Below are 56,051 nucleotides of genomic sequence, written 5' to 3'. Positions count from 1 at the left end.
AGACAGATCGCGACGCGGTCGCCTCGACGGAGCCCCGTGGCGGTGAGGTGTGCTGCCAGCGCACGGGTGCGACGCTCCAGCTCGGCGTAGGTGACACGGCGCGAGGAGTCCGCGAAGGCGACCCGCCCTGGCGCCCGCTCGGCGTGCTCCTTCAACAGTTCCGCAACCGGCCGGATCAGCTCGTCACGCCTCACGTTCCCCAGCCTTTCAAGTACCTAGCGCTGCACCGGTGTTGAGCCTACGTGCCCGGTCGCCCACCACACGGCCAAGCTCACGGCTCGTCGCGGAGGGCCGAGTGGCGGGTACTTCGGGCAAGGGGGCGAGCGGTCATTGACGGGTCCGACGGGAAGCGGCGGGTGTGCGACCGGACGTGACGGCGACCGGATCGATCACCAGGGATCATGGACCGGTACGCTCCTGCGATGCGTTTGATACCCGACGACCCGTTCCCCGAGATCGGCCACCCCTTCACGACCGACGTGAGCGCGGACGGGCGCTGGATCGCCGTCAGCTGCCACGCGAGCGGACGTGGCGATCGCGGTCGGATCGCCGTCTACCGGACGAGTGATCTCGCCCTGTGGGACGAGGTCGTGCTGGAGCGGGGCATCGAGGGGCTCGCCTTCCACCCCGACCTGCCCGTTCTCGCCGTGGGCACGGAGGAAGGCGACGAGTTCGAACTGCGGGGCGGGCTGCACCTGTACGAGCCGGAGACCCGGCGCCGTACCGACGTGGCCGTCGCCGGGGCCGGTGTCACCGCCCTGCGCTGGCGGGACGCGCGCCGCCTGGAGGTGACGTTTGCCCGGCCGGTCGTCGACTACGAGGACCTGGGCCGGGTGACGTACACGCGCTCCGTCGCCGAGTGCGACGACTGGCGGCACGCCACTGCCGAGGTGCTCGCGGCGCAGGTCTCTTGGCCGCAGGTGTCGGTCGAGATCGACTGGACCAGCATCAAGGGGCCGGACATCGACCAACCTCAGCGATACCTCGCCGAGGTCGCGGCCGAGAAGGGCCGCGCATGGACCCGGCGGCCCGGGACGGCCGTTGTGGAGGTGCTGCGGGACGGCCGGATGCTCGTGGCACACACCGGGACACTGCTGGAGTGCTGGTCTCCGGAGGGCACCCCGCAATGGTCCGTGCCGCTGCCCGACAGCCAGCGCCAACGCAACGGCTGTCGGCTGTACGTCGCTCCGGACGAGGAGAGTGTCTGGACCACCGTCCTGGTGGGCGACAGCAGCGACCGGCGCACACTGCTCTACCGGTTCGCCCTCGACGACGGCACTCAACTCGCCGAATTGCGCCTGGACTTTCCGGTCGCCATCGCCGCGCGCACGGATGGCGCCTGGGTGGCCCGGGACTCGCGGGAGCTGTTCCCCGGGCCGCGCTGGCCGCCGAACGAGGGCGTCGTGCTCACGCCTTCCGGGCGTCAGCTGGCCACGTTGGCATTGGGGGAGAGCGACAGTTCCTACGACTTCCCGGTGCGGCGCTCACCCCACCTGCTCTTCCTCTACGGGGTGGGCGGCGACGATGTGCGGACGGAGCTACTGGAGAAGTGGGTCGTCCGGGCCGACCCCAACGGCATCGAGCGGTTGTTCCCACTCGCCTGGAACGACACCCTCGGCCCTCATCTGCGCGGCGGTCCCGCCGTATACGTCGACGATGACGCCGGGCCAGGACTCGTTCACACATGCACGGCGCGCGACGGAACCTACCTCGTACGACGCGCGTACCCGGGCGGCGCTGTGACCTGGACCCACCGCTTCGACACACGGATCACCGGGGTCGACGTCCACGGCGGCCTCGTCCACGCCGTGATCGGAGCCGGAGGCGGTGCGGGGGCTTGCGAGTTGCTTACGCTGCGAGCAGCGGAGGGCACGGTAATGCGGCGGAAGACGCTCACCCTCGGCGGGCACGCCTACACCCCGACCTGCCTGAGCGCCGGTCCGGACGGGGACCTGGTGATCGGCACGGTGGAGGGGCGGCTGATCATGATCAACTGGTGCCTGCCGACCGACTGAAGCCTCGCACCCTGACCGCTGGAGAGTTCCAGCTCCGCTCCCCGAGTGTGGACGAGCAGTTGCTGTCAGGGACTGCCTGGCCGGAGCGGACAGGCCGGACGGTACGCACGCCACCTTCTCGATCATCGACCACAGCAGCGGACGCTCTGCCGCGAGCATCGCCCTGCTCGGCATCGACCCACGCGTACTCGCAAGCCAGGTGTGGGCCCGGATCCGCGGGTGGGCTACTGCAGTTCGGGCCGCGCGACCGCGGACGAGAGATAGGTGTGGCGGGCGGCGATCCGGCGGCCGGTGAGCCGGGTAGGGGTGATCGCGATCCAGAGGTCGCGGTCGCCCCCAGCCCACGGCTGGCAATGTGCCCTCTCGTTCAGCAGACGCACCTGGACGGGGTCTGTGACCGCACGTGCCGTGCCTGACAGCAGGACGCTCCACGCCTGGCTGAGGGCGTCGTCCACGCGGTCCACCTCGAAAGCGACCCGGTTTCCCGCGGCGGACGCGAGAAGGGCGTTCGGGGCAGTCCGGTATGCGACGGCATCCTCCGACAGGATGTAGTTGACCGGCAGGATGACGGGCCCGTCGGGCGTGGACAAGCCCACTCGCCCGATGCCGTGCGTGCCCAGCAGCCGGTGGCACTCCCCGACACCCAGTTCGGTGAACTGCGGACGGTAGGGCGCTGTTGCGGTGCCGGGTGGGAGGTCTGCCGTGCCGCCTGCCAGTTCGGCAACCGTCGTCTCCAGCGCGTTGGCGAGGCTGTTCAGGAAGCCGATACCCGGTGACGTGACGGACTGTTCCTCCACGTATCTGATGTATCCGGGCACCGAGCCACATCGCGCCGCCACGTCCTGGCGGGACAGACCGAGTTGCTCTCGACGCCACGACACGCGTCGGCCCATGTCACCCTGCCGGTGGCGGGACGCGGGGGCGGTGGGGCCGGACGCTGAGGTGGGGGACATGGGAGAGCCTCCTGTCGTCGGCCGGAGGGGCTGCTCCGGCAAGGGAGCGGAGTTCGCGTTGGCGTCGGCCGTGCGGATGCGCGGCGGTCGCGCTTGGTCAGGCGTGGGGCACTACGGCCACCGCGGTCACCGAGTGGTGCAGCACCGCGTGCGTGACGGAGCCGATGTGCGCGCCGACGTTCGCCCGGTGCTCCATGCGGCCCACGACGAGGAGAGCGGCATCGCGCGACGCCTCCACGAGGTCGCGCGCGGGATGACCGAGCCGGCACCGCTCGGTGACGGCGACGGTGGGGAACTTCTCCCGCCAGGGCGCCAGAATCTCCGCGAGGACCTCGCCCCTCACCGTGGCCAGTTCGGACTGGGCCGACAGCCTTGCGCCCGTCGGATCGCCGCCGTATAAGGGGGGCAGCTGCCAACTGTGCAACGCCCGCAGCGTGACCCCGTGCCGTTCGGCGTGGGCGAAGGCGAATTCCAGCACGGCGTCCGACGGCTGTGCGGTGTCCAGGCCCACCACGACATCGCCGGACGGCAGCCACTCCCGCGCGGACGACGTGTCCTCGGCCCGCACGAGGACGACCGGGGTGGTGCTGCGGGCCATGACCGCCAGCGACACGGAGCCGAGGAGGAAGCCCGCCAGTCGGCCAAGACCCCGTGAACCGAGCACCAGAAGTTCCTGGTCCTTCGCCGTGCAGAGGATTTCGGCGGGCCTGCCGAGCACGTCGTCGGTCGCCACATCGAGGTCCGGGTGCCGTATTCGGAGGGCCCCGGCCGCCGACTGCGCTTCGCCGTCCGGCCAGAGTGACCTCTTGGCACCGGCCAACGTCGCGCGCACCCCGGGGGACGGGTCCCGGACGTGGAGCAGCCGAAGCGGTAGTCGTCGCCGCGAAGCCTCACCGGCGGCCCACTCCGCGGCCGCCAGACTCTCGCGTGAACCGTCGATGCCTGCGATCACGGTGCGGAACATGGGACCCTCCTGAATTGGCCGTCTTCGGGATGTCCCCACTCTCCCCGCGTCATGGGAGCGCGCAGCAGGGGCCGTTGGTCCCTCACCGTCTCCAACCGGCCCTGGCCCCGGCCGTCGCCGTGCACCGGGTCCGGTCGAAGGCGTGCGTCACCGGTCGTGCAGCGGCAGCGAGCAGCTGTTGCCCGGGGCGAGGGACACCGTACGAGTGGGAAGCCTGATGTCGATCGGCGATCGCTCAGAGGCGGGCGCGCTGATGGAGAGCTCTCCGGCCCGTACCTGCAAGGCGACCCCCTCATGCCCCTGATAGCGCACGGAGAAGCCGTATTCGGAGAGTCGCGGCAGCGAGACGGGGTCGAGCCACAGGGCTCCGTCCCGCGTCTCGAGGCCGGTGAGCCCGCGCTGGACCAGGTCCAGGGTGCCGGCCATGGCGCCGAGGTGGATGCCCTCTTCCGTGGTGCCGCCCTGGACGTCCGCGACATCGCCCGCCAGCACCTCCTCGACGTACGTCCAGGCGTCCTCGCGTCGCAGGCGGGCAAGCACCCAGCCGTGCACAAGACCGCTGAGGGTGGAGCCGTGACTCGTACGCCGCATGTAGTGGTCGACGGTCCTCGCCCACATCGCGTCGTCCAGTTCGTAGCCCAGCCTGGCGAAGATCTGGCGCAGTTCGGACGGCGAGAAGAGGTAGCCGAGCATGAGGACGTCGGCCTGTTTGGAGGCCTGGTAGCGGTTGGCCGTGTCGCCCTCCGCCTCCAGGATCCGGTCGAGCCTGCGGATGTCGCCGTAACGCGCCCGGTAGGCGCTCCAGTCGAGCTCGGCGAGCGCCCCGTAGCCCTCGAACTGGCTGATGACTCCGTCGTGGAAGGCCACCCGCAGCTTCCGTGACACCTCGTCCCACCGGGTCAGTTCGGCTTCTTGGAGACCGGTTCGCTCGCGTAGTTCGCCCTGGCGTGCCTGTGGCAGTGCGCGCACTACGTCGAGCGCGCGGGCGAGTACCCAGGCGGCGGTGACGTTCGTGTAGGCGTTGTCGTCCAGACCGGGCGTCGAGGATCCGGGGTAGACGTCGTGGTACTCGTCGGGGCCGACCACACCGAGGATTCGGTACCGTCCGGTGCTGTCGTCGTAGGTCGCGAGATCTGCCCAGAAGCGGGCGATCTCCGTCAGCATCTCCACGCCCTTGGTGTGCAGGAATTCGGTGTCCCCGCTGGCCTCGCAGTACTGCCACACGTTGTAGGCGATCGCCGATCCGACATGGTGCTGGAGTCGTGAGTGGTCGGGCAGCCATCGTCCGGAGCGGGGGTTGAGATGCACCTGCTGGGTTTCCTCGCGACCGTCGCTGCCGCTCTGCCACGGGTAGAGGGCGCCGGTCCGGCCGGCGTCGGAGGCTGCGTTCCGTGCCTGTTCGAGGCGCCGGTGGCGGTAAGTGAGCAGGGCACGGGAGATCTGGGGGAAGTGCAGGTTCAGATAGGGCAGGACGAAGAGCTCGTCCCAGAAGATGTGGCCCCGGTAGGCCTCCCCGTGCAGGCCGCGGGCCGGCACCCCGACATCGAGGTCGGCCGTGTGCGGGGAGAGCGTCTGCAGGATGTGGAACAGGTGCAGGCGCAGGATGCCGCCCGACTTCCCCGGTACGTCCAGCTCTGCGCTGTTCCACAGGCGCTGCCAGGCCGCGCGGTGCGATTTGAGGAGCGTCTCGAATCCCGGTGCCCGGCCTGCCCTGTCGACGGCGGCGTGCAGCGGATCACTGATGGCGGGGTCGCGTGAGGTGTGCAGAGCCACGACCTTGTCGACGGCGGTCGTACGGCCGGGCGCGAGGGAGAGGCGCAGGGATTGGGTGACCCGGAGGGCGCGAGGCTCGGTGTGGCGGCGTTCGACGGGGCCGTCGGCGGTCACACGGCTGGCCATGCCGACGCGGATCGCGGACGTACGGGTGCGACAGGTCAGCCAGGCGGAGTCCGGTGTGCCGCGCCCGGTGCGGACGTCTGTGAGGTGGTGGCCGTCGAGCTGCCGGTAGCGGGCGACGCCGTCGTTGGTGACCGCCCCGTCCAGGGCCGCCTCGACTTTCACGCTGCCCGCCCATCCCTCAGCGGTGAACTCGGTGCGCAGCGCGGCGAGATGTGGGTCCGCCATGTGGACGATCCGCAACTGTCGCACGGACAGCACCCGGTCACCCCCGACCGAGTAGCGCATGGTGCGTTCCAGGGTTCCCGCGCGCAGGTCCAGGCGCTGGTGATGGTCGAGCAGCGCTGCGCTGTCCGGCGTGAGCCAGGGCGCGTCGCTGCTCTCCGCGGCCTCAGAGAGACCCCCGTTCTCCGCGTCGATCCTGAAGCGCAAAGGGAGCCAGCTGGGCAGGTTGACGATGTCCTCGTTCTCGACCTGCCGGCCGGCCACCGTGGAAGTGAGCCGGTCGTAGCAGCCCGCGGCGTACGTGCCGGGGTAGTGGGCGTCGCCGGGCGGGCACTCGGGCGCGGCACCGCGGGTGGCGAAGTATCCGTTGCCCAGCGTGCAGAGTGCCTCGCGCAGGCGTTCCGACGCCGGGTCGTACCCGTGGTACTCCCAGGTCCATCCGGTCACGGCTGGACCTCCCCGTCGTCGAAGAGTTCGGCCAGGTCCGTGACCACGACGTCGGCGCCGTGTCCCAGCAGCGCTGCGCCCGTGCCCGGACCCGCGGTACGGTCCACGCCGATCACGAGGCCGAACCCGCCGCGGCGACCTGCCTCGACCCCCGCCAGGGCGTCCTCCACCACCGCGGTGTGCTCCACCGGCGTGCCGAGCCTGCGGGCCGCCTCCAGGAACAGAGCGGGATCCGGCTTGCCCGGCAGCGCCAGCCGGGCCGCCTCCGCGCCTTCCACCAGGGCCGCGAAGAGCTCGAACACCCCGGCGTCCCGCAGCAGTTCGCCTGCGTGACGGGACGCGGAGACGGCGGCCATCGGCACGCCGCGGGCGTGCAGTATCCGTAACAGCCGGACCGTTCCGGGATACGCCTCGATGCGGCCCTGGCTCAGGCGCTCCACGAAGAGCTGCTCCTTGCGGGCGGCGACCGCCCCCACGGTGCCGGTTCCCGGGAGGTCGTCGGGGCTGCCTGCCGGGAGCCGCAGCTCTCGCGAGGCGAGGAACGAGGCGGCACCGTCGAGCCGCGATCTGCCGTCCACGTAGCGCAGGTAGTCAGCGGGGAGGTCGAAGGGCCGTTCGGGCCCTGGGTCCCGTGACGGGTGTGCGCGCAGACATGCGTCGAAGGCGGTCTTCCAGGCAGCGGCGTGGAGCCGTGCGGAGTCGGTGATGACGCCGTCGGTGTCGAAGACGACGGCTCTCACGTCTCGCAGTAGGGGGAGGCGTGAACGGTCCCGAGCGGACGCGTGGCCTCGATCGGCGGCAGCGGGGCCGGGATCGGCGGTGGCGTTGCCGCGGGGGTTCTCCGCTGTGGTCCGCGGGTGTGCGCTCATGACGGTTCTCCTGTGATCGACGGGCTCCGGGCGCTCGCGAGGAAGGAGCGGGTGGCGAGGCGAGGGGGACGACGGGTGCTGGTGGCGGAGCGACGGGGTGGCGGCGGGTCAGAGGAGCCAGCGGTGTCGGCGTACGAGGGGCAGCCGCGCCCATGCGCGGCCGAGCCCCCAGGTGCGCCCGGCGAGTGCCACGGCGAGCAGGACGAGGACGGCTGCGTACAACACGTGGTAGTCGACGAGCGGATTCGTCGACATGCTGGGCGAGCCGTCGGACAGGTGCTGGGCCGGAGGCCATTGCGCCACCCACATCAGGGCCATCATGGCCGTTCCGGCGAGGGCCGCGAGCCGTAGCGCGACACCGCTCGCCAGCGCGACACCGACGCCCAGCAGGCCGAGCATGAAGGCCCAGTCCGCCCAGACGTCGCCGGCCCAGGTATGGAGGGTGCCCTCCATCGGCCCGGCCGAGACGCCACTCAGGAAGCCCATCGTCGGGGAACCGCCGTCGAGCCATCCCTCGCCATGCCCGGTCGCGTAGCTCAGGCCGAAGGTCTTGTCGAAGAACGCCCAGAGGAAGGTGAACGCGGTGAGGATGCGCAGTACGGCGGCGGCACGTGCGAGCGCGACGGTGGACGCGGCCGCTTCGTCGAGACGCGCGACCGTTCCGCCAGCTGCCGCACCCTGCGCCGGGGCCCTGTGGGAAGCGGGAAAACGGATGCCCGTGCGTCGTCGGGGGCGTTGGTGCAGTGCCATGGTGTCCCGCCCTTGCTCGTATCACGCGAACTGTGTGAGTCCGTCCAGACTGTCCGCCGGGTCCGGGCGCCGGGACCGGTCCGATCGGTCCTCGGGCACCCGCCGAAGGTCCTTGCCCGGCGGGCCGGTTGGGGCAGGTCCAACGCGACGGGACCCGCACAAGGGCGATCGAGGCCGCTCTCTTCGCCCCGCGCGTGACGTCGAGGTCGCGGCTGCCCGGGCGGCCCGGTCGGATGCCGTCCGCATGTCCCCTCCTCCGCCCTGTCCGCCGACCGGTGCGGCGTGTAGGGCAGTTGGCCATCGACACATCTCCGTCGGACGAGACGCAGACCAGATGACGATCGCTCCGTCAGACGTGCGGTACGACGACCATCGGGCAGCGGGCGTGGTGCAGCGCCGCGTGGATCGTCGGCCCCGTGAACGGGCCGGAGCGGTGCCGGTCGCGCCGGCCGAGGACGAGGAGTCCGGCATCGGACGCGGCGTGCAGCAGCAGGCTCTGCGCACGGCCCCTGAGCGCTGCGGTCGTCACCGCCGTACGGGGATACTTCGCCCGCCACGGCTGCACCAGCGCGTCTAGGGCCGACTCGTGCTCTGCGGCCGCCTCGCGGGCGCCCCCGGCGTCCCGGCCCGTCGCCGCGATCGAGGGCGGCCGGTAGCCGTGCAGGACCTGCACGGCGGCGCCGCGCGACTGCGCCGCCTCGAAAGCGAAGGCGATGGCCTCCTCGCCAGGGTGTGCCAGGTCGATTCCGAGCAGCACAGCGCGGTACGGAGTGTCCGTCGAACTGTGACCTTCCACATTCAACTGGTGTGCGTCCGAAGCCTGTTCGCCCGCCCGCACAAGGGCGACGGGGGTTGCGGACCGCGCCGTGAGGCTCAGGCTCACCGAGCCCGCGAGGTAGCCGGTGAAGCCGTTGAGCCCTCGTGAGCCCAGCACGAGAAGCGCGCCCTGCGACGACGCTTCCAGGAGTACGGCCGGAGCAGGTCCCGGAATCTGCGCTTCCTCGACTTGCAGCTGCGGATACAGCGATCCGAGGTGATCGCGGGCCTCGCGCAGGATGCGGTGCGCCCACTGGCGCTGGCTGGTCGTCGAGGGGACGGCGGCGGAGGGATGCGGGGACCATGCCCAGGCGTGGACCAGGCGGAGGGTCGTGGCACGGCGCTGCGCCTCCCGCGCCGCCCAGCCGGCGGCAGCCAGGCTCTCGGGAGATCCGTCGATGCCGACGATGACGGGACGGAGCATGATGCTCGCCTCCTGTTGGATGTGGCTCTGCACAGATTGGATGTGGCTCTGCACCGACTCGTTCGGTTCGCACAGGCTCGTTCGGTTCGACCCTCGCACCGGTGGCCGTGACACAAGAGAGGCCACCCGGCGTCGGCACGGGGCCGAACGGCCCCTCTCCCGCCGCCCGTCGGGGCGACCACGATGGGGGGCAGCGCGAGTCCGTGCATGGTCGTCAGCGCGGTCGGCGACCGTTCACGGTCGAGCGGCGACCGTCACCGGCCAAAGGCCCCCTGCCACCGGCGGGGGCGGACGGCCCGGACCTGGCTCGCCATCAGCCAAGGGAGCGAGACATGGACAGCCCTGCCCGGGAAGACACCCGCTACCTCGACGACACCGCACTCGCGTCGCTGGACGCACACTGGAGGGCCGCGAACTACCTGGCCGTCGGCCAGATCTACCTGATGTCCAACCCGCTCCTCAAGGAGCCGCTGCGGCCCGAACACATCAAGCCCAGGCTCCTTGGCCACTGGGGAACCTCGCCCGGCCTCAACCTCGTGCACACCCACCTCAACCGCGTGGCACGCGAGCGCGGACAGGACACCGTCTGCGTCTGGGGGCCCGGCCACGGCGGCCCTGCCGTCCTGGCGAATTCCTGGCTGGAGGGCACGTACTCCGAGACCTATCCGGACGTCAGCCGGGACGAGGCCGGCATGGGGCGGCTGTTCCGGCAGTTCTCCTTCCCCGGTGGTGTGCCGAGCCATGTGGCTCCTGAGACTCCCGGCTCGATCCACGAGGGCGGCGAGCTGGGGTATGCCCTGTCCCACGCCTACGGTGCGGCCCTGGACAATCCGGATCTCCTCGTCGGATGCGTGATCGGCGACGGCGAGGCAGAGACCGGGCCGCTGGCGGCCTCGTGGCACTCCAACAAGTTCCTCGATCCCGTCCACGACGGGGCCGTTCTGCCGATCCTGCATCTCAACGGCTACAAGATCGCCAACCCGACCGTCCTCGCACGTCTGCCCAGGGAAGAACTCGACGACTTCCTACGGGGCGTGGGACACGAGCCCTTGCACGTCGAGGGCGACGAACCGCTGCGGGTACACAGCGCCATGGCGCACGCGATGGACACCGCGCTCGACCGGATCAGGACCGCGCAGCGGCGAGCCCGCGAAGAGGGCGTGAGCGAACGCGTCCGCTGGCCGATGATCGTCCTGCGCACACCCAAGGGGTGGACCGGACCGGCCGAGGTCGACGGGCTGCCGGTCGAGGGGACGTGGCGAGCCCATCAGGTCCCTCTGAGCGAGGTGCGCGAAAACCCCGACCATCTGGGCCAGTTGGAGCAGTGGATGCGCTCTTATCGGCCCGAGGAGCTCTTCGACGAGGCGGGGCGGCCCGTCGGCGCCGTACTGGACTGCGTACCGGCCGGAACGCGACGGCTGGGGGCGAGCCCGCACGCCAACGGAGGGCTGCTCGTCCACGACCTGCCGATCCCGCCGCTGGACCGGCACGCCGTCCGCGTCGACAAACCCGGCACCACCCTGCACGAGCCCACCCGGGTCCTGGGCGGCCTCCTGGAAGCGGTGATGGAAAACACCGCGCAGCGGCGTGACTTCCGGCTTGTGGGACCGGACGAGACCGCCTCCAACCGCCTCCAGGACGTGTACGGGGCGAGTGGCAAGGCCTGGCAAGCACAGACACTGGACACCGATGAGCACCTGGACCCGCACGGCAGGGTGATGGAGATCCTCTCGGAGCACACCTGCCAAGGATGGCTCGAGGGCTACCTCCTCACCGGCAGGCACGGCCTCTTCTCCTGCTACGAAGCGTTCGTCCACATCATCGACTCCATGGTCAACCAGCACATCAAGTGGCTGCGCACCTCTCGGCGCCTGCCCTGGCGGCGCCCCATCGCCTCGCTCAACTACCTGCTCACCTCGCACGTGTGGCGGCAGGACAGCAACGGTTTCTCCCACCAGGACCCCGGTTTCATCGACCACGTCCTCAACAAGTCACCCGAGGTCGTACGGGTGTACCTGCCGCCGGACGCCAACACGCTGCTGTCCGTGGCGGACCACGTCCTGCGCTCGCGCGACTACGTCAACGTCGTCGTGGCAGGCAAGCAGCCCTGCTTCGACTGGCTGACGCTCGAAGAGGCCCGTGGACACTGTGCCCGCGGCGCGGGAATCTGGGACTGGGCCGGCAGCGAGAACCACGACGGGGAGCCCGATGTCGTCCTCGGGTGCGCGGGGGACGTCCCCACCCTGGAAGTCATGGCCGCCGCCCAACTCCTGCGGCACCACCTGCCCGACCTCGCCGTCCGGGTCGTCAACGTGGTCGACCTGGCCCGCCTGCTCCCGCAGGAGGAGCATCCGCACGGAATGTCAGGCGCGGACTTCGACGCCCTGTTCACCCCCGACAAGCCCGTCGTCTTCGCCTACCACGGCTATCCGTGGCTCATCCACCGCCTCACCTACCGGCGCACCGGACACGCGAACCTGCACGTGCGCGGATACAAGGAGGAGGGCACGACGACCACGCCCTTCGACATGGTGGTGCGCAACGACCTGGACCGCTACAGGCTGGTCATGGACGTCATCGACCGTGTCCCCGGACTCGCCGTCCGAGCCGCCTCGGTCCGCCAGGAGATGGTGGACATACGACTGCGCCACCACACCTGGATCCGCGAACACGGCACAGATCTCCCCGAGGTCAGCGACTGGACCTGGACCAACTGACCTACAGGGACGGATATCCCATCACCGTCACCGCACCCGTCACAGACTGCGGCCGGCCTCATCGCCTTCACCCCTGCTCGCATGGAAAGCCGCCTGGCGAAAAGCACCGGCGTCTCATCCACGGCAGCTGACGCGTCCCACACGCGCCACGCACCGGCCCGGTAGCACCGCTCTGGGTGTTCCCGCCCTCCTGAAGGGCCCCCTGAAGCCCGTACACGACACGCCATTACGCAGCCGTCACGGTCAGAAGGAGAAGGAGAGGAAATGAGCCGACGTGGCGAAAGCCCGCACGGTCACGTCGTGGTCGGCACGGACGGATCCCGTGCGGCGACGCACGCACTCGAACAGGCGGCCGGGGAGGCGCACCGCCGCCGGGTGCCCCTCGAGATAGTCCATGCCTGGCCCTGGGGCGGCGCGTATGAGCCCCTGGACGATGATGCGCCGGGCATCCTGGCGAAAGCCACCCGGCACGTCGCGGCGCTGGCCCCGGAAGTACAGGTCACCGCAGTCACCGTCGCGGACGACGCCGCGGAAGTGCTGGTGAGGAGGAGTCGGGCAGCGGCCCTCACCGTGGTCGGCACCCGCGGCAACGGCGGATTCACGGGCTTGCTGCTGGGTTCCGTGAGCCTGCGCGTGGCCGCGCACTGCCGAAGCCCGCTGCTCGTAGTGCGGAACGAACCTCCGCCGCGGACGACGCCCCGCGTTCGCACCGTCGTCGTGGGCGTGCGGGGCGAGGAGGATGCTCCCGCAGCGTCCTTCGCCTTCGCGGAGGCCCTCCGACGAGAGGCCGGAGTGTCGGTCGTGCACGCTTGGGCCTACGGACTCAACGACCGCACGCACAGCGACCGCGAGTCCCGGGCACGGCGAGAGGAGTCGTCGACCGAGTTGGTCGTGGCTCCACTCCACAAGGAGCACCCCTTGGTGCAACTGGACAACCGCTCGGTACGTGTCGCCCCCGCTCGGGCACTGATCGACGCCGGCGCGACGGGTGAGGTCGTCGTCATCGCCACGCACCGCCGGAAGCCCACGTTGGGGATGCAACTCGGCCCGGTGACCCATGCGCTCCTGCACCATGCGTGCTGCCACGTTGTCCTCGTCCCGGTCCTGCCATCGAGGCTGGGCGCCCGCTGACCTTTCGAGGTACGTCGGGTGTTGCGGGGGAGGGGGTCCGGCAGTCGGCCTGCCCGGAGTTCTTCGGGCTCCCCCAGGGGAGGTGACTCGGGCTGGGGGATCGGTTCTGGGCTCGGTCGATCAAGGTGACGTCTCGGGTTCGGGCGTGGTGGCGATGAGGATCTGAGCGGCCTGGGTGATGTTGTCCGCGCGGACGGCGCGGGCCATCGCTTCGCGGGCGGCGTTGGCTGCGGTGTCCGGGGGAACCACCAGCAGGGCGAAGTGGTCGTTGTCGCCGCGGGTGATGAGGACGGTGTCGTCGCCGACCGGGTCGGAGTCGAGGTGCACGACCGCGCCTCAACACGCGGCTTCCGGACCACGCTGGTGGCCGACGCCGGCAGGCGCAGACACCCGACCAGGACAGACCGAAGCGCCGCCTCCGGGTAACCCTCGATGTCGAGGCCCCGGGACAGTACGGTGAACAGCGAGGAACCGGTTCAAACTGCCTTGTCTGCTGTGTCGGTCGGAGGAAGTCATGAGCGGGGATGGACGCGGCGGTTCCGAGGAGCACGTGCCCAAACTGCGGCTCGATGAACTGTTGGGCGAGCTGCAGGTGCGCATCGACGCGGTCCGCGGCACACGGGACCGCCTGCACAGCCTCCTGGAGGCCGTCCTCTCGGTCGGACGGGAACTCGACCTGCCGCAGGTGCTGCGCAGCATCGTCGAGGCCGCGGTGGTGCTGGTGGACGCCGAATACGGAGCGCTGGGCGTGATCGGCGGTGACCAGAACCTGTCCGAGTTCCTGACCGTCGGCGTCGGCGAAGAAGGGCGGTCGGAGATCGGGGCGCTGCCCAGCGGGCACGGTCTCCTCGGAGAGCTGATCCGCCACCCTGCGCCACTGCGGCTGCCGGAGCTGTCGGAGCACCCGGCGTCGTACGGCTTTCCGGCGAACCACCCGCCGATGCACTCCTTCCTCGGCGTACCGATCCGGGTGCGCCACGAGGTGTTCGGAAACCTCTACCTCACCGAGAAGCGCAGTGCCAGGGAATTCGACGCAGAGGACGAGTCCGTCCTGTCGACGCTGGCAGTGGCCGCCGGAGTGGCCATCGAGAACGCACGGCTGTACGAGGAGACCAGACTGCGCGAGCGCTGGCAGCGGGCCAGCGGCAAGGTCACCAGCATGCTCCTGACCGGTGCGCCGAGCGCGGACGTGATGGAACTGATCGTCGACGAGGCCCGGAAGATCGTCTCCGCCGACATGGGGTTGATCGCGGAGCGCGTACCGGGCGAGGAGACTCTGCGGCCGGCCCTGGCGGTCGGCCTGGGCAGAGAGGAACGCAGCGGTCTGGTGCTGTCCGCCAGGGGTGGTTTCGTCGGAGCGGCACTCGGCGCGATGGAGCCGGTGGTCAGCGCCGACATCGAGCGCGACTCCCGCACGGGCGAAGGCGAGGCCCAGTGGGCCGGGCTCGGACCCGTGGTCGCGGTGCCCCTCGGCGCCGGCGGGAAAGCGCGGGGCGTGTTGCTGCTGGGGCGTGTGCCGGGCGGTACGCCGTTCGGCGACGTGGACTCCGGGCCGCTGCTCGGATTCGCCGATCAGGCGGCGCTGGCGCTGGAGCTGGCAGAGCGGCGCCGCGACGCGGAACAGATCACCCTGCTCCAGGACCGGGACCGCATCGCCCGCGACCTCCATGACATCGCCATCCAGCGGCTCTTCGCGGCCGGTATGACCCTGCAGAGCACCCAGCGTTTCATGGAGCACCCCGAGGGCATGGAGCGGCTGACACGGACCGTCGACGACCTCGACGACACCATCAAGATCATTCGGTCCACCATCTTCGGACTGCGCACCCACGGCGGGGGCGGGCGGGAGAGCGACGGCTTGCGCGGCCGGGTCTCCGAGGCGGTGAGGGGCTCGGCCACGTCACTCGGATTCCAGCCCGCGCTGCGCATCGAGGGGCTCGTCGAGACCGATGTCCCCGGCGACATCGCCGACCATGCGGTCGCGGTCCTCGGCGAGGCGCTCAGCAACGCGGCCCGGCACTCCGGAGCACAGGCGGTGGACGTCCGACTTCAGTGCGCCAGGGGTGAGTTGACGCTCACGGTGACGGACGACGGCTGCGGGGTGCCGGGTGGCGGCGGGCGCAGCGGGCTGAAGAACATCGAGGAGCGGGCCGTCAGCCTCGGCGGAACGCTGGCACTCGACGAACGGCCGGAGGGCGGCGGCACGCGACTGGTGTGGCGGGTTCCCGTGAGTGCGGACGAAGCCGCGGCCGGAGGCTGACCGCAGAAGGGCGCGGCCCGGCGGCAGACCCGGACGACGAGGCGGGGCAGGACGGGCTCATCGCGTCGGACGGCCGGTGGAGTCGGGCCGTTCGAGATGGCTGGCCAGGACCGCTGCCTGGACGCGGCGTTGGACGCCGAGCTTGGCCAGCAGCCGGGAGATGTGGTTCTTCACCGTCTTCTCGGACAGGTAGAGCTTCTTGCCGATCTCGCGGTTGGTGAGCCCGTCTCCGATGAGCGTGAGGATGTCCCGCTCGCGGGGTGACAGGCCGGCGAGCTCAGGTGCGAGTGCCGGTCCTTCGGCGGGGCCCGCGCGCAGGGAGCGCATCAGACGGGCAGTCGTCGTGGGGTCAAGCATCGACTGTCCTGAGGCGACCGTGCGGACCGCCGAGACCAGGTCGGAGCCCTTGATCTGCTTGAGCACATAGCCCGCCGCCCCGGCCATGATCGCGTCGAGGAGGGCCTCTTCGTCGTCGAACGACGTCAGCATCAGACAGGCCAGCTCCGGCATCAGGCTGCGCAGCTCGCGGCAGACACTGATCCCGTCACCGTCCGGCAGGCGTACGTCGAGGACGGCGACGTCCGGGCGCAGGGCCGGTGCGCGCACCAGCGCGTGCTCGGCGCCGTCCGCGTCGCCGACCACCGAGATGTCGGGCTCGGAGTCCAGCAGGTCGGTGAGACCGCGTCGTACGACCTCGTGGTCATCGAGCAGGAAGACCCGGATCGGGTTCTCTTCCGTGAAGGTACGAGCCCCGGCCATGACGTCCCCTCGTTCGATGGTGGACTACGGATCACATGCCGACTGTGATGACCATCGTCGCCCTCGCGGAGCGGACGCACCAGGGCCGAGCGGTCCAATCCGCCGATGATCGTCGGATGCGGCTGCTGGTCATTGCTCCGGGCGGCGAGCCGGTCCTGCGAGCTCGCACCGCACATCCACCACGCCCTCGATGGCCCGCACCAGGCGTGCGGCCACGGGTACCAGAGAGGTGTCCCTGACGCGCCCGGCGAGTGTGACGACCCCGTCCTTCACCCGTACACGGACAGGCGGGAACAACGCAGGGAACAGATATGACACGACTTCCCTGCGGACCTCCTCGGCGACTTCTTCGTCGTCCCGCAGGAACACCTTCAGGAGATCACCGCGGCTGACAACCCCTTCCAGCCTGCCGGTGTCGTCGACGACGGGGAGCCGCTTGACCTTGGCGCGCGCCATGATGCGGGCGGCTTGCGCGAGGGTCGCGTTCGCGTGGACGGTCAGGGCCGGCGATGTCATCAGTTCCTCGGCGGTGACGGCGCCGGCCTTGGCGAGATCGGAGAACCGCCGCAGCTGTGTGGAGTCAGCGGGGTCGGCGTCGCGGAACTCCTCCTTGTACAGCAGGTCGGCCTCGGAGACGACGCCGACCACCCGGCCCGCGCCCTCCAGAACGGGAAGGGCACTGACATTCCACTCTTCCATCAGCTGCACGATCTCCTTGAAGTCGGCCCGGCGACCGATGGAGGCGACGGTGCGGGTCATCACGTCGGTCACGATGTGCGGGCTGCCGTGCACGGTGGCTCCTTGGTCGATTCCGACGTTTCCGTCGTGGTCGGATCAGCGCGAGTTGCCGCTGCCGTAGGGCGCATACACGTCCAGCAAGCGGGTCCGTGTCGACCGCAGTCGGCGGGCGACGATGTCTCCCACCCACTGGGTCACCGCCATTCCCAGCACGGGATCGGCCCGGCTCATGACCCGTACCGCCTCGGCGTCGAACTCGTACGCGCGCACCGGACTCGTCGTCTCGGCGCCCAGACACCAGGCGTGCGGTCCGAACAGCCAGGACCAGCCCACGAGTTCGTTGTGCCCGAGTGCCTCGATGACGGCTGCTCGGCGACCGGCCACGTGCATGTCGAGGGCGATCGTGCCGGTACGGATGATCCAGAACCGGTCGGCGCGCCCACCCTCCTTGAAGAGGCGGGTGCCCTGCGGGAACGACACCTCGCGGGCGAGGCCCATCAGCCGCTCCCGGTGCTCGACCGGCAACGCCCGCAGCATGGTGGAAATGGGAAAAGCGTTCATGGCCCTGCCTCTTCCTGGAGCGCGACCCTGCCGACTCCAATCTCTTCCCATCCCCCCTCTTCCGCCATGGGCCACTCGGCCCCCAGACCGGGCCGCATGGCATCGGCCGGGGCGATAGGGCATGGCATGGCTCGGTCGTTGAGGCTCTTGGCGTGGGCTCCGTCGCCGCGGTGCTTGAGCTCTAGAGGTTGTCGGCTCTGGTCCGTCCTTTTCCTTTGGAGGCGGTGGGTCGTCCTTGTCCATGCCGCGCGTGCCTACCACGGTGATGGCGTCCGACTCCGGGCCCGAGCGATGGCGGGGGAGAAGAGGCCGCGGGAGCGGTCGGCCTGGGCGTGGAGCCAGCCCAGGTGGGGGCGCATCCGGATCTCCCCGGCAGCGGGCCGGGGTTGAGCGGGGCGTCCGCTCGCACCGGACCGGACGGAGTCGTTCGGGTACACGGTACGGATCCTTCCCGGCGCACCGACTCCTGGCCGACGGAGCCGAGTTGAGGCTCGTGGCGGCACCTTGCGAGGGCACGGGAAAGCAGGCGAGGGTGCTGATGCGGTGAATGCGACAGGGGCGGCGTCCGTTTCGGATGCCGCCCCTTAAGTGACTGACCGGGGGTTACTTGACGTTGACGCCGGTCCAGGCAGCGGCCACGCGCTTGTACTCGGTGGAATTTGCGCCGTACAGGTCCTTCGCGGCGCGCAGCGTGCCCTTGCGGGCCGCCTTGTAGTCGGTGGTCGACGTGAAGTACGTCGTCAGGGCCTTGAACCAGACCTTTTCGGCCTTGCCGCGTCCAATGCCCAGCACCTTGGAGCCGTCGGCAGTCGGTGAGTTGTACTCGACGCCGTTGATCCGCTTCTTGCCGCTGCCCTCGGACAGCAGGTAGAAGAAGTGGTTGGCGATGCCGGAGGAGTAGTGGACGTCGACGTTGCCGGCGTTGGCGTTCCACTTGTCCAGGGAGGCGCCGTCCTTGCTCGGCTTGTCCATGTAGCGCAGCGGAGTACCGTCGCCGTTGATGTCGATCTTCTCGCCGATGAGGTAGTCGCCGACGTCCTTGGGGTTCTTGGCCTTGAACTCCACGGCAGTGGCGAAGATGTCCGAGGTGGCCTCGTTCAGGCCACCGGACTCGCCGTTGTACTCCATGTTGCCGGTGGCCGAGGTGACGCCGTGCGTCATCTCGTGGGCTGCCACGTCGATCGAGGTGAGGGGCTTCTTGTTGCCCTCGCCATCGCCGTACGTCATGCAGAAGCAGCTGTCGTCCCAGAAGGCATTGACGTAGTTGTTGCTGAAGTGGACCCGCGAGGTCGCGCCCTTGCCGTCACCGTTGATGCCCTTGCGGCCGTGTACCGACTTGTAGTAGTCCCAGGTGAGCTGGGCGCCGTAGGCGGCGTCGACGGCGGCGGTCTGCGCGCTCGTGGGCTTGCCGTTGCCCCAGATGTCGTTGGCATCCTTGAACAGCTTGCCGGCGCCGCTCTCCGCGTGCTTCAGGTCGAAGGTGCGGTGGCTGCCTCGGGCCTTGTCGGTCAGCTCGTAGCCGCTCGTGCCCTTCTTGGAGCCGACCGTGACCTTGCCGCTGTACTGGCTGTTGCCCGTGCCGTTCTCGATGGCCTGGTGCTGGTACAGCTTCTTCCCGCTCGCGGCGTCCGTGATGACGTGGAGCCTGCTGGGCGTGCCGTCCTTCTGCACACCGGTGACAACCGTCTCGTACGCGAGGACGGGCTTGCCGGAGGCGGCCCAGATCACCTTGCGCGGAGCCTGCGCGTCGGCCCGCGCGGTCTTCGCCTTCGCGGCGGTCGACTCGGCGGACTTGGCGACGGAGGATCTGCCCAGCTTCGCGTCGGTGGAGGTGACCTTGACTGTGGCCTCGGTCGCCTTGGTGACGCCCTTCAGTTCGCCGCTCTTGGTGGTGTGCACGACGAGGTCGCCGCCGAGGACGGGCAGGCCGTCGTAGGTGCGCTCGTAGCGGGTGTGCGTGGTGCCGTCGGCGTCCTTGACGACGTCGCGGACGACGAGCTTCTCCTTCGCGCCGAGGCCGATCCGCTCGGCGGTCGCCGATCTCTCGGCGCTCGCGTCCTGAAGGAGGTCCGCGCGGGCCGACACCGAGAGGGCGGCGGGAGAGCCGGACGGCGCGTCGTCCTTGCCCGGCTGGGCGGAGGCGCCGGTGCTCAGTCCGGTGGTGAGCAGCGCTCCGGCGGCAACGGCGGTGGCGATCGCGAGCATCGAACGCTTACGGGATATATCAGAGGTCACGCGGGCTCCATCTGTGGGGGCCCGGGAGGCATGGAGGGCCGCCCGGAGCAGAAAATGACGCGATGCGGGCGTGCAGCATGTTGCTGTACGTGCAGCGTGTTGCGGGGAAGAGTGTCATTCCAACCAGGTACATGTCAGCATTTTGGCTGGATGTTGGCCGGATATGGCCCGTTGAGCGATGGTCGACATACGCAATGCGAACAAATCATGAACGCGGGCGGCGTCAGCAACGCGCTCTCCACGCCGCTGAGTTGATCGACCGCGGCGGCGATGCGCCTCGGCGAGGGCGCTGCCCAGGCTGCCCAGGGTGAGGCTTACGGGTGGGTCACCTTTCAGCTGCTGATGCAGCCTGTGTCCTGCGCGGTCCTGTCCTGCAGCTTCAACTTCCAGGTGTCGTTGGGGGCCTGGGCAAAGGCGTTGACCGTATAGACCCCCGTGACGTTGTCCGCGGATTCCGAAATGCGGGTTGCCGGTGCGGCCCGCGTCGTTGACCGCTGAGGTGACCGCGGCGCCGGAGTCCAGAATGGTGAGGTCCGCGGCGCTCCGGAAGGTCTTGCCACTAGGTCGTCTCTGATGGCTCTTGCTGGGGAGGGTGGACCAGCATGGGTGTTGGGCATGCGCGTCGTATGGTGCGACGCCATGAACTGACTGACGCGCAGTGGCAGAAGGTTGCATCGTTGCTGCCGGTGAACGGTGGCTCGGGTGGGCAGTGGGCGGATCACCGCCGGGTGATCAACGGCGTGCTGCTCAGGGGCGCCACGGGCGTGCCGTGGCCGGATCTGCCGGAGCGGTATGAGCCGTGGCAGACCGTCTACGAGCGCCATCGGCGCTGGTCGGCTGACGGATCCTGGCAGCGGATCCTGATCGAGTTGCAGATCGAGTTGCAGATCGAGGCCCCAGACATGCTTTCAGAGGAAGACGCGTGCCACCTCCAGTCACTTCTGAGCGTCCTCGCCGTTCGCCGTCATGTTGGTCTCGGACCAGGGGCGACGCCGGGTGACACACAGGCAGAAGTCGATTGCGCCGCCCCGTACCCGTTGCGCGGCAGCCTCGGGGCCCCACACCCAGGTCCGTCCGTCAGGTGCTGTCAGCTCGACGCGGAACGGGTCCGCCGACTCAGGCAGTCCGACGGCGGCGGACGACAGCGCCCGCCCCAACACCCCCAGCGACGCCACGTGCTGCAGTCGAGTCCCAGACCGCCACGGTCCGTGCGGCATCTGTGATGCTCAGAAGGGCGGGTAGGAGTTCTGATCGAGCTTAGCCGTCACGGAAGCGTGGCTAGAGCCCAGAACTAGGCCAGTTGATCAGCTCACAGAAGCTTCGGCGCATCTCCGGTGTGAGCAATTGCTGCCAGTCCAAACGAACGTACCCTTGCCGCAGGCTCCGTCGTCCCCGCGGCGTGGGGACGGCCGTGGCCGGAGGCTGAGCTCCCATCGGTCTCGGGTGCGGCTCGCAGGCGCCCTGCGGGACGGCTTCCCCCTCGTGCATCCCGCAGGGAGCCCCCCCTCCCAGCCTCTTGCGGGGCTGCGGGAAGTGCCCTGCGGGAGAGACGAGGAAGGGCTCATGGTGGCCAGCTGTATGGGCGCCTGCCCATGCCTGGGGCAGTGGGGCAGAACATCACCCTAGGCTTGCGCGGATTTTGGGCGGGCCAGGCATCCCTGCTCGCAGGGGTGTGCGGAGGCGGTTCAGTTCCATTCGCCACCGTGTCCGCTCACAGGCGGGTGACGGTGAAGCCGCTTTTGCGGAGAGCGGTTGTCCACTGGTCGCGGTCGAACCACTTGGCGCTGTCCGGCTGCAACTCGCAGATGGCGCTCATCCGGGTTTCCCAGTCGTGGCTGGAGGGGCCGCGGCTGCCGTCATATGACCGGCCATCCACGCGTTGACGGCGACATTGACGATGACGCCGTACGGGTCGCCGTCGCTCTGGGCGATCGAGTCGGGCACACCCGTGAGAATGAGGGCCAGTTCAGGATTGTTCACCGGCGGCATGGGGCTTGCCCCACAGCTTTCACCTCGCTGCTCTGCTCGAACTCGCGCAGCCCCTTCGCCAAGCGCTCGGCGAACGCGGCTGCGTCGAAGTGCTCCCAGGCCGAGGAGACTTGATGCCCAGCTGGTCGGCCACTTCGCGCATGCCGCTCTCGGTGGTCTCCTCGATGGCGGGGGCCCGATGGTCACACCGCGACGGGCCAGCTCAGCTAGGGTCTGTGCCACCGCCTCCCTGAACGCCTTCGTGTTCTTCACGACCGCATCCTGGGCATGCACCACGGCCTGCACCGGCGCTTCCCCATTCCCGGTTTCGCTGTCCGTTCATCGCTCAAATGTGCGGGGGGTGTGGTGGCTCAGCGGGGGCATACGGTTGGCAAACAACCGCGCTTCGTCAGGAGGCGGACTGCATGGATCTGGCTGAGCGGGACGAAGGCCAGCACCTGTTCGCGGAGGGTCCACTATCGGTTTCCGCTGCCTTCGAGGGCAGTGAGGAGATCGGGGCTGCCCGTGACATGGCCCGGGACTTCCTTGTCTCGTTGCAGAACGTGCACGGGCTTCCGGTGTCGAGGCGGGTGCTGGACATGGGGCAGTTGGTGGTGAGCGAGCTGGTGACCAACGCCCGCAAGTACGCTCCCGGGCCGTGCCTGCTGACGTTGGGTGTCAGCGACGGAGTCTTCGAGATGACCGTGTGGGACAGCAGTACGACGCTGCCGCTGCTCCTGGCCCCGGATCCCGGCCGAGTAGGTCAGCACGGGCTGGAGATCGTGATGGCGGTCTGCCAAAGCTTCGAGGTGCACCGCGAGCCGGTCGGGAAGCGCATCAGGACGTCGATCGTCCTGGCCGACGACCCGGGTGGCGATCCGGCCGGCCGCCAGATGTTGTGATCAGACGGCAATGCTCAAGCTGTCGGTCAGGTTCTCTTCTGTCCGCGCAAAGGCGGCGGGTCATGAGAGTCATCGCCGCCCAGGTGATGAGGAACTCCGAATGGTGGACGAGGTGTTCGTAGCCCCGGGCATGTCGACGGGCGTTCATCATCAGGCCAGCGATCGCTCGACGACCCCGCGGCGAGGGCTGCTCCTCGCGCCGGACAACTCGTCCGGTCCGTCAGGCGAGTTCGTCGTCGTGGCGGTCAGATCCTCCATGGCCTCACGTATGCGGGCCTGCGAGGTCACCAGGGTTCGCGGCGACGGGCGGGACGCGGAAGGCGAAGCGGCGTACCGGCAGCGTGGCCACGCTGCGCGCCCGGCGCGAGCCGACCGGATTCGCCGCCCTTATTTAAGGTCCGATGGCCGACCGGCCCTTGTACACCCCGGCCGCTGACGGCAGCATCCTGAACCAACGGCCAGCCATCGAGGCTGCCGCCTCCCTGAATCTGCCCGCGCACGTCGCCGTCGCCTTCCACTCGGAGTCCGGGTGGCTTGGCCTTCGCCCGGACTCGCCCGCGTTCGCCACGCAACTCCGGCTGCTCAGCGCCCGCATCGTTGCCGCGACACACGACGCGATCGGCGCCCAAGCGGTCCGCGACATGCGTGCGCCCGGCTTCCACCAGGCGCTCGCCGCGCACCAGTCCGCCCCACCCGCCCCGCAGACGGACCCTGACATAGTGCAGGCGGTGGAACGACAGACCGCCGCGATGCGCGAGCTCAGCCGCCGTGCGTGCTGCGAGTCCCGCGCCCTCACGCACGATGTACCAGCGGAAGTCGCCTCCCCAGCCAGGCTGCCGCTCGGCTCGGCCGGGGAGGGGCACCTGGTGGTTTGTACCGTTGCCTCTCCTGGGGCAGTACCGCGCTCGGTGACGGGGAGTAGTGCCCGCGTGGTGTTTTGACGTACCGGGTCCTCCGCGGGAGATGAATGGCCGAAGGGCAAGAGGTCAACTTGCAGCGGTAGATGGGGTCGCTGAAATGGGTGTCGTGAGTCCGACGGTATTGCCCTGATCATTGACGATGCGCCCGTTCCGGCTCCATGGGGAGGCTCTTGGCCGGGCTATGTTCCGGGTGCCGGGAACGGGTTATCGGCATTGGTGAACAGGAGCCTTGCAGTGACAGTGAGTGATCAGCCGGTTGTCCGTCCGGACCTACTGGCAGAGCGGCCGCAGGTTCTGCGGGGGATGACCGCCGTCGTAACGGGGGGTACCGCAGGGCTGGGCCGACACCTGGCGGAAGGTTTCCTTGCCGCTGGGGCGCGGGTCGTGTGCGGGGCGCGCGGGGCGCGCGAGGTCGCCGATCTGGTCGCGGGCCGTGAGGACCGGGCCGCGTTCGTTCCTGCCGATGTGCGTGACCCTGATTCGCTGCGCCGCCTGATGGATGAGTCCTCCGAGCGTTTCGGAGGTATCGACATCGTGGTGGCCAATGCCGGTATCACTCGCAATGGTGGTGTCTCCAGGCTCAGTGCCAGCGACTGGCGTGAGGTGATGAGCACCAACGTGGACGGTGTCTTCCACACGGTCCAGGCGGCGCTGCCACACCTTGAGGCGGCCGGTGGCAGCATTCTCACGGTTTCCTCCGCGATGGCCTCCCGGGCGGTGCCCGGGGCGAGCGCGTACGCCACGTCCAAGGCCGCGATCGAGGCTTTCACCCGCTGCTGTGCGGTCGAGTTCGCGTCGCGCCGGATCCGGGTCAACTGTCTGTCGCCCGGCATCCTGAGCGTGGGCATGGGCGAGATCGTCGGGGCGGACGAACGGCTGCGGCAGCTGTACTGGCCGCGGATGCTGGCCGGGCGCGCGGGCACCCCGCAGGAGGCGGTGGACGCGGCAGTGTTCCTGGTCAGCCCGGCCGCCTCCTACATCAACGGGCATGTGCTCGAGGTGAACGGAGGGCTGCGGTGACGGTGCGGCTGGAGATCGAGAAGGATGTGGCGTGGCTGTACCTGGACCGGCCGCCGCTCAACCTCTTCGACACCCGCCTCCAACTCGCCGCCGAGCGGTCCCTGCGCGAGGTGGGTGCTCACGCTGGTATCCGGGCCGTGGTGTTCACCGGCTTGCACGGGCACTTCTCTGCTGGCGGAGATGTCAAAGAGATGGCCACGTTGAGGGGCGAGGAGGTGGCCCAGTACGCGGCCCGGATCAGCCGTCTGACCCGGGAGGTCGCCGCCATGCCCCTGCCGGTGGTCGCCGCGGTGCAGGGGTACGCGCTGGGCGGCGGGTGTGAGCTGGCGCTGGCCTCCGACTTCCGGATCTGTACGCCAACCGCCCGGTTCGGGCTGCCCGAAACCCCACTCGGGCTGATTCCCGGCGCGGGAGGCACCCAGCGGCTGCCGCGCCTGATCGGGGCTTCCCGGGCCAAGGACATCGTCTTCTCGGGGCGGCAGGTCGATGCGGAGGAGGCCGCCTGGATCGGGCTGGCCGATGAAGTCGTGCCCGCCGCCGACCTTCACACTGCGGTCATGCGGTGGGTGGCTCGCTATACCGCGCATCCCGCTCCGGCTGTGGCGGCGGCGAAGCAGGCGATCGACGCGTCCTTGGAAGGCCCGCTCGCACAGGGCCTCGACCTCGAGCACGACCTCTTTGCCCCGCTCCTCGCCGCCGGTGAACGAACCCGGCACTTTCACAGCTTCCAGAGGGTGTCCGCACAGGCTCCCTCCTGATCCCGAAGTGCCCTCACCCTGCACATCATTGCCCCTTCCGGCAGCAGGCTGCCGTCGACCGAAAGCGCCGCACTGATGCTCACAGCCCCCCGCCCGTTCCCCTACGCGCTCACCGGCGCCCACACCACACTGGGGCCGGTGATCACCATGGACGCCTGGGCCAAGCTCGCCCAGGTCCCCGACCGCCGCAAGCCCGGCAGTGCACTCGACGGCCCCTTCATCACCCGCCTCCTCGGTGTCGAGGGCAAGAGTTGGGGACCGGAGCAGTTCGCCACCCCCGAGACAGTCGCCGAGACCGCCCGGGCCGCCCTCTCCAGTGCGCACCTCGATGCCCGCGACATCACCGCCGTCGTGGTGGTCACCTGCAACCCGTATCAGACCCTCCTTGACCAGGACGCCTTCACCCTGATGCGCATGCTGGGCATCGCAGAGCATGTTCTGCCCCTGCAACTCGGCGCGGGCTGTGCGGGCCTGGCACGGGCCGCCGCCCTGGTTGCCCAGCTGGCCACCGAGCGGGCCCTGGTCATCGCCTACAGCGTCCCCAGCCAGATGTCCTTCGACGAGGATGGCGTGATGCTCCCCGCCTATCAGGACAACGCCGTCCATCCGTACGGGAAGAACCTGTGGGCAGCGCCGGCGCTGTTCTCCGACGCCGCGGCGGCGATGGTTCTCGAGCGTGACGAGGACATCGACGGCGTGGTGCTGTATTCCCGCGACAGCCAGACCTTCGGCGATGAACCCGGAGTAGACGACCCACTGATCCACTACCTGGGCGGCGGCACCGAACACCCCACAGGCGCACCGGGCTCGGCGGAAATGGCGTGCTTCGGAATGAACGCGCCCGAGATCGCCCACTACTACAGCGGCGGCATGATGCTCAACCACCAGATGCTGGAGGCCGCACGCCCCGGATACCTCAAAGAGGTGCACCGGGTCTACACCCACCAGGCGAACCCACTCCTGGTCGAGGAGTTCATCCAACGCACCGGACTGACAGCGGAACAAGCCCCGAGCAACGTACGACAACTGGGCAACACCGTCTCACCGTCCACACTGGCGCTCCTCCACGCCGACCAGGAAAACGGCAACCTCACCTACGACGACCGGGCCTGCTTCTCCGTCGTCGGCTCAGGACCCGAACGCGGCGCGTTCATCACCCCGATCCGCATCCCGACCCTCCAGCCCCTCGGGTCACCACCCGCATAGCCGGCCGAGGTCTCGTGGTGGAGGTCGCGCCGGGCACGCCACGACACGCAACGGTGGCAGTCATCCGGGTCTGCTGAGCAGCAGGCCGATGACATTAGCTGGCGCCGGTGAGGTGGGCATAGACGACGACGTTTCCTGAGTAACCGTCGGTCTGGCTGAAGGATCCGCCGCAGGTGATCAGGCGGAGCTCGGGGCGTGTCCGCTGCCCGTAGACCTTGCTGCTGGGGAAGTCGTCTTTCGCGTATTCTTCGACGCCGTCAATGACGAAGTGGGCGGTGAGGCCGTCTTCGCGGGGCACCTTGATCTTGGCGCCCTTCTTCAGGGACCCCAGGCCGTAGAAGGCGGCTGGTCCTTTGGAGGTGTCGACGTGCGCGGCTATCACGGCGGTGCCGGTGCTGCCGGGTGGGATCCCCGCGGCGTCCCAGCCGGCCAGTTTGGCGTCATCGGGCGGGGGCGCGTTGAGTCCGCCGTCCTCGTTCCTGGCCAGCCCGGTGAGAGGGACGTCCACGCCGATGCTGGGGATCTCGACGCGGACAGGTGCCGCCTCGGGCAGGGAGGAGATCACCGGTGCTATGGAGGCAGCGGGGTCGGACCAGAGCTTGGCCTGCCCTGCGGTGGGCTTGGGCGGAAGGGCTGTCTCTTGGCTGTCAGTGATCCAGTAGAGCGAGCCTGCCGTGACGACGCCGGCCAGGAGCCAGGACCATGTGCGCCGTGTGGAGCGGGTCGGCGAGGAGTAGGGGTAGGACACGAGGGCTTCCGTCCTTGCCAGGTCGAGGGGGATGCCGCGGCCCCGCCGGGCGGGTGTGGCTGCTCGGCGGGGCCGGGTGACGAGGGGTGCGGGAGGTCAGCGCTGCCCGGCGGTCTTACGGCGCGCGATGTACAGGGCGCCGACGGCGCCGGCGGCCAGGACGGCCGCGCCGGCGGCCAGTTCGGTGGGATCGGTGCTGGCCTGGGTCCCGCCCGAACCGGTCTTCATGTGGCCCTTGACGGCCGGGTCGGTGGAGTCGCAGAAGCGCTGCGCGGTGGAAGCGGCCTGGTTGGCTTCGTCCTCGGCGGCCTTCTTCTCTTCCGGGGTCGTGCTCGGGTCGGCTTGAACGGTGTCTGCGTTCTTCTGGGTGATCTCCGCGTCGTCCAGTGCCTTCTGGCAATCGGCTGATACGGCAGCGGCGTTGGGGGCGGTTATCGCCAGCGCGGCGCCCGCGACAGCCAGACCGGTCAGCACTCGGATGGAACGCATGTGTACCTCCAGTACGAACGCGGTCCCCGAAGCCTCATGCTCCGGAATGGGGTGCTGGCGTCGACCGCGCTACTACCAACACCCCTCCCGCCCTGCGGCGTGTCGCTACCGGCACCACGCCGCACATCCCTCGTACGGCGCACACACCCGCACTCGTCTGGCGGACTCGGGGGGATGGGCAGGCGGCTTCAGAGCGATGACTGCCGGCTCTGGTGCGGGTGGCGAGGCACGGTCACGCGTAAACACTGGGGTGCGCGGGCGATTTGGGGAGAGGGCTCTCGCCAGGAACGGATCGGCCAACGCTTGGAGAGAAGCCGTGAGCTCTCTCAAACCAGAGCCCCTGGCCGGTGGGGTCCGCCCGGGTGGGACGGGCCCCACCGGCCAGGGGCCTTGCAGGGGGCGGCTTCTACTTGCGGGCGGTGACGGTCCCGTTGTGGGTGTTGAGGGTGTAGGTGTAGCCGTGGGTGTGGGCGGTGGGGTGGGTGGTGTTGAGCTGAACTATCTGCACGTTGTGCAGGGTGATCGAGGCTTCCCACTGGCCCGAGCGCAGCTCGGTGATGTGGGCGATGGCACCTCCCGGCAGCGTGAGGTCGCGGGTGGCGACGCCGGCGGGCTTGGCGGTGCGCTGGGCGGAGGGTGCCTGGGCCTGGTTGCTGCGCTGCTCGTGCAGGACGCGCTGCGGGCGCTGCTGGTCCTGGCGGTGGGTGCGGTTGACCGGCGTGCTCTTGTGGTGGACCGGAGTGCCGAAGTCGTGGTGGACCGGGGTGGTCTTGTGGTGGATGACGGGGCGAGGGGCGTCGGATTCGCTGTGCCAGCCGGAGGGTTCGGTGACGCCGACGAAGCCGTTGGCCTGATTGAGGGCGTAGGTGTAGCCGTGCAGGCGGGAGCTGGAGTGCGTGGAGTCGAGGTTGGCGACGGTGTGGCCGTTGCGGGTGACCTGCGCCTTCCACTTGCCGCCGCCGAGGTCGGTGACGTGAGCGACGCTGCCGTCACTCAGGTGCATGTCCTGGCTGCCGTTGGACGAAGAGGGCCCGGCGGAGGCGGAGGCGGAGGTGGCGGGCTGGCTGGGCGCGCTGCCTGCGGGGGCGGGGGCGGCTACGGCTGCCGAGGCCAGCCCGGTGACTGCGCCAAGGCCCAGGACCGAGGAGACCAGCACCGTGCGGATAACTCGTGAGTTCGACATCTTAGTTCGACCTTTCCTGCGAACTGCGTCGAGTAGGTACATATCGAACATAGAAGCCCGAAACGGACGAAAGCAAGAGTCACTGCGTCAATAAACCGTCAAACCGAAGGTATGTACTCACCCATGCCTTACATTCCAAGGATTCCTTTGGGTGGGTGACGGCAGCCCTTTGGGTACCGCTGTGGTCGCAGACGCAGGAGCCAAGGAGCCGCGATGCACCGCGCCACGTCTGTACTCGGCGGACGCAAGCAGAGCTCAGAGCCCTCGCAGGGCTGCTGGTGGCCGCACGGGATGCCGTGGCGGACCGGCCTGTGACGCCGGGACGGACTCTTCCGCCAAGGGATCCTCGTCCTCATCTTCCTCGCCCTGGGACGGTGGCTCGAAGCCGGAGGGCGACTCGGGCCCTGGGCGGCTTGGAGGCCGGCAACGCGAAGTCGGGCTCCGGCCAAGGCGCCGAGGCCAACACGGTTCGCCGTCTCCCCGGACCATTTGCTGTACGCCGATCTCGTCCAAGACGACCACGCTTCGCGCCGGTCCCTCTCTCGGTACGGCCGACGCCACGAAGAGGCTTGCCAAGATCGGTAAACGAGAACGTAACGGGCCTACGGACCGCTCAAACGGGTGCCCCGGTGATGTGCTCATACGTGCCGCCTCTGCTGCCGTCCGGCCGGATCACCGAGTGGCGGTTCAGAGTGGCGAAGGGGCCGTGGCGCACCACCTCGGTCGCCGTTCGGGGCCCACCCCATGGCGGCAGGGCCAGGGCCGTGCCGGGGAAGTCGACGCGAGCCAGTAGTCAGGCCAGCGGTACCTCGAGCAGCAGGGACAGGCGGCCTGTGCGCCCGTCGCGCGGGGCACAGGCAGTGTCCAGTGCCGGGGGCCAGCGGCTGATCAAGACAGCCATGGACGGGCGTGCGAGCTGGAGTCGTGGTGAGCCGGAGCGCGTTCTCTGGGTTTTCACAATGGGGCGCAGAACGAGTGGCGACCATCTATTGGGCAGTGGCGATCGGAGCCGATCCAGATTGGTCAGAAATGGTCTTCAGTCTGCGAAGGGCGTTCATCATAGGTGCGAGGTAAAGGCATTTCGTACGCCGGTGCGTTCGCCTACCTCCGTGGACGATATTGTGCTCAGTCAATTTTCCCTCCAAGGGAATTGACGACTGGTCAGAATACGGAGGGGCCCTCGTGGTGGCCAAGGGCTCTCCAAGGAACAGAGGCGCGTGTCCGAACCTTGCCGTCGATGCTGGGCTCGGCAGCACCCCCTTCGCTGCCCGGAGCATTCCTGCCACCACCGACTGCTGCTATGTCGCCCGGCAGTTCACGCGCAACGTCCTGCAGCAAGCGAGCCGGGATCGACCCGGCACCGCGACGCTCGGGCCCCTCCTGGGCCACATTCCTGCGCAATCAAGCTTCCGGGAACCTCGCGGTGGATTTCTTCCACGTGGACACCGTGCTGCTCCGGTGCCTGTACTGCATGGCGGCCATGGACATCCCCACCCGCCGGGTACACCTCCTGGGCGTCACCACCCACCCAACCGGACGCTGGGCAGTCCAGCAGGCGCGCTGCCTCCTCATGGCCCTGGACGACCGCATCGACCGAGTGCAGTTCCTGAGCCGGGACAGAGACGCCAAGTTCACCGACGCCTTCGACGCCGTCTTCGCATCCGAAGTCATCCGCCGTGATCTACTCGGCGGTGTCATTCACGAATACACGCAGGTCGCACAGAGCGGCCGAGTTTCGGGCACCCACAAGCTCTTAGCGTATTCGCTTTTGAATATTCCTGCGGGAATGGGTGCACGACGACCCACATGCCACTCTCTGTTTCGGCTGCCGTATAACCGCTTCGAAACGAAGGAGGTGTCCCGTTTTGCTCGGTGCTTTCTGGACCGAGGACCAGCTGTTCGACACGGTGGCCTGGACGGCGTGTGCCCCGTGACCGAATTTGCAGGAGGGATGCCGATCCTCCGCCCGTACACCCGCGACCAAGCGCAGCACGTGAGGCTCGGGCTCGGTCGCACGCACCGAGTCGGAGTGCCGGCGCAGCAGCATGCCCGGGGTGTTGAACAGGTGCCCTCGAAGGTCTTTGGGCAGCAGCCGGGCCAGTGGCGCGATCAATGCCCGATCTGCCCATGAGGGTTGTGGCCGGGCGACTTGACGGCGGAGGACGGCGAGCTGGTGCCGGAGTACGAGTAACTCCGTGCCCCAGGGCCTCGCCCTGCCTGGCCTTGACCACAAGGCCAGGTCAGCCGGGCAGTTGAATTTCGGGCATCCGCACGGTCACAGCAGGCCGACGAAGTGGTCGGCGGGCAACGGGGGTTGGGGTGTGGCGGCCATGGCAGGTCATCCCTTCCTTCACCACAGGCCACACCCTCACGCGGAATTGGCCGCCACTCAACCACTTGGCCCGACCGTGCGCGAAAATCCCGCCGTCCCCGGCCGCGCGCTGATCACGCCGCGGCGACGGAGAGCAGGTGATTCCCCCATGGCGGCAGGTCCACGTACAGGCCGCTCCCCAGCAGGTCGGCGCCCGAGCGCTCGTAGTGGCTGTCGTCCATCAGCCCGGTCAACGCCCATGAACCCGCGCCGAGTTCGGGCCAGTTCAGCGGTATGCGGGCCTGTGCCTGGCGGCCGGAGAGGTTGACCACGGTCAGGAAGCGGCCGGCCGGGCCCGTCAAGCTGGAGGCGATGAGTCCGTCGGCGCTGTCGTTGTCGCTCCAGCCGTGCGCCGCCAGCAACTGCCAGCTGCCGGACCGCATGCCGCTGCCGTGGACGGCGGCGAGGAGACGCTCGTGGAAAGTGCGGAGCGCCAGGTCCGGGGCCTCGTCGGGACGCCGGTCGAGGAAGACCGGCAGATGCACCCGGCGCCCGGTGAACTGGCCCTCGTGCCAGAGGGTCGCGCCGGGCAGGGTGGCCACCAGTACGGCGGCGGCACGTTCCTTGTCGGGTGCGAGGGTGAGGGCGGCACGCGGTTCGTCGTGGTTCTCCAGGAAGCGGAGGAGGCGGCGCTGGTAGCCCTCGTCGGCCCCCAGATGGGCGCGGACCGAGGCGGCGTTCTCGTGCAGGATCCGGTCGTAGAGGCGCTTGTCGTAGCAGAAGTCGAACCCCTGCTGCTGGAGGGGCCATTCGAGGTCCCAGTACGCCTCGGCCGCGAAGATCATGCGGGGGTGGGTGCGGTGCACCGCCTCGATGACCTCGGGCCAGAAGTCGGTGTCGGGGACCGGTCCCACGCGGCTGCCCCAGGTGCGGGTGAAGACGTCGTTCATCAGCAGCATCGCCATGTCGCAGCGGACGCCGTCGCACTGCCGGCCGATCTCGGTGAGGGTGCCGGCGGTGGCGCGGCGCAGCTCGGGAGCGAAGGCGTTGAGCTGGACGACGTCGGGCCAGGGCGGGAAGTAGGGGTCGCGGCCACGGGCCAGGACGGCCTTCCCGGTGTCCAGGAAGCCTGCCGGGTCGCGGCGCGCATCCTCGGCGTCACCCTGGACGAAGTACTCGGGGTGCTCGGTCGCCCAGGGGCCGTCCGGGGCAACGTGGTTGGGCACGTAGTCGAGGAGCAGCCCCACCCCTCGCGCGGCCAGTTCGCTCCGGGCCACGGCAAGGCCCTCCGGACCGCCGAGTGCCTCGTCGACGGTGTAGTTCCGGATGCAGTACGGGGAGCCAGCGATGTCCTGCTCACTGGCGCCCGGCAGCGCACTCTCGAAGGCGGTGCGCAGGGACGGGTCGGCCAGGGCGATGGCGCGCCCCGCCGGGCTGCGCTCCCACACACCCATCAGCCAGACGGCGTCCGTGCCGGGTGGGGTGATCTCGTCCCACAGGTCGGCGGGGACGTCGGCGAGGGTCGCCGTCTTCACGGATTCGCGCAGCCATACACGGGTGTTGACCTCGTACACAACGGGTTGCGCGGGCAGTTCGGGTCGTCCGGTCATCGCCGGTTCCTCCCTTCGGCCGGGGCGGAAGCCGCCCGGCCCTCTGCTAATCGGTCTTCCACAAGGCGTTGTCCGGAATGGACTTGTCGGGCACCCGGATCTGGATGATGGACGGGCTGCCCGAATTCTGCAGAGCGCCCGCCACCGCTTCCTTCAGCTCCCTGTACGTGCCGACCTCCCATCCCTTGCAGCCGAACACCTCGGACAGCCGGCTGTAGTTCCACCGGTGCAGGACGCACGGCTTGTAGAAGGCGTCGCCGGAGTGGAAGACCCCCGCATCGGCGAGCCACTGCTCGACGGCGTACACGCCGTTGTCGATGACGAAGATGATGGGATCGAGATTGAACCTGGTCTGTGTCGAGAGGCATTGGGCGGTCATCTGGAAGCCGCCGTCGCCCTGGAACACCATCACCCTCTGGTTCGGCTTCTTCGCCAGGCAGATTCCCGTCGCGGCCGGTGCGCTGTAGCCGATCGAGGAGTACGACGACTGGACGACGAAGCTTCCCGCGGCGGGCACGTCGAGCAGCAGGCTGCCGAAGTAGTTCATGCTCGCGTCGGCACTGATCACGGTGTTCCGGTCGATGTACCGCTGAATGTATTCGTAGAACCCCTGGTAGGTGATGATCTCGGAGTCGCTCACGGCGGGCGCGCTGCGGGCGGGGCGCTCGGGGAGTTTCCGGGACTTGGGCGTGATCTTCTCCGCGAGGATGCCGTCAAGGAGGTGCTCGAGGGCGACGTGGCCGCCGAAGAAGGTGCCGAGCTTGACCGCGTCGAACGAGGCGAAGGCGGTCCTGTCGTAGTCCGGTTCCCAGCCGAGGGAGTTGATGTCCGTCAGCCATACGCCGAGGGCGAGGACGAAGTCCGAGGTGGCGGCGAGCTCCAGGACGGTCTCGGACGAGGCCTGGCCATCGAGCACTCCGGCGAACAGCAGATCGTCCTCGGACAGGACGGCCTTGCTGAGGAGTTCCGTGACGAAGGGGATGTTCAGCTGCTGGATGAGGCGCGATGTCTTGTCCTGCAGCCCGTACCGGTCGACCTCGGGGCCCACCCAGACGAGCGGGTTCTCAGCGGCTTCGAGCCGGGCGCGGATCCGTTCGACCGACTGCTTCAGGCTGTCCCGGTCCGACAGGGGCCTGGCCGGTTTGAGCGTGCCCTTGGGGGGCTCGCATTCGAGGTCGATCATGTCCTGGAGCAGCTCGATGTAGACCGGGCGGCGCTCGCTGATGCAGGTGGTCAGGGCGTGGTCGATCAGGCCGGGGGCGAGGTCCGGGCTGTCGATGCGGATGCACACGGCCGTGATGTGCTCGAAGCACTGCATGTCCGTTGCGCGGCCGGAGATGAAGTGGTGCGCGCTGAAGCCGGTCTGCTCGAAGACGATGGTCTTCTTGACGCTCGGTGTGCCGTTGATGAGTACCAGCGGCACCCTCTCGACATAGGCGCCGGCGACGGCGTTGACGGCGCACAGCGCTCCGGCGGAGTAGGTGACGCACAGGGCGCCGATGCCCTTGAGGCGTGCGTAACCGTCCGCCGCATAGCCGGCGTTGACCTCGTTGACCTCCTCGATCAGCTCGACGCCGCTCGGAGCGACGTACCGGTTGAGCCATTCGATGGAGTAGTCGCCCGCGATGGCGAACAGGTGGTCAAGACCCAGCTGGTGGAGCCGGTCTATCAGGTACTGCCCGACGGTGGAGCGCTCTGGCATGGCGTGACTCCTCTGGGATCAGTGGTCAGTACTCGCGTGCACCGCCGAACAGTCGGGGCAGGTAGATGTCGAAGATGGCCGGGCACTTGCGCTCCGGATACCGATGCAGCATGAAGTCCTTGAAGGCGGTGCCCGTGAGGCCCTCGCCGGCGGCCTGCCGGGCGGCCTCCAGGTACTCGATGTTCCGGGCGACCTCGTTCTTGTCGGCGGGCAGGCCGTGGCCCGGCAGGAAGAGCTCGTACTCCGAGACAAGGAGGTCCTGAAGCACCCGGATCCAGCGGCCCAGCTGCGAGGTCAGATACAGATGGGTGCCGCTGTAGAGGAGGTCCTGGGCGAAGTACACGCCCAGTTCCGGAAGTCCGAGGGTGAGGTGGAAGTCGGTCTCGGTGTCCGTCACCCGGTCCAGGACGTAAGCCACCCCGTCGATCGTCTCCTCTCCCGGACTGGCGACCTGCTTGGGGACGACGACGTGCTCCGAAAGGAGGCCGCCGAGCTTCCAGTGGTCGGCGAGAGAGTCCTCCCCGTTTTCATGGATGAAGGACATGGTCTCGGAGAGGGCGTAGACCGTGACGTCACGGAACGCGGCGCCGAGGCCGAACCAGTGGTCGGGGTGCCGGTGGGAGAGGTAAAGCCGGTCGATCGGTTTGCGCAGGCTGTCCGCGTACGCCCGGAACTGCCGTGCGTACGGGGCGAGGAACTGTCCGTCGACGAGTACGAGGGAGTTCCTGGACTCGACGATGTGCGTCGCGTTCGCGATGTGGCCGTCGCCGAACGAGGAGACGAAGGTGTGCACGCGGACGTCGCCCGCCTGCTTCACGACCATGACGATGGGGTCCGACAGCTGAGCCGGCATCCAGGACCTCCCTGATACGGATACGGGGCGGGGCAGAAGACAGAGACGGGGTTACGTGGCGATCCGCGTGTGCAGTTCTTCGAGCGCCGCCCTCGCGACGTCGTACGCGCTGTCCGCACCCCGCACCGGGTCGTCCTCACCGGGCCGCCAGAAGCGCCTGCGGGCCATCCGCATGGAACTGACGAACGGCGGAATCGCGTTGAACACCTCGATCAGATACGGCCCGTGGTACACCGGCTCGATCTGGCTGCGTACGACGTCCCACGGGATCCAGCTGTCCTTCACCGCGCCCCGGTCCGGCGCCGAGATATGGACGTAATGCAGCCGGTTCTGCCGTACGGCGCGCGCGATGTTGTTCCGGAAGACCGAAGGGCCCTGGCTCTCCATCAGGACCTGCGCGGTGTCGACCGTCACGCCGCCCTGCCGGTGTTCGAGCTTCTCAAGGAAGTCGAGGACCTCCGAGACCATGTTGGGCGGGGGAGTCTCCCAGCTCTTCACGGGCTCGATGGCGAGCTTCACCTCGCGGGCCGCGGCGTACTCCGACAGCTCCTCGAAGACGCCGCGGGCCGCCTGGAAGCGTGGCTTGATCCACTCCTGGAGGGCGTCGCTCCACAGCGGCTCGCCGTCGTCCGTGAGAGGGAAGACGCCGTAGGGGTAGAGGAACGGGCCCGACATGATCGTGTCGCCGCCGCCGCTCAGGGCACGGGTGATGTCGACGCGCGATTTCAGGTACGAGAGTGCCTGTGCGCGTTGTTCCGCGTAGGGCGAGGTCGGGTCGAAGGTCCGTGTGGTACCGACGTTGGTGGTGAACCTGGCCTCCCGCAGGCCCGCCTGGTCGAAGGCCTTGCGCAGGCCGATGTAGCCGTCGAGTTCGAGCTTGTGGTCGACGGTTTCGGGTTGGGCGGCGATGTGTACGTCGAAGCCGGCGTAGCCCATCTCGGTGAGGGCCTTCAGATGGTTGATCAGCGTCTGGGTGTAGCGGGAGTCCTGCGGGCGCAGATCGGCCGTGAACATGAAGAAGCTGAAGTACACGTCCCGGTCGAGGTGCGGTGTGAGTCCCCGCGCCAGGGTCACGTCGTTCATCGTTCGTCACCAGCCCAGTACGTCGGCGAGGTAGGAGCGGGCCTTCTTGGCGTACTCGAGCGGGATCGCCTTGTTGGGGTCCTGCTCGGCCTCCACCACCAGCCAGCCCTCGTACCCGGCGTCGGCCAGTACGCCGAGGATGGGACGGAAGTCGATCGAGCCGTCGCCGGGCACGGTGAAGACGCCGAGCTCGACGGCCTCCTGGAAGGACAGTCCTTCCTCGCGCACCCGGCTGACGATCGCGGGCCGGATGTCCTTCATGTGGACGTGGCCGATGCGGTCGGCGTGCGCCCTGGCCAGGTCGAGAGGGTCGTCGCCGGCGAAGGTGAGGTGGGCGGTGTCCAGGAGGAGGTGGACCAGGGCGGGGTCCGTGGAGGCCAGGAGCCGGTCGATGTCGGCACGGGTCTGGACGCCGGTGCCCATGTGGTGGTGGTAGCTGAGTCGCATCCCGGCCGAGGTCGCGATCTTTCCGAGCTCGTCCAGGCCCGATGTCAGGGCGTCCCACTGGGCGGTGGTGAACTGCGGGCGGTTGGCGAACACGTCGACCGGCAGCAGATGCGACGAGGCGCCGAACTCGGCCACGACCAGCTCGGACCCGCCCAGGGCCCTCAGATGCTCCAGCGTCGCCTCGAAGGCGGCGATCGTCCTGTGCCGCATCTTGGAGATCGTGAAGTACGTACTCGTCCACGGCTCGGAGATCTCCAGGCCGCGCAGATCGAGGGCGGCCTTCAACTCGGCGGCGTCCGAGGGGTACTTGTGGCCGATGCTGCAGCCCTGGAAGCCGGCGAGCGCCATCTCGCTCACGGCCTGCCCGAAGGGGATGCCGGCGTCGATGGCCGGGAAGTCGTCGTTCCACCACAGGGTGCAGCAGACGCCGAGCTTCACTTTGTCCGGGCCGAGGCGGTCGGTGAGATCCGTCATTTCGTGGCTCCCTTCAGATAGCGGTCCTCGATGCGGGGTGGCTGGGTCCAGGAGCCGTAGCCGGGCGCCTTGGCGCCGGGAGGGTTGGCGCCGATGGCCCGCCAAAGGAGTCCCTCCTGGTAGGAGGCGGCGGTGACCGTGGAGGTCTCGCCCGCCGCACGGGCTCCGTAGCGGTCGGTCCACTCGCGCGGCAGCGCGTACCACGTCCCGGCGAACCAGAGTTTGATCACATTGCGGGCGACCGGGCCGAGTCGGTCGTCGCCGAAGATCCGGTGGCGCAGGGCCCGGTCGAACACGTCACGGTCGAGAGCGGTGCGCTGCTGTCCTCCGGCGTCGCTCCGGGCGGACCGGTGCGCGTCCAGGAGAGCGACGACGGCCTCGTCACCGCAGGCGGCCCGCACCTTCGCCAGGTACTTCTCGGCCATGCCGGTGCCGAGCAGAGCGGTCTCCTCGAAGGCGGTGAGGTCGACCGACAGGGAGAGGAAGTCCTGGAGCGACGGGCCGGTCATGGTGTCACCGCCGGGATCTCGAAGGTGGGCCCCGCGTGCCTGCCGCCGCTGCCCGGCAGCGGGTTGCAGATCAGCCGGTTGAAGCCGTCGCGGAGGCGGAACATGGCACGGACGCCCTCCTCCAGCAGCTCTGGCCTCCCGTTGAACGCCTGGGTGAGCAGGGCGAGGAAGCCGCCATACTCGGCGTTGAACCCCTGTGCCGCGGCGGCGAGTTCCGAACCCTTCGGGTAGTCGCCGAGCCGGGCGCTCACCTTCACCGGGAACACCTCGTCCCAGTCCACGCTCAGCGGTGCCCCCGACGGCGCGTCGGGCTTGTCGCCCACCTCGTAGTAACGGCCCAGCTGCAGCTGCCGGAACCGGTAGTAGTGGGCCAGCTCCCCGGCCGTGTCATAGATGCCCGAGTCGAGGCCTTCACCCTGGTCGGCGATGAAGTTCAGAGCCCGGCAGGCCGACTCCAGGTCGGTCACGACGATGACGTCCCCGCCGCCGGAGTAGAAGTACTCGGAATTCACCTGGCGTGCCGGGTCTCCGCAGAAGAGCTTCCCCGGCTCGGCGGCCGCCACCTTCTCCAGCCCTTCGATGATCTCCGCGTAGAACTCGCCGATGCTGTAGAAGCGCATTTTCTCGGCGGTCGGGCTGGAGACGAGCTGCGGCCCCCCGCTGTCGGGCAGCGCGAGCAGCCGATCGGCGTCGGGCGCCCGGCGCGGCCGCTCGATCATGCAGAACGTCTCCACCGCCTCCGGCGACAGCGGTCGCAGGTCGACGGTGAAGTCCTCCTCCCCGTCCGGGAGATAGGCCGGATAGGACGGTACGAAGCCGGGGCGGGTCAGGTCGGGCTGCCCGCCGACGGCATTGAGGACGTTGGCGACCAGCGTCAGGTGCAGCATCTCCTCCACCGCGACCACCCGGATGATGTGGGCGGCGTCCGAGTTGGTGGTGGACTTGATGGAGTAGTACGCGGTCAGGTACGGCGGTATCGTCGCGTGCTCCAGCGCCATCGCCGCTTGCAGATATGCGATCAGCTCGTCACGGTTGTCGATGGTCGACGCGGTCACCGGGCCACCTCCTCCTGAGATCGGCGTTGGGCGGCGACGTTGATCGCACCGTTTTCGGAGTCGAGCTGCGTCAGCATGGCGCGGGCACTGCGCAGACACAGGGCGGCGACGGTGAGCGTCACGTTGGACGTGCCCACGGTGGGCATGCTGCCCCCGCCGACCAGGTACAGGTTCTTGTGGTCCCAGGACCGCTGGTCCGCGTCCACCACCGAGGCCGCCGGGTCGGAGCCCATCACATGGGTGCCCGCCAGGTGGTTTCCGCCTCGGATCTCGTAACCCTCACCATCGTGGACGGCGTAGCCCCAGAAAGCGGGGTCGTAGACGGTGTGGTCCTCGGCGCCGAGCCGGGCGAAGATCCGCTTCGACAGCTGCCGGGCGTACGCCACCCCGCGCATCGTGTACTCGGGGATGTCGTAGGTGAGGATCGGCCGCATGTTGCCCAACTGGTCGGTGTAGGCGGGGTCCACGGTGACGCGGTTGCTGGGATTCGCCGGGACCTCGACCATGAACGCCAGCTGCAGCTGACGCGAGACCCGGTCCACCAGGCCCTGGCGCAGCGACTCGCCGTAGCGGCCGCCGGAGTCCACCAGGTCGACCAGGTCGCTCATCGGCGCGCCGCGGGCCCAGCCCCAGCCGTCGTTGTGGATGTCGACGCTGAACGCGGCCTGGCGGCTGCGGAACCGGCCGCCGCGCAGATCGGTGATGCCACCGGTGCAGACGGTGCCGCGGAAGGTGCCGGCCACCTCGGGCAGCAGGGCCCACGCGAGCAGGTATGCGTGGTCCATGAAGTTGCGCCCCATCAGGCCGCTGGAACCGCGCAGCCCGGAGGCCAGCATCAGCCGGGGGTTCTCCACCGCGTTGGCGGCCAGGACGAACAGCCGTCCGCGCGCCTTCAGGGTGGTGAAACCGGGGTGGTCGGGGGAGTCGTAGCGGCGGTACTCGATCTCGGTGACCCGGCCGGTCTGCTCGTCGATGTGCACCTTGTGGGCCACGGCCTGGGCGACCAGGTCGACCCGGCCGGTCCGCAGAGCGACGGCGAGGGTCTTGCCGGCGTTGTACTTGGCCTGCACCGGGCAGATGGGCACGCAGTTGTTGTTGCCCTGGCAGCGCTCGCCGACCTCGACCTGGTAGGTGCTGACCGCCCCCTGCGGTACGTAACCCTTCCCGCCGTCGTAGGCCGGGTTGGGTATCCCGTTACGCCCCTGGGGGAATGGCCGGACCTTCAATTCCTTTTGGTCGTCGCCGAGTTGCACTGCCATCCCGTCGAGGTCCCTGGCGACCATCCGGTCCAGGTACGACAGCGGAATCCCCTTCATCGGGAACACGTAGTCCTTGTCGAAGGTCATCCCGAGGTACGCCTGGTCCGCCACGTCGGCGGAGACGCCGATCTCGCGTTCCGCCTCGTTGTAGTACGGGGCGAGGTCGTCGTACCCGAGCGGCCAGTCCCTCCCCTCGCCGTGCAGCGTGTGCATCCGGAAGTCCTCCGGGAGCATCCGTAGCGTCTTGCCCTCCCAGTGCATGGTGGTCCCGCCAAGCACCCTCGTGTACGTGGTGTCGGTGGCGAAGGGTCCGCTCTGCACGATGTACGACGAGGCGTCGGGCGTGCCGGGGACGATGCGGCGTGCGTCGGTGCCGCGCGGCATCGGGGCGTTGGTGACGGCCGGGTAGGGGGACTGGTTGTCCTTGTTCGTGGTCGAGTAGAAGCGGTCGAGGTACTTCTCGTACGACCGCAGGGTGAAGTCCTCGGCCGGGCCCGCTTCGAGCAGCAGCACCCTCTTGCCGGCTTCGCTCAGACGGGAGGCGATGAGGGCGCCGGAGATCCCGCCGCCCACGACGACGGCGTCGTAGAGGACCTCGGCCGTCGCCGCGGGGTCGGTGCTGTGCGTCGCCCCGATGGGGAATTTCTCGTACACGGGGCTGTCACACCGCCTCGGCGCGAGCGCGCATGGCGGACAGGTACGCGGCATAGCTCCACGTCAGGTTGCGCACGCTGCGCTCGTAGCCGGTGGTGCTGTCGAACTGCTCGGAGAGCTCCAGGTGGTCGCTGTGGTAGATGACGGCCTGCATCATGTCGTCACCGGTGGCCACCAGGGCCTCGGCGGCTGCCTGCGGAGTCGTCGACGCGTCGATGCGCGACTGGGCGAAGAAGGGCGCGGACAGGTCGTCCAGCGGGATCGTCCCGGCCGACTTGATCTCTGCGGCCAGCTTGTAGTGCAGCTCGGCGACATTGCACGTGGACAGGGCCCAGGGGTGGCCGACGAAGTTGGCGTCCGAGGTGTCACCGTCGTAGGTGTCGCCCGGATAGCGGCCGAACAGCGGCCCGATACCGTGCTGTTCGCGGTCAGTCCGGTTGACCGGGTAGAAGGCGGCGCCGCCCTCCTCCCACTGCGAGCGCAGCTGGGCCGCCGTGGCGAGGAGCTTGGTGTCGGTGAAAGACACCGCGCCGTAGAGGGCCGCTTGGACGATGTCGATGTTCGGGTCGTAACCGTCGCCGATCGGGTGCTGCGGCGACGGCTGGGCCCCGCCGCCGGGGTCGGCCATCATGCTCACGTACTTGGCGCCGTCCCAGTGGCCCTCGAGGGCCTCGCGCAGCCACTTCATGGCGGGCTTCAGCCCCGTCGGCTTGTTGATGCCGACGATCTTCGTGCCCTGGATCTCCTCGAAGCAGCGCAGCTGGGCGGCGCGGGCGAAGAAGGTGAGCCCGTTGTGCTCCTCCCACAAGTTGGTGGTGGCCTGCTTGTACACGTCGAGGAGGAAGGCCGTGTTGGAGTTCACCAGGCCGACCGCCTGCTTCTGGGTGCCGATGTCGAGCTGGTCGTAGGCGGCCAGGATGGTGATCGACTGCAGGGCGGGGCCATCGTTCTGCTCGGTCCAGGGGCGGGACTCGCCGTCGAGCCGGAAGCAGGCGTGGCCCTTGGTCGGCCGGGCGTTGGAGTAGCACAGGTCGGCGAACTGCACGTAGTCGTTGAGCGTCGCCACCGTCCCGTCCGGGCCGGCGGGTATACCGGACCTGGCCACCTCCATGGCCGTGATGGCCCCGTCGCGCACCCAGTTGAAGACGTAGTCCTGGTCGATGCCGGGAGTCTGGAGCGGGAACGACGGGGCGGCGATGACACAGCCCGGCTTCGAGTCGCGGGAGTAGTCGCCCGGAGCGGTCGGATCGCGGAAGGTGAAGCCGTTACTCGCGATGTTCCGGAGCATGAAGGTCAGCATGATCGGTACGAGCGTCTGCGGGTCGACCGCTCCCGGCGCGAGAGAAGTCTGGACGTTTTCCCGCGGTTGTACAGATTCGGCAGGCCGGTTCGTACGGGATCGCATATCGGATGTGACGGCGGATTCGGACATGGCTCAACTCCTATTGTCTTTCCGTTGTCTTTCCGTTTCCTTTTGAGCGGCTCCGGGCAGCGGTCGGCGTGCGCCGGTCAGGTGGAGTGGAACTATTGGAACCGGGCGTGTCCGTGCACTGTTCCGGTGAAGGGTGCAGGTCGGTGGCAGGCCCATCGAGCCCACATTCGCATCCGTATTAACGGGGAATGCGCGACTCTGTCCCCCTTCCTCCACGCATCCGGAAAGCATGCGGCATAAATACTTTCCATCCCCATGGGCGGCTCAAGCTGATTTCGAGCGGCTCGAAATGGGCTGAGCGCGAGATGGTCATTCCGCTTTGCGATACGTCGCTGATGGCGCCCCCCGCCTTTCTTAACGCAAGCTACAGCCGGGGGGAAGGTGTCGCAATAGGGAATCTGAATGTTGCGTACGAGGTTGGGGTTACCGAATGTGGCTCAATATTGCCGAGCATTGCGCAGCAATTCACTGTGAGTGCCCAATACTCGGCCGCTCTATGCGATCTGCGTGTATTCGTGGATCGCCCCACCGAGTAGATCACGGCGGATGATCTTTCCGCCCGGGTCTACTGGATCGGGCCGTAACCGATCCCGACCAGGGCAGCCACATCCTGGGCATGAATGCCACTGCCCGTCGTGTCCGCACGGACTTCGTGCTCGACGGGAAAAGGTCCTCGTAGGCAACGCGGCCCTCGCAGACGCCCACTGCGTCGTCGCCCGCACCGGGCTGCACGGATTCAGCGTCGACACCTTGCAGATGACTGGCGTACACGTGGCCAGGGCCAACGTCATCGGCGAAGTCGGCGCCGGACTCGGCGTCGCCCAACTGGCCAGCGTCGTCTATGGGCGGCTGAATCTGGCGGCCGTCGAGCTCGGTGCCCACCAGCGGATGCTGGAGGTGACCGCTAGGTGGGTGGCTACCCGCCCGCGATACCAGGGTCGTGGCGGCAGGTCTGGACCCAGCGTTCCATGATCACGTTCATGCGCGGTATCTGGACGCCGGTGCGCACGATCTGGATTCCGGCGTTGCTCAGGGATTCGTCGAAGAGGGCGGCTGGGTATTTCGCGTCCCGGTCCCGGATCAGGTACACGAAGGTGGTGTCGGCGTCCGTGAGGTCCGTGGTCAGGTTGCGAGCGGCCTGGGTCACCCAGCCCGCGGTGGGGTGGGCAGTGGTGCCGAGGATCCGGATGCGGCGGGTGGCGTGCTCGATGACCGCGAGGATGGACTGGCGCTGCCCTGTCAGAGTCACGGTCTCGATGCAGTCGCAGGCCAGGAGAGCGTCGGCCTGGGAGCGCAGGAAGTGGGCCCAGGTGGTGGCGGCCCGGCGCGGTGGTCGACCGGGCTTCTTCGGCCGGCACGTGCGGGCATGGCGCTGCCTCATCAAGTCGCGGTGCCAGCGCAGCACGGTGTCGGCCGGATCAGTAGGCGCAATCGGCGCAGGACCTTGCGGGGTAATGGCACCAGCAGAGCGGCAAGGAACACCCGGTCTTTTGGAGCAAGCTTCACCCGGTCCGCGCCGAGTTGTCGCTCAAGGACGGGAGCTGGTGGCGCAGGGCGAGGACCTCCGTGACCTTGTCGCGGTCGCTCACCGGCAGCAACCGCAGCGCGCCGAACAGGTTGGTGACGGTCGAGTAGGCAAGACGCAGCAGCACAAGTGCACATCCTGCCGCACCTTCGCAGACGCTCCTGAGCTGCATGGATGGCATTCTCGGCAGGCGCAGGGTCTTGATGGCGACCCACTGGCTCACGTAGTTGCAGCGGTTGCCTTCGGCCGACGGCATCCACGTGGACGGGGCCGGATCACCGACCGCGGCAGCCCGACTCTGCCGGTCCAGGGCGCCGAGCAGCGGATCGCTTCCTTGCGGGAGGCGGGGGCAGCGGCCCGAAGGAGCGTAGGGCTGGGGGACGGCCAGTACCGTCTGGCCACCGTCTCGCTCGGTGGCGGACGCGGCGCCGTCCAGGTCGCGCAGGAATTCAGCGACACCGAAGACCTCTTGGAGGAATTGCAGCGGCGCACCGCGCTGCTGGCCGCGGCGGTGATCGGAGCGGCAGGAATCGCAGGCTGGTGGCTGGCGCGTCGGATCACCAGGCGCCTGGTGCGGTTGACCGCCGCCGCACAGAGCGTGGCCGAGACCGGCAATCTCCAGGCCGAGGTACCCATCGCGGGGCGGGACGAGGTGGCCCGCCTGGGGCACTCATTCGACCGCATGCTCGACCGCCTTGCCCAGTCGGTGGAAGACCAACGCCGCCTGGTCCAGGACGCTGGACACGAGCTGCGCACCCCGCTCACTTCACTGCGTACGAACATCGCGCTCCTCACCCGTATCGAGGAGCTGCCTTCCACCGCACGCGAGGAGCTGTTCGCCGATCTGTCCGGGGAGGCACGTGAGCTCACCGACCTCGTCAACGAGCTGGTGGAGCTGGCGGCCGGGGCACAGGACGACGAACCGTTTGGGGAGGTCGACCTCGCCGAGGACGTCGCGGCGATCGCCCGTCGGCGTACCGCGCGCACCATCACGGTCGAGGCGGAGAGCGCGCTCGTCGTGGGACGCTCGGGGGCTCTGCAACGGGCGGTGTCCAATCTGGTGGACAACGCCGCCAAGTTCGACACCGGCGGCACCGGCCCTATCGAAATCAGCGTCCTTCGCGAGCGCATCACGGTCCTCGACCGGGGCCCTGGCATCACTGCCGAGGACCGCAGCCGCGTCTTCGACCGCGTAGGTAAGACCGTCCTCTCGGAAGGGTGCAGATCGCACTTGAGCTCGAACCGAGCCTGGGCCCGTTCGCCGCCCGTCGCATCGTCGCGGCGCTTTCGGGGGCAGTGCGGGCGGCGGGACCTTGGCCTCGGTATGTCTGGCGGTACTCCGCCCCGCTGGCCGGCCTGGTCGTGACTGTCCTCCGCACTCTTGCCGGGCCTAGCGCTGAATCTGGTCGACCCTATCGAGGCCATCTCCCTGCTGCAGAGAGGGAAGCTGTCAGCGGGGTTCTTCGCCCTGAGCGATCTCGACTTCATGGTGGAAGGCGATTGCGCCGGTCGTCGCGGCGGTGGCGGACAGGGCCGCGCAGGCGGCGAGGAGGAGGGCGATCCCGCACATCGACCGCCGAGTGTGGCCCGCGGGAGCGGCGAGGAGCGCCGCGACGCGTCGCGGAACAGGGCCGGCGGTCGCGGCGGGGGCGAAGTCCGGGCGGGTGGAGCGCGCGGTCTGCCCGGCGAGTGCGGCGCGGGCGATGGCACGGGCCAGCAGGCGGCGGTCGCCCATGGCGGCGGCCGCGGTTTCGTCGGCGGCGCGTTCCGCGGCCAGCCGGATGCCGGTGCGGACTGGGCGCAGTGCGGGGTGGCAGTGGGCGGCGAGCTCGGCGGCGGCCAGGAAGTAGTGATGGCCACTCCGGTTGTGGGCGCGCTCGTGGGAAAACAGGGCGTCACGCTCGGCCGGGCCGAGGCTGCGCAGCATGGCGGTGGTAACGACGATGCGGTGCGGGCGCCCAGGCAGGGCGTACGCATCCGGGTGCGGCGAGTCGACCACGCACAGGTCGCCTGCGGCGGGCCGCCGGTCGGCCTCGGCGCGGGCGGTGCGGAAGGCGCGCGTCTGGCGCAGGGCCGAGCGGGCGAGGGCCCAGGCTCCGATGGTGAGCAGGCCGGTGGCGATCGCGGCCGCGGGCAGGACCAGGTAGCCCGACGGCGTGCGCAGGGGGTGGACGAGTTCACCGAGCGCCGCCAACGCCGGCAGTTTGAGCAGTCCGGTCAGCACGAGGGCGCCCAAGGCGGCCACACAGGCCCCCGCCAGTACCAGGGCAACTGCGGTGAGCGCCCACAGCGCGACGGCGGGGGCCAGTCGGTCGAGGGCTCGCCGGACGAGCAGCGGCATCACGAAGGGCAGCAGCAGCGGAATCAGCAGCAGGGCGGTCATCAATCGTCGCCCTCCAGCAGCTGGCGCAGAAGCTCTTCGTCGTCCGGATGAAGCTGGGCGACGAAGCGGGCCAGGACGGTCTCCCTGTCAGCGTCGCGGTCGAGCTCGGTGTGCATACGCCGGGCGGTGAGCCCCTGGGCGTCCTGCACGGGGTAGTAGGCATAGCCGCGCCCCTGCGGGCGGCGGTCGACGACACCCTTGTCGTACAGGCGGGAGAGGATCGTCGTCACGGTCGTTCGGGCCAGGTCGGAGGCGAGTTCGGCCTGCACCTTCCCCGGAGTCAGGGCCGTTTCGGCGGCCCACAGGGCGGCCATGACGGCGGCTTCCAGCTCGCCGGCCGGCCGGCGCTCGTCCTTCGCGTCGGTCATGGGAACGATCCTCACCCCATCTTCGTCTACAGTTCAGTAGACCGTCTACAGAATTGTAGTCACTCGGGTGACGCTTCGCGCGCCCCCACCCATCCAGTATGAGAGGGACAGCGTCGATGACCGCACCCTTGTTCGCAGCCTCACAGCTCGCGGTGAACGTCCTGAGCGCGCAGTCCCTGCTGGCCGCCTTCGGCGTGCTGGGGGTCGGCGTCGTGATGTTCGCGGAAACCGGGCTGCTGATCGGCTTCTTCCTGCCGGGCGACTCGCTGCTGTTCACCGCGGGACTGCTGTGCACCGGCAGCGGCCAGCACGGGGTCAAGCTGTCACTCGCTCCCCTGCTGGTGGCCGCGGTCGTGGGCGCCCTTGCCGGTGCGCAGTGCGGCTATGTGCTCGGCCGGAAGGCGGGCGGGGCCCTCCTGGCGCGCAGCCGCTCGGTCCGCCTGCGTGAAGGCGCGCACCGGGCCGAGGAGTTGCTGGAGCGGTACGGGCACGCCAGAGCGATCGTGCTGGCCCGGTTCGTGCCGGTGGTACGCACGGTGCTCAACCCGATGGCGGGCGCGCTGGGCGTGCCGGCGCGGACATTCACCGTGTGGCAGGTCGTCGGCGGACTCGTGTGGAGCCTGGGGCTGACGCTGGGCGGGTACGCGCTGGGCTCCTCCATCCCCAATGTGGACCGCTATCTGCTGCCCATGGTCGCCGTGATCGTGGTCGGGTCCTTGATTCCGCTCGCCGCCGAGCTGTACCGCTCCCGCCACGCGGCCAAGACCAAGGAGGCGCGTGGATGATCCTCGCCTTCGACGGTTCCTCGATCGATGGTTCTGTGTCCACCGATGTGGTGGACCTCGCCCACCGCTCGCCCGGCTGGCTGGACGACGTCGTGGCGGCCTGGTCGACCTACGGCCTTGCGGTGTTCGCCATGCTGATGGCCGTGACCTGGTGGCGGGCCCGGCGGATGAGCCCTGCTGCCGCGGTGACCGCGCTCGCCGTTCCGGTGAGCGTCGTCGCCGCATACGGGGTGAACGACGTGCTGAAGCTGCTGGTACGTGAGGACCGGCCCTGCCAGAGCCTGCGCGTGATCACGCTGGAGGCGTGTCCGGCTCCGGGCGACTGGTCCTTTCCCAGCAATCACACGGCCATCGCCGCCGCGGCCGCCATGGCCCTGTGGTTCGTCTCCCGCCGGCTGGGCGCCGTCGCGGTCGCCGCGGCCTGCGCGATGGCGATCTCCCGGGTCTGGGTCGGTGCGCACTATCCGCACGACGTCGCAGCCGGAGGCGTCGTGGGCGCCCTCGTCGCGGTATGCGCGATGGTCGCGGTGCGCCGCCATCCGGATCCCCTGGTCCGATGGATCACCGGCACGCGGCTGCGTCCGCTCCTGTCGGCGTCATGACCCGCGGCGACCTGCGCGACCTGGCGGGCAGCATCGGTCTTGGCGCGTGGACGGCGTTCGGCGTGCTGTCCATGCTCGTGATCGGCGATGAGAAGCCGCTGTACGGGGACGGGTACCTGTTGTCCTGGTCCGTCGGTCACCGCCCGGACGTGGCGGTGGACTTGGCCGGTGGTCTGACCGCCAGCGGCACCGGGGGCATCCCGTACGTCCTCGCGGTGCTGGCGGGGATCATCGCCGGTCGCACTCTGCGCCAACGGTCCGTCGCCGCCGCGCTCTGTCTCGTCTGCCTCGGGGCGGGGCAGGCGGCACGGTATGGCGTGATGGCCCTCGTCGCCCGGCCCCGCCCTCCCCGCACGGACTGGGCGACGCATGCCTCGGGTTGGGCCTTCCCCTCCGGCCACACCACCACGGCCGCCTTCACCGCCGGACTGCTCGTCATCGCCGTGTACGTGCGCGCCCCACGCGGCAGGAACCTGCTCGCCCTTGTGATCGGCTGCTGGGGCGCGCTGGTCGGGCTGACCCGCGTCTACCTCGGTGTGCACTGGTTCACCGACGTCGTCGGCGGCTGGCTGCTCGCCATCGGCTGGCTGGGGTTGTGCCTGTGCGCCGTCACCTGGTGGCTGCCCGAAGGGTTCATCTCCGGTACGACGGACACCGACCCCAAGCCGACGGAGGGCCATGCGCCACAAGATCCTGGTCGTCGAGGACGATCACGCCCTGCGTGACGTTCTGCTGCGCGGTCTGCGCGAGGAGGACTTCGACCCCGTGCCCGCCCCGGACGGGGCCTCCGCCCTGCGGCTGGCCGGCGGTGACATCGCCGCGGCCGTCCTGGACGTCGGGCTGCCCGACGCGGACGGACGGGACGTGTGCCAGGCGATGCGGGCGAACGGGTTCCTGTCCCCGGTCATCTTCCTGACCGCCCGTCACCGGCTCACCGACCGGCTGTCCGGGTTCTCCGCCGGAGGTGACGACTATCTGCCCAAGCCGTTCCACCTCGCCGAACTCGCCGCCAGACTGCGAGCGGCCGTCAAACGCGCCGCACCCCTCCCCGCGGCCACGGTCGGTGACCTGGTCCTGGACGCCGTCCGGCACAGCGTCAGCGTGCGCGGCACCCAGGTCGACCTCACACCGACGGAATTCCGCCTCCTGGCGGTGCTCATGACCGGCGCCGGGAACATCGTGCGCCGACGCGAACTGCTCAGAGCAGGCTGGCCCGAGGGGGCCCAGGTCAGTGACAACACCCTCGACCAGTACGTGACCCGCCTGCGCCGCAAGCTGCGCGAGGCGGCCAGCGACCTGACGATCACCACCGCCCGAGGGATCGGCCACCGCCTGTCATGAGCTCCGTGTTCTCCCGCCTGGTGCCGCGCACCCTGCGTGGCCGCCTCTCTCTGGTGGCCCTGACCGCCGCCACCCTCCTGATGGTGATCCTCACCGTCGCCTTCAACACCGTCATCCGCCACCGCCTGCAGCACCAGGCCGACGACGAGCTGCACACCCGGGGCGCCGCCGTCGCCACCACCATCGACGCGAGCGGCCCCGCGGTGCGCGTCCTGGAGACCGCCAACGACCGGCTCCTGGACACGAACGTCTGGATCTACACGGGCACTCGGCTGCTCGAACAGCCGCCGTCCACCACACCCCACAGCGCCCTCGCCCGCGCCGCCGCCACACTCGTACGGCAGGGCGGCACACACTGCCTGACCGCCGACGGACCTGCCCCCGCCCGGCTGTGCAGCCTGCCCGTATCGGGCAGTCAGAGCACCGCGACCGTCGTCACCGCGCTGGACCTCTCCCCCTACCGGAGTTCGGCCACCACCCTGCTCCTGGCATCGCTGTGTCTCGACGCCACCATGCTCGCCTGCACCTACCTACTGACACGTCTCGCGGTCGGACGCGCGCTGCGTCCCGTGGGCACCATGACCGACCAGGCCACCCAGTGGAGTGCCGTCGCCTCCGAGGAACGCTTCGGTGCCGTGCGGCGTCCGACCGAACTCGCCCGCCTGGGCGCATCGTTGGACGCGCTGCTGGACCGCATCCGCGCCGTTCTGCGCCGTGAGCAGCAGCTGACCGGCGAGTTGTCGCACGAGCTTCGCACCCCGCTCAGCCGGATCATCGCCGAACTCGACTGGTGGGAGGCCCGTCCCCGCTCGGCCGCCGACACCGAGGCCACCCATGAGGTGATCGCCGACGCCGCCCGGTCCATGCGCAGCATCTGCGACACCCTGCTCGACGACGCCCGCCAGGGGACCACCGCCCCCGGCACGGCCGAGGTCATGGCGACACTGCACCGCCTCGCCGCAAGCCTGGAGGCACCGGTCCATGTGACGGTCGACGTGCGCGGTGCCGGCCTCCCGCTGGAGGCCGGCGTCCAGGCCGCCCTCCTCGAACGCATCGTCAGCCCGCTGCTTGCCAACGCCGTCCGGTACGCCGCCTCACATGTCACGGTCACCGCTCGCCGCGAATCCGGCGCCGTACGCATCGACGTCGGCGACGACGGCCCCGGGGTACCCCAGTCATTCGCCGCGCAGCTCTTCCAGCCCGGCCGGCGGGCGGACCCCGACGACGGACATGGCGGAGCGGGCCTGGGACTGTCGCTGGCGCGACGCCTGGCCCGCTCCGTCGGCGGTGAGGTGACGTACGACCCCGGACACAGGCCCGGGGCACGGTTCACCGTCAGACTGCCCGCGGGGTGACGGCCTCCGGCTGCTCGATCGTCCGCGGACCCGAGGCGGCGCTCCGGCGCTCCTTTACATGGGCATACGCCATCAGGCCCACCAGGACGGCCAGCAGAACGGCCGACGAACCCGCCGTGCCGAGGTCGAGGCCGCCCTTGGCGACCGGCTTGGTGAGGAAGTCACCCGCGGTGGCGCCCAAGGGACGGGTCAGCACGAACGCGAACCAGAACAGCAGCACGTTCGGCACCGCGGGCACCTTCATCAGGACGAGAAGCACCGCGAGTGTCCCGGAGACGAGCAGTGCGCCGCCCGCGTAGCCGAGGCCGGAGCTGTCGGAGAGGAAGTCGCCCATGGATGTGCCGAGGGTGTTGGAGACGAGGATCGCCGTCCAGAAGAGGGCCTCGCCGCGGAAGCTGACGATGTCGCGGATGACGAATGTCATCCCGGTCAGCTTCCACACCGCGAAGACAGCGATCAGGATGGAGATCAGGATCGCGGCGCCGGTGGGGTAGCCAAGGCCCAGGCCCTGCGGCCCCCAGCCGAGCGACGTGGCACCGTTCGAGAGGAACTTGGCGCTGGCGTCGCGGTTCATGAAGTCGGACATCGTTGTACCGGCCATGCTGGTGGACAGGATGACGGTCCAGTAGAAGTACGGGTTGTAGCGGCGGGACCTGAGTTGGATCACCAAGGTCACCACGAAGACCAGGAACAGGACGATCGTGGTGAGGAAGTAGCCGAGTTTCAGGGTCTGGGCGAACAGATCACCGGCCGTCTCGCCCAGGGTCGTGGCGGCGATCTTCATGATCCAGAAGGCCAGGGTGACCTCGGGCAGCTTCTTCATCACCGACCTGGTCGTACTGGCGACATCCAGGTCGGTGAGAAGTTCTGACTTCTCCATGAGGGAGTGCTCCTGTTCGTGCAGGGCGCGGGGCGCTCGTCAAAGGCGAGCGCCCCGCTAGACGGTGGGGCCGACCGCGCGCGGCGCGGCGGTTGCGTCGGTGTCCGTCCCTGTCAGTGCTGATCTGAACGCATCCTGAACGCCGTCGAGACGCTCACGCCGTACGGGCGAGGCGCTCCGACTCGGTGACGTCCTTGCGGGTCACCGCCAAGAACACCACCAGGCCCAGGATGACCGCGAGGAACAGCACGCTGGTCACCACGGTGCCCAGGCCCAGGCCGTCGTCGCCGGTGGGCTGGGACAGGTAGTCGCCCATCGAGGCGCCGAGCGGGCGGGTCAGGACGTAGGCGATCCAGAAGCTCCACACCGCGTTCGCCCCGAGCGCGAAGCGGGCTACCGCGACCGCGGCGATGGCGAGGGCGAACAGGACCGCGGAGACCCAGTAGCCCAGCGCCATGCGCTCGGCCACCAGGTCGCCCGCCGCGGTGCCCAGCGCGAAGGTGAACAGCACCGCCAGCCAGTAGAAGGACTCCCGGCGCAGGGTGTCGATGCTGTGGATGGACAGTGTCCGCTCGCTGCGGTACCAGGCGGCGAACACGATCGCGAGGGCGATGGCGAACACCGTGGTGCTGGTCGTGAGCGGTACGCCCATGTTGTCGGTGAGGTTGTCGCTGATGAGGGTGCCCACGACACTGATCAGGACCACGGCCGTCCAGTACACGCCGGCGCGGTAGGCGGTCGTGCGGAACTGGACGACCAGGACCACCGCCAGGAGCACGCTCATCAGCAGCGACACACCGGTCAGGCCCAGTCCGGCCTTCTCGTTCAGCAGGTCGGCCGCGGTCTCACCGACCGTCGTGCACAGCACCTTGATCACCCAGAAGTACAGGGTGACTTCAGGCACCTTGTTCCAGCGCAGACGGTGGCCGGGGGCGGTCGGAGCGGAACTGTGGACCGCCGCTGTCTCAGACGTTTCGGATGTCATGAGGCCCGACCGTGTCACCGGGAACCTGAACGCATCCTGACTGCCGCGCGGCAACACCCACCCTCGCCGGCCCGCGCGGGGAACATGTCTGCCATGCACAGCGACACGGCCCACTCGGTCATACCGGCACTCCGTCCCAGCCCAGCCCCCACGACGGAAGCGCGCCGCCATGACCATTCCCCACTCCCACTCCCACGGCCGCGCCTATGCCGAACACGTGACGGACTGGCTGCGGCGCCGCCTCGGACGGACCGTCGCGCTCGCGTATCTCGCCGCCGTGCTGCTGCCCGGCCCGGGCCAGTGGCTGCGCCACGCGCATACCCCGGCGGGGACTGAACTTCCCCTGCAAACCGCCTCGTTGCTGCTCTCGCTGGTCCTGTTCTCGGCCGGACTGCAGGTCCCGGTGCGCGCGCTGGGACAGCTGCTGCGGCGGCCCCGGGCCCTGCTGGCGGGGCTGGTGCTGCATCTCGCGGCGCCGCTGCTGATCATCCCGCTGGTCGCGTACCTGCTGCGCCACTCGCCCGATACCGACGGCGGCAGCGGTCTGGTCACCGCGATGATCCTGATCGTCGCGATGCCGGTGGCCGCGGGCGCGACGGTCTGGACCGGCAAGGGGCACGGCGACCAGCCGACCATGGTGGGTCTCGTGCTCGCCTCGACACTGATCAGCCCGCTCACCATCCCCGTGACGGTGGGCGCGCTGGCTCCGCTGCTCAGCGGCGGCTACGCGGACGTGCTGGGCACGGTCGGGCGGGCCATAAACAACGGTTTCGCGTTCACGGGAGTGGTACTGCCGTGCGCGGCGGGTCTCGCGTGCCGTCTCGCCCTGCCTACGCGGCTGCTGGAGGGTGCGTTGCGCTGGGTCGTGCCCGTGGCGCTGACCGGCTCGGTGGTCCTGACGTACGTCAACGCGAGCGGCGCCCTGGGGGCCTTCCTGGCTCGTCCCCGCCCGCTGCTGCTGATCGCGGCACCAGTCGTGGCGGCGGTAGTCTGTGCGCTGTCCTTCGCGGTGGGACGGCTCGCGGCGCGCGTCCTGCGTCTGGACGCCCCGGCCGCCTCCTCGCTCACCCTCGCCTGCGGGATGAACAACAGCAGCGCGGGCGCGGTCCTGATCACCACGACCCTGCCCGACAAGCCGCACCTGCTGCTGCCGGTCCTCGCGTACGGGCTGTTGCAGAAGACGGCCGCGAACAGGGTCGTACGGATGGCTCGCCCTCAGCGCCCGCCCGCACCGCCCTGCCCCGCCTCGTCTTGAGGATCCGCATCGCCCCGGCGACCGTCCGACTCGCTTCTGGCGTCTGCCCCGTGTCCTCCTGCGGCCCGTACTGGGAGCAGCCGCGTGAACATGGTCGGCGCGCGGTTTGCCAGGGAGAGCCGCCCTCCGAGGGAGACAGCGAGGTCGCGGGCGAGCGCGAGGTCGACGCCCGTTCCCGCCCCGCCTTCGGTGTGTCCGCGCTCGAACAGGCGCGTGGAGTCGCCGTCTGACGTGCCCTCGTCGGCGATGTCGAGGGCGAGGGCGTGGTGGAGGTCGCGGACCGTGACGCGCACTGTGCCGTGTCCGTGGACGCGGGTGTTGTCGAGCAGTACGCCGAGGATCTCGGTGACGGGTCCGCCTGGGACGCGTACGCCGTCCGGCGCCTCGCCCGTGTCGCACTCCAGGCGTCTGCCGTCGCGGGCGAACGGGCCGTGCCACCGCTCCTCGGTCTCTCGCAGCAGCCCGGCGACCGGCCGGTCCGGCGCGGCCGGCTGGGGCAGCCCCGCGGAGCCGGACAGTCGAAGGACCTCCTCCACGGTGTAGTGCAGCCTGCGGGTGGCGTCCAGGGCCTCCTTCAGGACGGGACGGGTGTCGTCCTGCGCGAGTCCGGCCTCCAGGGTGAGCTGGAGGCCGGTCAGCGAGGTGCGCAGCTGGTGGGAGGCGTTGGCGGTGAAGTTACTTTCGTGGCGCAGGAGTTCGGCCAGGCTGTCCAGCATCTCGTTGTGGGTGCGGGCGACCTGGTCGATCTCGGTGATGGTGCTGGGAGCGGCCCGCGCGGTCAGGTCGCCGCCGGTGACGGCCCGGTAGTGCCGTGAGAGGTCCTCCAGGGGAGCGGCGAGTGCCCGCGCCTGCCGACGGGCCACAAGGATGGCCACGGTCAGCGCCAGCACGACGACACCGAGCAGGATCGCCCAGCCGTCCAGGACGCGGACGCGCACGTCCTGGACGGCGGAGGAGACGCGGACGACGCCGATGTCCCGCTCGTCGAGGGAGACGGGGACGGCGGCGACGAGTTCACCGCCCGCTGTCGACCGGCTCACCGTGCCGGCCAGGGCTCGGCGGGCGGTGTTGTCGCCGGTCCGGGGGCCGCTGCCCGCGCGCAGCCGCAACTGCGGGTCATACAGGCCCAGGCGCCCGCCGCCCGGAGGCGGCGGCAGCTCCACCGGGTCACCGGTCGCGTAGTCCGGACTCACGCCGCCGTGTGCGGCCGGCCCTCCGCGTCCGTAGAAGACCTGCTGGCCGAGGTGGGAGTCGCGGGGCGGGCACACGCGCTGCCCCGGCAGCTGTCGGGCGGCGAGCTGGCGCGCGCCGGGCTGGCCGTCACGCTGGCTAATTCCCCGGCTGTCCTGCTGGCGGACGAACCGACCGGCGAACTCGACGGCGGCACCGAGCACCTGAGCCTGCGAATGCTGCGCGACCGTGCCGCCCTGGGCTGCGCGGTGCTGATCGTCACCCACAGCGCCGAAGCCGTCCGGATCGCCGACCGGGTGATCGCTCTGGACGACGGCAGGGCCCACGAGACGTCCACGTTCCGCACTGGCACGCAACAGCAGGAGGCCCACGTTGTCGCCCCGTGATCACGGGATGCCGGTCGACAAGCCCACGACGACTGGGGACCAGGTGCTCGTCGACTGCCGGGACGCGGCCCTGAACTTCGGCCGGGGCACGAGGGCTGTAGTGGCGGTGCACGGGGCGAACCTGCGGGTCCGGTCCGCGGACCGGCTCGCCATCGTCGGCCCGTCCGGGTCGGGCAAGTCATCCCACGAGCCGGAGAGCGGTGCGTAGGGCGCGCCCAGGTAGACCTTGGCCCGGAAATGCCCCGGAACAGCTGGTCAGAGGTGGGAGAGGAACGGGAGATATCGGGATTGGCTTCATATTCTGGCTGGTGACTCCGAAGTGCGGAAGGACGGGCGCCTGACGGGGAAACCCCTGGTCAGGCGCCTTCCTTCTGCGGCTAGAAGAAGCCCAGCTTCTTCGGCGAGTACGACACCAGAAGGTTCTTCGTCTGCTGGTGGTACAGCCATTATATGCTTCTGACCAGGGTAAACGCTTAGTTCGTAGGGGAGTTGACGGATACTGGTCCGCGTATGGCCCGGATCTTGAACGTGGATTGTCGAGGGCGAAGAGCGGTTAGTACTCCAGCCGTAGATCGTGATCATGGATACGGAGGCTGCTCGCCGGTAGCCTGCCTGGGTGGCTGAGATCTGGGGCGAAGAGCAGTTGATCGCG

51 protein-coding genes and 4 pseudogenes (1 of these 55 running past the window's edge) are annotated in these 56,051 nt (G+C 69.2%); 20 read left to right on the top strand and 35 right to left on the bottom strand.

Features of this window, described 5'->3' with window-relative positions; translation table 11 throughout:
* Positions 1 to 194, bottom strand: the 5' portion of a protein-coding gene (locus tag AB0E78_RS30915) for a type I polyketide synthase (RefSeq protein ID WP_361839351.1). Its footprint begins 8,254 nt before the window's first position; only the first 194 of its 8,448 coding nucleotides appear in the window; it begins with the start codon at positions 192 to 194; the stop codon falls past the left edge of the window.
* Between the two features lie 228 nt (positions 195 to 422).
* Here AB0E78_RS30915 and AB0E78_RS30910 point away from each other — a divergent pair, with 228 nt between their 5' ends.
* A complete protein-coding gene (locus AB0E78_RS30910) occupies positions 423 to 2,015 on the top strand; it encodes a hypothetical protein (RefSeq protein WP_361839348.1) in 1,593 nt (530 codons plus the stop codon).
* 224 nt (positions 2,016 to 2,239) lie between these two features.
* Here AB0E78_RS30910 and AB0E78_RS30905 read toward each other — a convergent pair whose 3' ends face one another.
* From AB0E78_RS30905 to AB0E78_RS30880, 6 genes are all read right to left on the bottom strand, one after another.
* A complete protein-coding gene (locus tag AB0E78_RS30905; protein ID WP_361839346.1) occupies positions 2,240 to 2,968 on the bottom strand; it encodes a pyridoxamine 5'-phosphate oxidase family protein in 729 nt (242 codons plus the stop codon).
* 97 nt (positions 2,969 to 3,065) lie between these two features.
* Complete coding sequence (locus tag AB0E78_RS30900) at positions 3,066 to 3,932, bottom strand: universal stress protein (protein WP_361839344.1); 867 nt, start codon at positions 3,930 to 3,932, stop codon at positions 3,066 to 3,068.
* 147 nt (positions 3,933 to 4,079) lie between these two features.
* A complete protein-coding gene (locus tag AB0E78_RS30895; protein ID WP_361839341.1) occupies positions 4,080 to 6,500 on the bottom strand; it encodes a glycosyl hydrolase family 65 protein in 2,421 nt (806 codons plus the stop codon).
* On the bottom strand, positions 6,497 to 7,369 hold the full coding sequence (locus AB0E78_RS30890) for an HAD-IA family hydrolase (RefSeq protein ID WP_361839338.1): 873 nt from the start codon (positions 7,367 to 7,369) through the stop codon (positions 6,497 to 6,499). The genes AB0E78_RS30895 and AB0E78_RS30890 overlap by 4 nt, the downstream gene beginning before the upstream one ends.
* Before the next feature lie 108 nt (positions 7,370 to 7,477).
* The gene (locus AB0E78_RS30885; RefSeq protein ID WP_361839335.1) at positions 7,478 to 8,119 is read right to left on the bottom strand and encodes a hypothetical protein; all 642 of its coding nucleotides are present in this window, start codon (positions 8,117 to 8,119) and stop codon (positions 7,478 to 7,480) included.
* A 349-nt stretch (positions 8,120 to 8,468) separates the two neighbouring features.
* Positions 8,469 to 9,359: a universal stress protein gene (locus AB0E78_RS30880; protein ID WP_361839333.1), complete on the bottom strand. Its 891-nt coding sequence runs from the start codon at positions 9,357 to 9,359 to the stop codon at positions 8,469 to 8,471.
* A gap of 332 nt (positions 9,360 to 9,691) precedes the next feature.
* On the opposite strand from AB0E78_RS30880, the gene AB0E78_RS30875 reads away from it, so the two are divergent.
* A complete protein-coding gene (locus tag AB0E78_RS30875; RefSeq protein WP_361839330.1) occupies positions 9,692 to 12,076 on the top strand; it encodes a phosphoketolase family protein in 2,385 nt (794 codons plus the stop codon).
* Positions 12,077 to 12,340: 264 nt separating this feature from the next.
* Positions 12,341 to 13,207: a universal stress protein gene (locus AB0E78_RS30870; protein ID WP_361839327.1), complete on the top strand. Its 867-nt coding sequence runs from the start codon at positions 12,341 to 12,343 to the stop codon at positions 13,205 to 13,207.
* A 120-nt stretch (positions 13,208 to 13,327) separates the two neighbouring features.
* Here AB0E78_RS30870 and AB0E78_RS30865 read toward each other — a convergent pair.
* Positions 13,328 to 13,537, bottom strand: a pseudogene (locus AB0E78_RS30865) (DUF5994 family protein); the annotation flags it as partial.
* Between the two features lie 184 nt (positions 13,538 to 13,721).
* Between AB0E78_RS30865 and AB0E78_RS30860 the strand changes: the two are divergent.
* Complete coding sequence (locus AB0E78_RS30860) at positions 13,722 to 15,467, top strand: GAF domain-containing protein (RefSeq protein ID WP_361839325.1); 1,746 nt, start codon at positions 13,722 to 13,724, stop codon at positions 15,465 to 15,467.
* A 57-nt stretch (positions 15,468 to 15,524) separates the two neighbouring features.
* Here AB0E78_RS30860 and AB0E78_RS30855 read toward each other — a convergent pair whose 3' ends face one another.
* From AB0E78_RS30855 to AB0E78_RS30840, 4 genes are all read right to left on the bottom strand, one after another.
* Complete coding sequence (locus tag AB0E78_RS30855) at positions 15,525 to 16,226, bottom strand: response regulator transcription factor (protein ID WP_361042274.1); 702 nt, start codon at positions 16,224 to 16,226, stop codon at positions 15,525 to 15,527.
* A 129-nt stretch (positions 16,227 to 16,355) separates the two neighbouring features.
* Positions 16,356 to 17,018 (bottom strand): CBS domain-containing protein, encoded by a 663-nt coding sequence (locus tag AB0E78_RS30850; protein ID WP_361839322.1) that lies wholly within the window; start codon positions 17,016 to 17,018, stop codon positions 16,356 to 16,358.
* A gap of 42 nt (positions 17,019 to 17,060) precedes the next feature.
* Complete coding sequence (locus AB0E78_RS30845) at positions 17,061 to 17,525, bottom strand: cyclic nucleotide-binding domain-containing protein (RefSeq protein ID WP_361839319.1); 465 nt, start codon at positions 17,523 to 17,525, stop codon at positions 17,061 to 17,063.
* A gap of 603 nt (positions 17,526 to 18,128) precedes the next feature.
* A complete protein-coding gene (locus tag AB0E78_RS30840; protein ID WP_361839317.1) occupies positions 18,129 to 19,760 on the bottom strand; it encodes a M4 family metallopeptidase in 1,632 nt (543 codons plus the stop codon).
* A 626-nt stretch (positions 19,761 to 20,386) separates the two neighbouring features.
* Between AB0E78_RS30840 and AB0E78_RS30835 the strand changes: the two are divergent.
* Positions 20,387 to 20,638, top strand: a pseudogene (locus tag AB0E78_RS30835) (transposase); the annotation flags it as partial.
* A gap of 57 nt (positions 20,639 to 20,695) precedes the next feature.
* Here AB0E78_RS30835 and AB0E78_RS30830 read toward each other — a convergent pair.
* On the bottom strand, positions 20,696 to 20,935 hold the full coding sequence (locus tag AB0E78_RS30830) for a hypothetical protein (protein WP_361839314.1): 240 nt from the start codon (positions 20,933 to 20,935) through the stop codon (positions 20,696 to 20,698).
* A gap of 637 nt (positions 20,936 to 21,572) precedes the next feature.
* Positions 21,573 to 21,740 carry a hypothetical protein gene (locus AB0E78_RS30825; RefSeq protein WP_361839312.1) on the bottom strand — a complete coding sequence of 56 codons (168 nt, stop codon included), beginning with the start codon at positions 21,738 to 21,740 and terminating at the stop codon, positions 21,573 to 21,575.
* 413 nt (positions 21,741 to 22,153) lie between these two features.
* On the opposite strand from AB0E78_RS30825, the gene AB0E78_RS30820 reads away from it, so the two are divergent.
* On the top strand, positions 22,154 to 22,630 hold the full coding sequence (locus AB0E78_RS30820; protein WP_361839310.1) for an ATP-binding protein: 477 nt from the start codon (positions 22,154 to 22,156) through the stop codon (positions 22,628 to 22,630).
* Positions 22,631 to 22,679: 49 nt separating this feature from the next.
* On the opposite strand, the pseudogene AB0E78_RS30815 reads toward AB0E78_RS30820, so the two are convergent.
* Positions 22,680 to 22,816 (bottom strand): annotated as a pseudogene (locus tag AB0E78_RS30815) (IS5/IS1182 family transposase); the annotation flags it as partial.
* 215 nt (positions 22,817 to 23,031) lie between these two features.
* On the opposite strand from AB0E78_RS30815, the gene AB0E78_RS30810 reads away from it, so the two are divergent.
* The 4 genes from AB0E78_RS30810 (at position 23,032) to AB0E78_RS30795 (ending at position 26,534) form a co-directional block, all read left to right on the top strand.
* Entirely contained in the window at positions 23,032 to 23,571 is a 540-nt protein-coding gene (locus tag AB0E78_RS30810) for a hypothetical protein (RefSeq protein ID WP_361839307.1), read from the top strand.
* A 219-nt stretch (positions 23,572 to 23,790) separates the two neighbouring features.
* Positions 23,791 to 24,570, top strand: a complete 780-nt coding sequence (locus tag AB0E78_RS30805; protein WP_361839304.1) for an SDR family oxidoreductase — start codon at positions 23,791 to 23,793, stop codon at positions 24,568 to 24,570.
* Entirely contained in the window at positions 24,567 to 25,328 is a 762-nt protein-coding gene (locus tag AB0E78_RS30800) for an enoyl-CoA hydratase/isomerase family protein (RefSeq protein ID WP_361839301.1), read from the top strand. The genes AB0E78_RS30805 and AB0E78_RS30800 overlap by 4 nt, the downstream gene beginning before the upstream one ends.
* Before the next feature lie 75 nt (positions 25,329 to 25,403).
* Positions 25,404 to 26,534 carry a 3-oxoacyl-[acyl-carrier-protein] synthase III C-terminal domain-containing protein gene (locus AB0E78_RS30795; RefSeq protein WP_361839298.1) on the top strand — a complete coding sequence of 377 codons (1,131 nt, stop codon included), beginning with the start codon at positions 25,404 to 25,406 and terminating at the stop codon, positions 26,532 to 26,534.
* Positions 26,535 to 26,628: 94 nt separating this feature from the next.
* Here AB0E78_RS30795 and AB0E78_RS30790 read toward each other — a convergent pair whose 3' ends face one another.
* The 3 genes from AB0E78_RS30790 to AB0E78_RS30780 all read right to left on the bottom strand — a co-directional run bounded on the left by AB0E78_RS30790 (position 26,629) and on the right by AB0E78_RS30780 (position 28,954).
* On the bottom strand, positions 26,629 to 27,282 hold the full coding sequence (locus tag AB0E78_RS30790; RefSeq protein ID WP_361839296.1) for a class F sortase: 654 nt from the start codon (positions 27,280 to 27,282) through the stop codon (positions 26,629 to 26,631).
* Positions 27,283 to 27,378: 96 nt separating this feature from the next.
* Positions 27,379 to 27,771, bottom strand: a complete 393-nt coding sequence (locus AB0E78_RS30785; protein ID WP_361839293.1) for a hypothetical protein — start codon at positions 27,769 to 27,771, stop codon at positions 27,379 to 27,381.
* Positions 27,772 to 28,177: 406 nt separating this feature from the next.
* Complete coding sequence (locus tag AB0E78_RS30780; RefSeq protein WP_361839290.1) at positions 28,178 to 28,954, bottom strand: hypothetical protein; 777 nt, start codon at positions 28,952 to 28,954, stop codon at positions 28,178 to 28,180.
* Between the two features lie 1,438 nt (positions 28,955 to 30,392).
* Between AB0E78_RS30780 and AB0E78_RS30775 the strand changes: the two genes are divergently transcribed.
* Positions 30,393 to 31,085, top strand: coding sequence for a hypothetical protein (locus AB0E78_RS30775; RefSeq protein ID WP_361839287.1), 693 nt, complete (start codon positions 30,393 to 30,395; stop codon positions 31,083 to 31,085).
* Positions 31,086 to 31,399: 314 nt separating this feature from the next.
* Here AB0E78_RS30775 and AB0E78_RS30770 read toward each other — a convergent pair whose 3' ends face one another.
* From AB0E78_RS30770 to AB0E78_RS30715, 12 genes are all read right to left on the bottom strand, one after another.
* Positions 31,400 to 32,875: an alpha-amylase gene (locus AB0E78_RS30770; RefSeq protein WP_361839285.1), complete on the bottom strand. Its 1,476-nt coding sequence runs from the start codon at positions 32,873 to 32,875 to the stop codon at positions 31,400 to 31,402.
* 46 nt (positions 32,876 to 32,921) lie between these two features.
* Entirely contained in the window at positions 32,922 to 34,577 is a 1,656-nt protein-coding gene (locus AB0E78_RS30765; RefSeq protein ID WP_361839282.1) for a thiamine pyrophosphate-dependent enzyme, read from the bottom strand.
* A gap of 25 nt (positions 34,578 to 34,602) precedes the next feature.
* On the bottom strand, positions 34,603 to 35,430 hold the full coding sequence (locus tag AB0E78_RS30760) for an MBL fold metallo-hydrolase (protein ID WP_361839280.1): 828 nt from the start codon (positions 35,428 to 35,430) through the stop codon (positions 34,603 to 34,605).
* A gap of 51 nt (positions 35,431 to 35,481) precedes the next feature.
* Positions 35,482 to 36,513, bottom strand: a complete 1,032-nt coding sequence (locus AB0E78_RS30755) for a TIM barrel protein (protein ID WP_361839277.1) — start codon at positions 36,511 to 36,513, stop codon at positions 35,482 to 35,484.
* Positions 36,514 to 36,519: 6 nt separating this feature from the next.
* The gene (gene iolE / locus AB0E78_RS30750; protein ID WP_361839274.1) at positions 36,520 to 37,434 is read right to left on the bottom strand and encodes a myo-inosose-2 dehydratase; all 915 of its coding nucleotides are present in this window, start codon (positions 37,432 to 37,434) and stop codon (positions 36,520 to 36,522) included.
* A complete protein-coding gene (locus AB0E78_RS30745; protein WP_361839271.1) occupies positions 37,431 to 37,943 on the bottom strand; it encodes a hypothetical protein in 513 nt (170 codons plus the stop codon). The genes iolE and AB0E78_RS30745 overlap by 4 nt, the downstream gene beginning before the upstream one ends.
* Positions 37,940 to 38,998 (bottom strand): ferritin-like protein, encoded by a 1,059-nt coding sequence (locus tag AB0E78_RS30740; protein WP_361839268.1) that lies wholly within the window; start codon positions 38,996 to 38,998, stop codon positions 37,940 to 37,942. Before AB0E78_RS30740 ends, AB0E78_RS30745 begins: the two co-directional genes overlap by 4 nt.
* Positions 38,995 to 40,911, bottom strand: a complete 1,917-nt coding sequence (locus AB0E78_RS30735) for a GMC family oxidoreductase (RefSeq protein ID WP_361839265.1) — start codon at positions 40,909 to 40,911, stop codon at positions 38,995 to 38,997. Before AB0E78_RS30735 ends, AB0E78_RS30740 begins: the two co-directional genes overlap by 4 nt.
* 7 nt (positions 40,912 to 40,918) lie before the next feature.
* Positions 40,919 to 42,199, bottom strand: a complete 1,281-nt coding sequence (locus AB0E78_RS30730; RefSeq protein WP_361839263.1) for a glycoside hydrolase family 15 protein — start codon at positions 42,197 to 42,199, stop codon at positions 40,919 to 40,921.
* A 681-nt stretch (positions 42,200 to 42,880) separates the two neighbouring features.
* Positions 42,881 to 43,225 (bottom strand): hypothetical protein, encoded by a 345-nt coding sequence (locus AB0E78_RS30725; RefSeq protein WP_361839261.1) that lies wholly within the window; start codon positions 43,223 to 43,225, stop codon positions 42,881 to 42,883.
* Positions 43,226 to 43,259: 34 nt separating this feature from the next.
* Positions 43,260 to 43,724, bottom strand: coding sequence for a hypothetical protein (locus tag AB0E78_RS30720; RefSeq protein WP_361839258.1), 465 nt, complete (start codon positions 43,722 to 43,724; stop codon positions 43,260 to 43,262).
* A 121-nt stretch (positions 43,725 to 43,845) separates the two neighbouring features.
* Positions 43,846 to 44,040: a hypothetical protein gene (locus tag AB0E78_RS30715; RefSeq protein WP_361839871.1), complete on the bottom strand. Its 195-nt coding sequence runs from the start codon at positions 44,038 to 44,040 to the stop codon at positions 43,846 to 43,848.
* 96 nt (positions 44,041 to 44,136) lie between these two features.
* Here AB0E78_RS30715 and AB0E78_RS30710 point away from each other — a divergent pair.
* A pseudogene (locus AB0E78_RS30710) lies at positions 44,137 to 45,060 on the top strand (HAMP domain-containing sensor histidine kinase); the annotation flags it as partial.
* Positions 45,061 to 45,318: 258 nt separating this feature from the next.
* Here the strand turns inward: AB0E78_RS30710 and AB0E78_RS30705 are convergent.
* Positions 45,319 to 46,251, bottom strand: a complete 933-nt coding sequence (locus AB0E78_RS30705) for a M48 family metalloprotease (RefSeq protein WP_361839255.1) — start codon at positions 46,249 to 46,251, stop codon at positions 45,319 to 45,321.
* The gene (locus AB0E78_RS30700) at positions 46,251 to 46,619 is read right to left on the bottom strand and encodes a BlaI/MecI/CopY family transcriptional regulator (RefSeq protein ID WP_361839252.1); all 369 of its coding nucleotides are present in this window, start codon (positions 46,617 to 46,619) and stop codon (positions 46,251 to 46,253) included. The genes AB0E78_RS30705 and AB0E78_RS30700 overlap by 1 nt, the downstream gene beginning before the upstream one ends.
* Before the next feature lie 116 nt (positions 46,620 to 46,735).
* On the opposite strand from AB0E78_RS30700, the gene AB0E78_RS30695 reads away from it, so the two are divergent.
* Genes AB0E78_RS30695 through AB0E78_RS30675 form a run of 5 tightly spaced genes read left to right on the top strand, consistent with a single transcriptional unit; the run spans position 46,736 to position 50,702 of the window.
* Positions 46,736 to 47,404, top strand: a complete 669-nt coding sequence (locus tag AB0E78_RS30695; protein ID WP_361839249.1) for a DedA family protein — start codon at positions 46,736 to 46,738, stop codon at positions 47,402 to 47,404.
* A complete protein-coding gene (locus AB0E78_RS30690) occupies positions 47,401 to 48,006 on the top strand; it encodes a phosphatase PAP2 family protein (protein WP_361839246.1) in 606 nt (201 codons plus the stop codon). Before AB0E78_RS30695 ends, AB0E78_RS30690 begins: the two co-directional genes overlap by 4 nt.
* Positions 48,003 to 48,731, top strand: coding sequence for a phosphatase PAP2 family protein (locus tag AB0E78_RS30685; protein WP_361839243.1), 729 nt, complete (start codon positions 48,003 to 48,005; stop codon positions 48,729 to 48,731). The genes AB0E78_RS30690 and AB0E78_RS30685 overlap by 4 nt, the downstream gene beginning before the upstream one ends.
* Complete coding sequence (locus AB0E78_RS30680) at positions 48,685 to 49,347, top strand: response regulator transcription factor (RefSeq protein ID WP_361839240.1); 663 nt, start codon at positions 48,685 to 48,687, stop codon at positions 49,345 to 49,347. Before AB0E78_RS30685 ends, AB0E78_RS30680 begins: the two co-directional genes overlap by 47 nt.
* Positions 49,344 to 50,702 (top strand): HAMP domain-containing sensor histidine kinase, encoded by a 1,359-nt coding sequence (locus tag AB0E78_RS30675; protein ID WP_361839238.1) that lies wholly within the window; start codon positions 49,344 to 49,346, stop codon positions 50,700 to 50,702. Before AB0E78_RS30680 ends, AB0E78_RS30675 begins: the two co-directional genes overlap by 4 nt.
* Here AB0E78_RS30675 and AB0E78_RS30670 read toward each other — a convergent pair.
* Positions 50,683 to 51,582, bottom strand: coding sequence for a hypothetical protein (locus tag AB0E78_RS30670; protein ID WP_361839235.1), 900 nt, complete (start codon positions 51,580 to 51,582; stop codon positions 50,683 to 50,685). The genes AB0E78_RS30675 and AB0E78_RS30670 overlap by 20 nt on opposite strands.
* A gap of 154 nt (positions 51,583 to 51,736) precedes the next feature.
* Entirely contained in the window at positions 51,737 to 52,567 is an 831-nt protein-coding gene (locus tag AB0E78_RS30665) for a hypothetical protein (RefSeq protein WP_361839233.1), read from the bottom strand.
* Between the two features lie 169 nt (positions 52,568 to 52,736).
* Between AB0E78_RS30665 and AB0E78_RS30660 the strand changes: the two genes are divergently transcribed.
* The gene (locus AB0E78_RS30660; protein WP_361839230.1) at positions 52,737 to 53,822 is read left to right on the top strand and encodes a sodium-dependent transporter; all 1,086 of its coding nucleotides are present in this window, start codon (positions 52,737 to 52,739) and stop codon (positions 53,820 to 53,822) included.
* Here AB0E78_RS30660 and AB0E78_RS30655 read toward each other — a convergent pair.
* A complete protein-coding gene (locus tag AB0E78_RS30655) occupies positions 53,783 to 55,015 on the bottom strand; it encodes a HAMP domain-containing sensor histidine kinase (protein ID WP_361839227.1) in 1,233 nt (410 codons plus the stop codon). The genes AB0E78_RS30660 and AB0E78_RS30655 overlap by 40 nt on opposite strands.
* Before the next feature lie 6 nt (positions 55,016 to 55,021).
* Between AB0E78_RS30655 and AB0E78_RS30650 the strand changes: the two genes are divergently transcribed.
* Together AB0E78_RS30650 and AB0E78_RS30645 are read left to right on the top strand one after the other, a co-directional pair.
* Positions 55,022 to 55,399, top strand: a complete 378-nt coding sequence (locus tag AB0E78_RS30650; protein ID WP_361839225.1) for an ATP-binding cassette domain-containing protein — start codon at positions 55,022 to 55,024, stop codon at positions 55,397 to 55,399.
* Complete coding sequence (locus tag AB0E78_RS30645) at positions 55,386 to 55,607, top strand: hypothetical protein (RefSeq protein WP_361839222.1); 222 nt, start codon at positions 55,386 to 55,388, stop codon at positions 55,605 to 55,607. Before AB0E78_RS30650 ends, AB0E78_RS30645 begins: the two co-directional genes overlap by 14 nt.
* Positions 55,608 to 56,051: the final 444 nt, after the last annotated feature.

The organism is Streptomyces sp. NPDC032198 (assembly GCF_040636975.1).
In the GTDB taxonomy this organism is placed as follows: Bacteria; Actinomycetota; Actinomycetes; order Streptomycetales; family Streptomycetaceae; genus Streptomyces.
Note: the sequence above shows the minus strand (reverse complement) of the source record. Positions and strands in the feature narration are given on the sequence as shown.

Excerpts from the sequence above, each read along its gene's own strand:
- AB0E78_RS30745 (WP_361839271.1), bottom strand. The coding sequence starts at position 37,943 with ATGACCGGCCCGTCGCTCCAGGACTTCCTCTCCCTGTCGGTCGACCTC.
- AB0E78_RS30665 (WP_361839233.1), bottom strand. The coding sequence starts at position 52,567 with ATGACATCCGAAACGTCTGAGACAGCGGCGGTCCACAGTTCCGCTCCG.
- AB0E78_RS30755 (WP_361839277.1), bottom strand. The coding sequence starts at position 36,513 with ATGAACGACGTGACCCTGGCGCGGGGACTCACACCGCACCTCGACCGG.
- AB0E78_RS30820 (WP_361839310.1), top strand. The coding sequence starts at position 22,154 with ATGGATCTGGCTGAGCGGGACGAAGGCCAGCACCTGTTCGCGGAGGGT.
- AB0E78_RS30885 (WP_361839335.1), bottom strand. The coding sequence starts at position 8,119 with ATGGCACTGCACCAACGCCCCCGACGACGCACGGGCATCCGTTTTCCC.
- AB0E78_RS30670 (WP_361839235.1), bottom strand. The coding sequence starts at position 51,582 with ATGGAGAAGTCAGAACTTCTCACCGACCTGGATGTCGCCAGTACGACC.
- AB0E78_RS30810 (WP_361839307.1), top strand. The coding sequence starts at position 23,032 with ATGGCCGACCGGCCCTTGTACACCCCGGCCGCTGACGGCAGCATCCTG.
- AB0E78_RS30780 (WP_361839290.1), bottom strand. The coding sequence starts at position 28,954 with ATGTCGAACTCACGAGTTATCCGCACGGTGCTGGTCTCCTCGGTCCTG.
- AB0E78_RS30660 (WP_361839230.1), top strand. The coding sequence starts at position 52,737 with ATGACCATTCCCCACTCCCACTCCCACGGCCGCGCCTATGCCGAACAC.
- AB0E78_RS30720 (WP_361839258.1), bottom strand. The coding sequence starts at position 43,724 with ATGAGGCAGCGCCATGCCCGCACGTGCCGGCCGAAGAAGCCCGGTCGA.
- AB0E78_RS30760 (WP_361839280.1), bottom strand. The coding sequence starts at position 35,430 with ATGCCGGCTCAGCTGTCGGACCCCATCGTCATGGTCGTGAAGCAGGCG.
- AB0E78_RS30685 (WP_361839243.1), top strand. The coding sequence starts at position 48,003 with ATGACCCGCGGCGACCTGCGCGACCTGGCGGGCAGCATCGGTCTTGGC.
- AB0E78_RS30770 (WP_361839285.1), bottom strand. The coding sequence starts at position 32,875 with ATGACCGGACGACCCGAACTGCCCGCGCAACCCGTTGTGTACGAGGTC.
- AB0E78_RS30795 (WP_361839298.1), top strand. The coding sequence starts at position 25,404 with ATGCTCACAGCCCCCCGCCCGTTCCCCTACGCGCTCACCGGCGCCCAC.
- AB0E78_RS30715 (WP_361839871.1), bottom strand. The coding sequence starts at position 44,040 with ATGCAGCTCAGGAGCGTCTGCGAAGGTGCGGCAGGATGTGCACTTGTG.
- AB0E78_RS30765 (WP_361839282.1), bottom strand. The coding sequence starts at position 34,577 with ATGCCAGAGCGCTCCACCGTCGGGCAGTACCTGATAGACCGGCTCCAC.
- AB0E78_RS30695 (WP_361839249.1), top strand. The coding sequence starts at position 46,736 with ATGACCGCACCCTTGTTCGCAGCCTCACAGCTCGCGGTGAACGTCCTG.
- AB0E78_RS30785 (WP_361839293.1), bottom strand. The coding sequence starts at position 27,771 with ATGCGTTCCATCCGAGTGCTGACCGGTCTGGCTGTCGCGGGCGCCGCG.
- AB0E78_RS30845 (WP_361839319.1), bottom strand. The coding sequence starts at position 17,525 with ATGAACGCTTTTCCCATTTCCACCATGCTGCGGGCGTTGCCGGTCGAG.
- AB0E78_RS30700 (WP_361839252.1), bottom strand. The coding sequence starts at position 46,619 with ATGACCGACGCGAAGGACGAGCGCCGGCCGGCCGGCGAGCTGGAAGCC.
- AB0E78_RS30730 (WP_361839263.1), bottom strand. The coding sequence starts at position 42,199 with ATGCTCCGGAACATCGCGAGTAACGGCTTCACCTTCCGCGATCCGACC.
- AB0E78_RS30690 (WP_361839246.1), top strand. The coding sequence starts at position 47,401 with ATGATCCTCGCCTTCGACGGTTCCTCGATCGATGGTTCTGTGTCCACC.
- AB0E78_RS30705 (WP_361839255.1), bottom strand. The coding sequence starts at position 46,251 with ATGACCGCCCTGCTGCTGATTCCGCTGCTGCTGCCCTTCGTGATGCCG.
- AB0E78_RS30860 (WP_361839325.1), top strand. The coding sequence starts at position 13,722 with ATGAGCGGGGATGGACGCGGCGGTTCCGAGGAGCACGTGCCCAAACTG.
- AB0E78_RS30890 (WP_361839338.1), bottom strand. The coding sequence starts at position 7,369 with ATGAGCGCACACCCGCGGACCACAGCGGAGAACCCCCGCGGCAACGCC.
- AB0E78_RS30870 (WP_361839327.1), top strand. The coding sequence starts at position 12,341 with ATGAGCCGACGTGGCGAAAGCCCGCACGGTCACGTCGTGGTCGGCACG.
- AB0E78_RS30875 (WP_361839330.1), top strand. The coding sequence starts at position 9,692 with ATGGACAGCCCTGCCCGGGAAGACACCCGCTACCTCGACGACACCGCA.
- AB0E78_RS30905 (WP_361839346.1), bottom strand. The coding sequence starts at position 2,968 with ATGTCCCCCACCTCAGCGTCCGGCCCCACCGCCCCCGCGTCCCGCCAC.
- AB0E78_RS30910 (WP_361839348.1), top strand. The coding sequence starts at position 423 with ATGCGTTTGATACCCGACGACCCGTTCCCCGAGATCGGCCACCCCTTC.
- AB0E78_RS30900 (WP_361839344.1), bottom strand. The coding sequence starts at position 3,932 with ATGTTCCGCACCGTGATCGCAGGCATCGACGGTTCACGCGAGAGTCTG.
- AB0E78_RS30680 (WP_361839240.1), top strand. The coding sequence starts at position 48,685 with ATGCGCCACAAGATCCTGGTCGTCGAGGACGATCACGCCCTGCGTGAC.
- AB0E78_RS30675 (WP_361839238.1), top strand. The coding sequence starts at position 49,344 with ATGAGCTCCGTGTTCTCCCGCCTGGTGCCGCGCACCCTGCGTGGCCGC.
- AB0E78_RS30855 (WP_361042274.1), bottom strand. The coding sequence starts at position 16,226 with ATGGCCGGGGCTCGTACCTTCACGGAAGAGAACCCGATCCGGGTCTTC.
- AB0E78_RS30880 (WP_361839333.1), bottom strand. The coding sequence starts at position 9,359 with ATGCTCCGTCCCGTCATCGTCGGCATCGACGGATCTCCCGAGAGCCTG.
- iolE (WP_361839274.1), bottom strand. The coding sequence starts at position 37,434 with ATGACGGATCTCACCGACCGCCTCGGCCCGGACAAAGTGAAGCTCGGC.